Below are 43,293 nucleotides of genomic sequence, written 5' to 3' on the forward strand. Positions count from 1 at the left end.
CGAGGGCATCCTCGACTGGGATTGCGAGCGCGTCGTGATGGCACACGGCTTGCCCTATGACAGCGGCGGCGCCGCCGAGCTGCGGCGGGCTCTCGGGTGGGCGGTATAGCTACTGCGCCTAATGCCCCATATCCGCCGCCGACGCCTTCGGCCCGCCCGGTTTCGGCGGCCGTAGCAGCAGCACCAGTGGCACCGACGCCAGCGTCACCCACATCATCGCCCAGAAATCGTCGATATAGGCGACCATCGCCGCCTGCCGGTTGATCTCGGCATTGATCATCGCCAGCGCCGCATCGCCCGCGATGCCGAAGCGGTCGGCGGTCGACGGGTCGAGCAGGGCGACCGAGCTGTTGGTGACGTGCGCTGCCAGATCCTCGTGACTCGTCTGGATGTTCGAACCGAGCAGGGTGGTGACGATCGAGATGCCGACCGACGCGCCGAGGCTGCGGAACAGGTTGAGCAGGCTCGACCCGTCGGTACGATATTGCGGCTCGATCGTCGCGAACGCCATGGTGTTCAAGGGAATGAAGATCAGCCCCATGCCGAGGCCCTGCACCAGCCCGCTGATGATCACCGGCTGCATCCCCATTTCGAGCGACCAATGGCTCATCTGCCACAGCGAGTAAGCGGCGATGAGCAGGCCGGTTCCGACCAGCCAGCGCGCGTCGATCTTGCCGAGCAATTGTCCCGCGACCCACATGCTCGCAAGGATGCCGATCCCGCGCAGCGCGAGCACGATGCCGGTGTCGATCACCGGCCAGCCGAACAGATTCTGCAGCATCGGCGGCAGCAGTGCCATCGACGCGAACATCACGACGCCGATCACGACCATGAATCCCATCGCGGTGATAAGGTTGCGGTCGGCGAGCATCGCGCGGCTGAACAAGGGCGCGCGCGCGGTGAGCATATGGACGATGAACATCCACAGGCAGGAAATGGCGACGCCAAGTTCGATCCAGATTTCGATGCTCTCGAACCAGTCCTGATGCGCGCCGCGGTCTAACATCAGCTGGAGCGCGGCGAGCCCGAGCGCGAGCATCGAGAAACCGAACAGGTCGAACCGCCGCGTGACGCTTTTTGTCTTGGGCAGCAGCGCCCACATCATCGCGAGCGTGATCAGCCCGACGGGCAGGTTGACGTAAAAGACCCAGCGCCAGTTGACGCTTTCGGTCAGCCAGCCGCCCAATATCGGCCCCAGGATCGGCCCGATCATGATCCCCATGCCCCAGATCGACATCGCGCGTGCGTGGCGTTCGGGCGGGTTGATGTCGAGCATCACCGATTGCGACAGCGGGCCGATGAAGGCGGCGCTGACCCCCTGCAGAAAACGGAAGGCGACCATTTGTTCGAGCGATTGCGCGGCGCCGCACGCCATCGACGCGACGATGAAGCCCGCGACCGCGGCGATGAACAATTCGCGCCGTCCGATCCGGTCGGCGAGCCAGCCGGTGATCGGCATCGCGACCGCCGAGGCGAGGATATAGCTCGTCAGCACCCACGTCACCGTCTCGCTCGTGGCGCCGAGCGCCGACTGCATATGCGGGATCGCGACATTGGCGATCGTCGTGTCGAGGATCTGCATGATCGACGCGCCCATCACGGCGACGGTCAGCAGCCCGCGATAGCGCACGCGTTCGTGCAGCGGGATCGACTCGTCGTCAGGGAGCGCCGCGGCGGACGGCCGACGGGGAAGGGCGTTGCTCGCCACGGGACCTTACTTCGTAAACACCCGGACATCCGCCGACAGCCCCGCGATCATGTCGCGCACGGGCTTTTCGTCGAAGGCGATGCGCACCGGCACGCGCTGCGTCACCTTGACCCAGTTGCCCGTCGCATTCTGTGCCGGCAGCACCGAAAATTCGCTGCCGGTGCCCGCGCCGATCGTCAGCACATGGCCGCGCACCGTCACCCCCGGGTAGGCGTCGAAGCTAATTTCGGCGCGCTGGCCGACGCGCATGTCGGCGAGGTCGGTTTCCTTGAAATTGGCCTCGACCCACGGATGCGCGGTGTCGACGAGCGTGACCGCGGGCAGCCCCGCGACCATCATCTGGCCGACCTGCAGCCGGTCCGACTGCGCGATACGGCCGGCGCTCGGCGCGCGAACCGTCGTGCGGCCCATGTTCACCTCGGCCTGCGAGCGCTGGACGCGCGCGGCCTCGACCTGCGGGTTGATCCCGCTCGACGGGCCGGCGGCGAGCTTGGTGCGCGCTTCGGCGGCGGCGGCCTCGGCTTGACGTACGCTCTCGCGCGCCTGCTGGAGCGCGTGGCGCGACGCGTCATAGGCGGCCTTCGTTGTGAAGCCCTTTTCCATCAGTGCCGCCTGCCGGTCGAAGGTCACCTGCGCGAACTTCACATCCTCGCGCGCCGCGGCGATGTCGACGCGCGACGTGTTCGCGCTTGCCGACAGGTTGCCGACCTCGACCTCGGCGGCGTCGATCGCGGCGGTCGCCTGCGCGACGGTCAGTGCATAGGGTTCGCCGTCGATGCGGAACAGCAGCTGGCCCTTCGCGACTTGCTGGCCGTCGCGCACCGCGACTTCGGTGATCCGCCCGCCGACTTCGGCGGCGACCGACACCTTGTCCATCTGGACATAGGCGTTGTCGGTCGACACCGACCCGCCGCTCGTCAGCCACCAGCCGGCACCGCCCGCGATCAGCGCCAGGGGCAGGCCGAACATCAGGATGCGCGTGCGCCAGCTCGCCTTGGGCGCGGCCTCGGTCGCGGCGGCCGGGCTGGGCAGCGGATCGGCTTTCGGCGCGGCCTTGGGCGGTGTCGCCTCTTCGGCCCTCGGGTTTTTGGTGGGGCGGGATGGGGAGAGCTGGTCCATCAAACGGTCTCTTCTTCTTTTTGGCATATACGGCGGGACAAATTGGCCCGGACGCGCTCGACAAGGTCGATGAGCTGGTCGCGCTCGGCGGCGTTCAACCCTTCGGTCGCCTCGGCGGTCAGCGCGTCGGCCATCTCGCGCATCCCGCCCAGCAGGTCGCCCGCGCGCGGCGTGAGGTACAGCCGCCAGGCGCGGCGGTCGGCGGGGTCGGCGCGGCGCTCGACCAGCCCGGCCTCGACCAGCCGGTCGACCATGCGCGACAAGGTGATCGGTTCGACCTCGATCAGCTCGGCGAGCGGCCCCTGCCTTATGCCTTCGTGGCGTTTCAGATAGGTGATCAGCCGCCATTGCAGCGCGGTGATGCCGCTATCGCGCGTGCGCGCGTTGAACGAACGCCGGAACAGGCGCGCGGTGTCGTTCAGCAGGAATCCGATCGTTTCACTCATGGACTAAGATATAATAGCAATTGCTACTATATTCAACATCCGGATTTTTCAGCCAACAATCTCTAATCCGGTGTAAATTTTCTTTACACTGCTTGCGCCGGGCGCATTTTTCGGCAGGATGACGTCATGAGTTTGACCGCAGACCTCTTCTGGTCCTTTCGCTCGCCGTACAGCTACCTCGCTATCGGCCGTTATCGCGCGCTCGCCGCGAGCCACGATCTGACGATCAACCTGCGCCCCGTCTATCCGCTTGCGATCCGCCAGCCCGACTTCTTCGAGCGCAACCATCCCAATTGGCTAAGCTATACGGTGCGCGACATGATCCGCGTCGCGCAGTTTCATGGCATCCCCTTTGGCCCCCCGCGCCCCGACCCGATCGTGCAGGACATCGCGACGCGCGCGATCGCGGCCGAGCAGCCCTATATCTATCGCCTGACGCGTCTCGGGCAGGCGGCGTCGCGGCGCGGCAAGAGCCTCGCCTTTGCGCATGAAGCGGCACAGCTCATCTGGGGCGGGGCGCAGGACTGGCACCTCGGCGACCATCTGGCCGGCGCGGCGCGCCGCGCCGGCCTCGACCTTGCCGAACTCGATGCCGAAGCCGTCAGCGACGCCGACACGCTCGACAACGAGATTGCCGCCAATCAGGTCGCGCTCGAAATCGCGGGTCATTGGGGGGTGCCGACTTTGGTATTCGACGGCGAGCCCTTCTTCGGACAGGACCGCATCGAAATGGCGAAATGGCGCATGGAGCAAAAGGGTCTGCTCCCGCGCTGATCGGCGCTTGCCGAACCGGGCGCGAAGGGAGCATAGCGCGGCGCATGACGATCGAACCCCAATTTTTCGAGGCGCGCGACGGCGTGCGGCTGGCGTGGCGCGAGATGGGTCCGGAAACGGGCGGCGGGAAGCCGCTGTTGCTGCTCCACGGCCTGTTTTCGAGCGGCGAGGTCAACTGGATCAAGTTCGGCACCGCGGCACGCGTGGCATCCGAAGGCTACCGCGTGATCATGCCCGACCTGCGCGTCCACGGGTCGAGCGACGCGCCGCACGAGGAGGAATTTTATCCGCCCGACGTGCTCGTGCGCGATCTTGAGGATCTGGTGGCGCATCTCGACCTGACCGATTTCGATCTCGGCGGCTTTTCGCTCGGCGCGCGCACCAGCGTTCGCGCGGTCGTCGCGGGGATGAAGCCGCGCCGGCTGATCCTCGGCGGGATGGGGCTGGCGGGGCTTGCGGGATGGCAGCGGCGCGGCAAATTCTTCAAGCGCGTGATCGCCGAATATGAGACAGCGAAGCGCGGCGACGACACCTGGCTGTCGATCCAGTTCATGAAGACGATGAAGGTCGACCGTATCGCGGCGGGGCATCTGCTCGACAGCTTCACCGACACCACCCCCGAAATGCTGGCGGCGCTCACCATGCCGACGCTCGTCGTGTGCGGCGCCGACGATCAGGACAATGGCTCGGCGCCCGAACTCGTCGCGGCGCTTGCCGACGCGCGGCTCGCGACGATCCCCGGCACGCACATGTCGAGCGTCACCCAGCCCGAACTGGGCGAGGCGATCGCCGCCTTTCTCGCGGCTTGACCGGACTCGCGCCAAGCGCCTAGCTGTTCGCATGCGCCGTAGAGCGCTGCGATAACTTTCCAGAGGACGCACCCCATGAAAGCCATGATTTCGACGCTGTCGCTTGCCCTGTCGCTCGCGGTGGCGACCCCCGCTTTTGCCCAGACCGCACCGACGGCAGCCGATGCCGACGCCTTTATCGCTTCGGTCGAAAAGGACCTGTTCGACTATACGGTCGAGGCGAGCCAGGTGAACTGGGTCAACAGCACCTACCTCACCGAAGATACCGATGCGATGGCGTCGCGGATCAACGCGGTGGGCACCGAAAAATCGGTCAAATATGCGCTCGAAGCCGCCAAATATACGGATGTCGCAGGGCTCAGCGCCGACACGAAGCGCAAGCTCGACATATTGCGCACCGGCATCGTGCTGCCCGCGCCGACGACCCCGGGCGCCGCGACCGAGCTTAACACGATCGCGACCGACCTGCAGTCGCAGTACGGCAAGGGCCGCGGCACGCTGGACGGCAAGGAAATCTCGGGCTCGGACATCGAGGCCGCGATGGGCGACCTCAAGCACACGCCGGCGCAATTCGCCGAAATGTGGACGAGCTGGCACGACAAGGTCGGCGCGCCGATGAAGGATGATTATGCCAAGCTGGTCGGCATCGCGAATGCCGGCGCGAAAGAGCTCGGTTTCGCCGACACGGGCGCAATGTGGCGTTCGGGTTACGACATGCCGCCCGAGGAATTCGCCAAAGTCACCGAGAAGATCTGGCAGGACATGAAGCCGCTCTACGTCGCGCTCCACACCTATGTCCGCTGGAAGCTGAACGAGAAATATGGCGACGCGGTGCAGGCCAAGACCGGCCCGATCCGCGCCGACCTGCTCGGCAATATGTGGGCGCAGGAATGGGGCAATATCTATCCGCTCGTCGCGCCCGCGGGGACCGGCGACCTCGGCTATGACATCGGCGACCTTTTGACCGCGCAGGGCAAGACCCCGCTCGACATGGTCAAGGCGGGCGAGAATTTCTATTCGTCGCTCGGCATGGCGCCGCTGCCCGAAACCTTCTGGAAACGCAGCCAGTTCCTGAAGCCCGCCGACCGCGAAGTCGTCTGCCACGCCTCGGCGTGGGATGTCGACAACAAGGACGATATCCGCATCAAGATGTGCATCAAGGTGAATGCCGACGATTTCATCACGATCCACCACGAACTCGGCCACAATTACTACCAGCGCGCCTATAACAAACAGCCGTTCCTGTACCTCAACGGCGCGAACGACGGCTTCCACGAGGCGATCGGCGATTTCGTCGCGCTGTCGATCACCCCGCAATATCTCGTCGACATCGGGCTGCTCGACAAGGCGAAGGTGCCGAGCGCCGACAAGGACATCGGCCTCTTGCTCCGCCAGGCGATGGACAAGGTCGCCTTCCTGCCCTTCGGCCTGCTCGTCGACCGTTGGCGCTGGGGCGTCTTCGACGGTTCGATCCAGCCCGCCGACTACAACAAGAAATGGACCGAACTGCGCACCCAATATCAGGGTATCGTTCCGCCGGGCGCGCGGCCGGCGAATGCGTTCGATGCGGGCGCGAAATTCCACATCCCGGGCAACACGCCCTACACGCGCTATTTCCTCGCGCGCGTGCTGCAGTTCCAATTCTATCAGGCGGCGTGCAAGCAGGCCGGGTGGAAGGGGCCGCTCCACCGCTGTTCCTTCTATGGGAACAAGGAAGTCGGCGCGAAGCTCAATGCGATGCTCGAAATGGGCGCGTCGAAGCCCTGGCCTGATGCGCTGCAGGCCTTCACCGGCAGCCGCGAAATGTCGGGCAAGGCGATGGCCGATTATTTCGCGCCGCTGAAGACATGGCTCGACGCGCAGAACAAGGGCAAGCCGCAGGGCTGGTGAACCGGACGATCGACGACAAGCGGAAAGGCCGGGGCGGCGACGCCCCGGCCTTTTTCATTGCGCCTCGACCGACCGTTTGAAGCGGGCGAGCCGCGCGCTCGCGGCGGCGGCGTGCGGGCCGATCCAGCGGTCGTGGATGTCCTGGATCGGCACCGCGTTGAGGTGGTTCCAGCGCTCGCGGCCGCGGCGCTCGGCGATCACGAGGCCGGCGTCCTCGAGCACCTTCAGATGTTGCATCACCGTGCAGCGGTCGATGTCGGCAAAATGGGCGCACAGCGCGCCGGTGGTCAGCGGCTGGTCCTTCAGATCGTCGAGAATCTGGCGCCGGATCGGCGAGGCGAGCGCCTTGAAGGTCGCGTCGAACTGGTCGTGGATTGACATGTTATAGTTTTATAACATAAAAGGATGCGACTCAAGCGGAGAATGGATCATGGAACTGAAATTCAGGGTCGCGGCGCGGATCGCGAAACCGGTGGCCGAAGTGTTCGAGGCGGTCGCCGATCCGAAGACATTGTCCGAATATTTCACCACCGGCGGCGCCGACGGCCGGCTCGAGACCGGCGCGACGGTGACGTGGGATTTCGCCGATTTCCCCGGCGCCTTTCCGGTCTATGTGACCGAAGTGGTGAATGACGAGAAGATCGTCCTCGAATGGCAGGCGAGCGAAGGCGAGCCTCACAATGTCGAGGGCGCCGAGCAGAAGGACAGCGATTATCGCACCAAGGTGACGATGAGTTTCAAGGGACTCGACGACGGACGCACTTTGGTCGAGATCGCCGAGGAAGGCTGGCGCGAGAATCAGGGCGCGCTCAGCGCCTCCTACGGCAATTGCCAGGGCTGGGCACAGATGCTCTGCGCGCTCAAGGCATGGCTGGAGCACGGCATCAATTTGCGCGAGGGCATGTACGTATAGCGGCCGGCTGCCGGCTTAGCGGAACGGCGGCTCGTTGAACGCACGCAGCTTGCGGCTGTGGAGCTTGGCGCCCTCGTCGCGCATCGTCTCGCACGCACGGATGCCGATCTGGAGGTGCGCGGCGATCGCTTCCTCATAGAAGCGGTTCGCCTGTCCGGGCAGCTTGAGTTCGCCGTGGAGCGGCTTGTCGCTGACGCAGAGCAAAGTCCCGTACGGCACGCGGAAACGATAGCCCTGCGCGGCGATCGTTGCCGATTCCATGTCGATGCCGATCGCACGCGACTGCGAGAAACGCAGCGCGCTGTCGGTGTAGCGCAGCTCCCAGTTGCGGTCGTCGGTGGTGACGACGGTGCCGGTGCGCATGCGTTTCTTGAGGTCGGCGCCGGTGGCGCCGGACACCGCTTCGGCGGCGGTCGCGAGCGCGACCTGCACTTCGGCGATCGGCGGGATCGGGATGGCGACCGGCAGCACCGCGTCGAGGATATGATCGTCGCGGAGGTACGCGTGCGCGAGCACATAGTCGCCGATGCGCTGGCTGGGGCGCAGACCGCCGCAATGGCCGATCATCAGCCACGCCTCGGGGCGGAGCACCGCGAGATGGTCGCAGATCGTCTTCGCGTTCGACGGGCCGACGCCGATGTTGACGAGCGTGATGCCGCCGCCGTCGGGCGCAATCAGGTGATAGGCGGGCATCTGGTGCCGCCGCCAGGCGCTGTCGGCGACGAGCGCGCTCGCGTTGACCCCCGGCTGATCGACATAAAGGCCAGCGGCACCCGCGAGCGCGGTGTAGCGGCCTTGTCCGACCTGCGCGCCCGCCCAGGCGACGAATTCGTCGACATAGCGGTGATAGTTGGTGAACAGGATATAGCGCTGGAAATGCTCGGGAGCGGTGCCGGTATAGTGGCGGAGGCGCGCGAGCGAAAAGTCGGTGCGCAGCGCGTCGAACAGCGCGAGCGGCTGCGATGCGGCCGGGTCCTGGCCAAAGAGGCCGTCCGCGAGTTCGTCGCCGATGTCGGCCAATTCGGTGGTCGGGAAGTGGCGCGCGAGTTCGAGCGGTGTGACCCCGCCCATATCCGACCCGTCGCTCGCGTCGAGCACATAGGGGAAGGGGATCTGCTGCCCGGTGCGCGTGACTTCGAGCGTGATGTCATAGTGGCGCGCGAGGAGCATGAGCTGTTCGCGGAGGTAATCGGCGAAAAGGTCGGGGCGGGTCACGGTGGTGACGAACTCGCCCGCGCGTTCGAAGCGGCCGAAGGAGAGATTATGCCCCTTCTGTCCCTCGCGCTGTTCGCCGGTGGTGACGAGCCGGATCGCCGGATAGTCGAACAGCCCCGTCGCAGCGGCGTCTGCCGGCGGCAGCGTGCGATCGCGGACATAGGCGGCGATGGCCGATTTGAGATTGGAGACCGACGTGCGGAACGCGGTTTGAAGTTCGGCGATGATCTCGTCGACGAGCGCGGTGGGGTCGGTGGTTTCTTGCGATGAATTGGATGTCATCGCGTCGCTGTTGCATGAAAATGTGACAAAAGGGAAGGGGGCAGCCCGATGGCTGCCCCTTCCCGGATTGCTTATAGCTGTTCGAGCATATGGTCGGCGCTCGACACCTTGAATTCGCCGGGGGCTTCGACGTTGAGCTGTTCGACGACGCCGTCGTTGACGATCATCGAGAAACGCTGGCCGCGCTTGCCCATGCCGAACGCCTTGCCGTCCATGGTGAGGCCCACGGCTTCGGCGAAATCGCCATTGCCGTCGGCGAGCATCGTCACCGCGGAACCGGCATTCGCATTCTTGCCCCACGCGCCCATCACGAAGGCGTCGTTGACCGCGGTGCAGACGATTTCGTCGACGCCCTTGGCTTTCAGTTCCTCGGCCTTGTCGACGAAACCGGGCAGGTGCTTGGCCGAACAGGTCGGGGTGAAGGCGCCGGGGACCGAGAAGAGCGCGACCTTGCGGCCCTTGAAATAATCGGCGGTGCTGACCTGTTCGGGGCCGTTTTCGGTGACCTTTACGAAGGTGGCGTCGGGCAGCTTGTCTCCGGTCTGGATCGTCATGGTCGGCATCCTTTCATTGAGGGGATTTGGTGGTGTGACATTGGGTGAGCCGGTCGCCAAGTCAAGCGCGCCCGGGACCCGTTGTTCGAAAAGCTGGACCGCGCCGCCGCGACGCGGCATGATGGCGCCCATGAGCACAGACCCCACCTGGTTCACCGGCCAGCTGCTGCTCGCGCTGCCGGGCATCGGCGATCCCCGTTTCGAACATTCGGTGATCGCGATGATCAGCCATGACGAAGAGGGCGCGATGGGGATCGGGATCGACGATCCGATCGACGGGATGACCGTCGGCGCGGTGCTCGACCAGCTCGAAATTGCGCACGACGTGCCGCTCGACCAACCCGTTTTTCTGGGCGGACCGGTCGAGCCGTCGCGCGGTTTTGTCCTCCACAGCCTCGACTGGGGCGGGCAGGAGGCGGTGCAAGTCGGCGATCGCTGGATGGTGTCGAGCTCGCACGATATCCTGCGCGCGATCGGCGAGGGGCGCGGCCCGTCGCGCTGGCTGGTCGCGCTCGGTTATGCGGGCTGGTCGCCCGGGCAGCTCGAGGGCGAAATGGTTCGCCACGGCTGGCACGTCACGCCGGGCAGCGACGGCCTGTTGTTCGAAACGCCGCCCGCCGAACGATGGCAGGCGGCGTTTGCCGAAGCGGGAGTGGACGCCCGCTTGCTGACTACCGAAGGCGGCGAGGCTTAGCGCGCGAGCGCGAGCAGCGGACGACCGGTGTCGAGATTGGCGCGCGCGGTGCGCGCGGCCCAGCGCGAATCGACATAGCGGCCGTCGGCAAGTTCGAGATCGTAGCGGATCGGGCTGCCGATCGCGTTGTCGTAGGCGGCGGCGGCTTCGGCGGTGCGACCCAGACGAGCGTAAGCGGTGCCAAGATTGATCAGTCGCGACGGATCGCGCGCGTCGAGACCGGTGTCGCCGGTCAGCTTTTCGACCGCGGCGTGGTTTTCACCGGCCTTGAGCTCGGCATAAGCGACCGGAAGAACCTCCGAATCGGCCTGCGGCGCGGTCACGACGACGATCGATTGCGCCGCCGCGGGGCTCGCGAAAGCCAGTGCGAAGAGCGGCAGCAGAATTTTTTTCATCTTTCGTATCTCCCCGAAAACTTTCGCCGATTTTCTCGCGCGCCGGACAAAAAGTCAATATTTTCGGGGGTTTGTAACACAGTTGTCACAATAGCGGATTAGGCTGAACGCAAGACGCATTATAAGTCAGGATTTTCAGAATCTTGGCGATCTCGACTCGTTGTCACAAAATCGTGGCCGCGATTGTCACAATTGCGTCCGCTAAAAATTATTTTCGTGAGGCCGGTGCTTTTGCGCCGCCGATTCGTGCGTCCGGCATCCGGGCGGGCGGTGTCGATATTGCGATATAAAGAAAAGTTTATATTTGATCGGCGGCGGCGTTTCGGCTAGGGCGCCGGGCATAATTACCTGACTTTTCGTGGCCGCTCGCCTGCGGCCGAACTCGCCTACAGGAGACTTAACCGTGGCCACTCTCGCCGCCGATACCCGTGATTATGTGATCGCCGACATCGGCCTCGCCGACTTCGGTCGCAAGGAAATCAACATCGCCGAAACCGAAATGCCGGGCCTGATGGCGCTGCGCAGCGAATTCGGCGCGGCGCAGCCGCTGAAGGGCGCGAAGATCGTCGGGTCGCTGCACATGACGATCCAGACCGCGGTGCTGATCGAAACGCTGACCGCGCTCGGTGCCGAGGTCCGCTGGGCGACGTGCAACATCTTCTCGACGCAGGACCATGCCGCCGCCGCGATCGCCGCGTCGGGCGTGCCGGTGTTCGCGGTGAAGGGCGAGAGCCTCGCCGATTATTGGGACTATGTCGGCCGCATCTTCGACTGGGGCGTCGAAGACGGCACGACCTGCAACCTGATCCTCGACGACGGCGGCGACGCCACGATGTTCGCGCTGTGGGGTGCGAAGCTCGAAGCCGGGCAGGAAATGCCGGCGCCCGAGAATGAAGAAGAGATCGAGATGCAGCGCGCGCTGAAGGCGTTTGTTGCCGCGAACCCCGGCTACCTGACCAAGACGGTCAAGGCGATCAAGGGCGTGTCGGAAGAAACGACGACCGGCGTCCACCGCCTGTACCACATCGCCAAGAAGGGCGAGCTGCCCTTCCCCGCGATCAACGTCAACGACAGCGTTACCAAGTCGAAGTTCGACAATCTCTATGGCTGTAAGGAATCGCTCGTCGACGCGATCCGCCGCGGCACCGACGTGATGCTCGCCGGCAAGGTCGCGACCGTCGCCGGCTTCGGCGACGTCGGCAAGGGCTCGGCCCAGTCGCTCCGCAACGGCGGCGCGCGTGTGCTCGTCACCGAAATCGATCCGATCTGCGCGCTGCAGGCGGCGATGGAAGGCTTCGAGGTCGTGACGATGGACGAAGCCGTCAAGCGCTCGGACATCTTCGTCACCGCGACCGGCAACGCCGACGTCATCACCGCCGAACATATGGCGGCGATGAAGAATATGGCGATCGTCTGCAACATCGGCCACTTCGACAGCGAGATCCAGATCGCGGCGCTCGCCAATTACAAGTGGACCGAAGTGAAGCCGCAGGTCGACCTGGTCGAATTCCCCGACGGCAAGCAGATCATCATCCTGTCGAAGGGCCGCCTCGTGAACCTCGGCAACGCGACGGGGCACCCGAGCTTCGTGATGTCGGCGAGCTTCACCAACCAGACGCTGGCGCAGATCGAACTGTGGACGCGCAGCGAGCAGTATAAGAACGACGTCTATGTCCTGCCCAAGCATCTCGACGAAAAGGTCGCGGCGCTGCACCTCGAAAAGCTGGGCGTCAAGCTCAGCCAGCTGAGCCAGAAGCAGGCCGATTATATCGGCGTGCCGGTCGAAGGGCCGTTCAAGCCCGACCATTATCGTTACTGATTTCTTCGCCTGACGGCGAAGGCGGCACCGGCCCGCTCCCCCACCCGGCCTCCCTAACATAGTATCCTATGGGAGGCCGGGTGGGGGAGCGGGCCGGTGCCGCGATGTTTTCGCATCGCGGAAACGATCAATAAACTGTGGACGGCGCGCCCATCGGACGATGCGGCGCGCCGATCCGTAATGACATGCGATTGAAACATGACTCTATCGCCTTTAGGGCTGGCGATCATGCGCGCGGGACATCCGGACAAGCGAGGACATAAGACGGGATGAGCGGATCGCTTTCCCCGGCCTTTTTGTTCGCCCTCGGTCTGTTCGCCGCGCTCTGGCTGCTCGCCGGATTGTGGGCGACCGTGCGCGGGATCGCGATGCAACGGCGCGCGGCGTTCGTTGCGGGGCAGGCCGAACGGCTCGCGAGCCTGGTCGAAGCGTCACCCCAATTGCCCGTGATCGTCCGCGCCGACTGGCGGATCGAAGCGAGCGAGCGGCTCGGCCGCTGGCTGGGGCTCGAACGCGGGCCGCGCAACTTCGACGAACTGCGCGGGCTGGGCAGCGGGCTCGACGCGGCGGGCCATGATGCGCTGCGGCAGGCGATCCTCGGCGCGCAGCGCGGCGCGAAACCCTTTACACTGAGCCTCAAGCCCGAAGGCGGCGACCGGGCGATCATCATCCACGGTGCCGCGGCGCCGAACGCGGTCGGCGGGACGGGCGGGGTACTGCTCTGGCTGAGCGACGCGACCGACGGACAGCGGGCGCTGGCGCACGCGCGCAGCGAGCGCGACGAGGCGATGGCGGCGTTCGAAGCCTTGTCGGGGCTGATCGAGGCGGCGCCCTTCCCGATGTGGTTCCGCGACACCGATCTCCATCTCGCGCTCGTCAACACCGCCTATGTCCGCGCGGTCGAGGCGAAGAGCGCTGTCGCGGTGATCGATGGCGCGGTCGAATTGTGCGAAACCGTTGCCGGCGTAAGCGCCGCCGAAGCCGCCGACGAAGCGCGCATCGCGGGATCGGCGCAGGTCCGCACGATTCCGGTCACGATCGAGGGTGAGCGCCGCATCATGCGCGTCGTCGACGTGCCGCTGGCGCCGCAAGGCGGCCGCGTGATCGGGATCGCGGGCTATGCGATCGACATCCAGGAACTCGAAACCGAGCGCGGCGCGCACCGCCGTTTCGTCGACACCCAGCGCGAGCTGCTCGACCGGTTGTCGGCGGCGGTGGCGCAATTCGGCCCCGATCAGGGCCTCAATTTCGCCAATCTGCCGTTCCGCCGCCTGTTCGGTATCGAGTCCGACGATGTCGCCGAGGCACTGCCGTTCGCGCGGCTGCTCGACGCCTGGCGCGAACGCGGGCGGACGCCCGAGGTGCGCAACTATCCCGAATGGCGGCAGGTCCATGTCGACTGGTTCGCGCAGCCGGGGGCGAGCGAAGAGGATTGGCTGCTGCGCGACGGCACGCACCTCCATGTCGTCGCGCAGCCGACCCCCGATGGCGGGCTGCTGCTGATCGCCGAGGACAAGACCGAGCAGGTGCAGCTTGCGGGCGCGCGCGACACGCTGCTGCGCGTGCGCACCGCGACCTTCGATAATCTGTTCGAGGCGGTCGCGGTCTTCGCGCCCGACGGGCGGCTGCATCTGTGGAACCAGCGCTTCCGCCGCCTGTGGGGCATCGACGAGGGGACGCTCGCGGCGCACCCGCGCGTCGATGCGCTGATGGGCGGGCTGGCCGACCGCCTCGCCAAACCGAACCAGATCAGCATCGTGCAGGAAGTGATCCGCGCCGCGACATTGGAACGCCAGCAGCGCGTTGGCGAGGTCCGCTTCGCCGACGGGCGCCATTTCGACTTCGCGTCGATCCCGCTGCCCGACGGCAATGCGCTGCTCATCATGCTCGACATCACCGCGAGCCGGAAGATGGAAGGCGCGCTGCGCGAGCGCAACGAGGCGCTCGAGGCCGCCGACAAGGCGAAGACCGCCTTCCTGTCGCGGATGAGCTATGAACTCCGCACGCCGCTCACCTCGATCGGCGGCTTTGGCGAGATGCTGCAGGCGGGTTATGCCGGCAAGCTCGGCGACCAGCAGCGCGTCTATATCGATGCGATCATGGATTCGGTCGCGGTGCTCTCCCGCCAGATCGACAATGTTCTCGACCTCGCGCAGGGCGAGGCCGGGACGCTCGCGGTCGAGCGTGCGCCGGTCGATATCGGCGCGCTGCTCGAAGGCGCGCTCGCCAAGGCCAAACCCTTTGCCGACGGTGAGAAGGTCGAACTGGTCGGAAATATTTCGGCGAACCTCGGCAGCATCGACGGCGACGCGCCGCGGTTGTCGCGCCTCGTCGCGGGACTGCTCGACAATGCGGTGCGTTTCACCGCACCGTCGCGGAAATCGGGCGCGCGTGTGCTGCTCCACGCCGATGGCGATGCGCGCGGCGTCGATATCATCGTGTCGGATAATGGGCCGGGCATGCCCGAGGCGGCTGCTGCGGTCGCCAAGGGACAGCAGGCGGGGACAGCGACCGGCGGCATCGGCCTCGCGCTCGCGCGCCAGCTCGTCGCGGCGCATGGCGGGACGATGGAAGTGGTGAGCGAGCAGGGCCAGGGCACGCTCGTGCGGATCAGTCTGCCGCGCGGCGCATGACCGTTTTTACCTGCGACTATGGCCTGGACGATGCCGAGCGGATCGGCGCCGCGATCGGGGCGGCGCTGATCGCGGGCGACGTCGTGCTGCTGTCGGGCGATCTCGGCGCGGGCAAGACGACGCTGGCGCGCGCGATGCTGAAGGCGCGCGGGCTCGCGGGCGAGGCGCCCAGCCCGACCTTCGCGATCGTCCAGCCCTACGCGCCGCCCGAGGTCGATCTGCCCATCGCGCACGTCGATCTCTATCGCATCGAAGACAGCGACGAGCTGATCGAGCTGGGTCTCGACGACTATCTCTATGACGGCGCATTGCTCATCGAATGGCCCGAACGGCTGGGCGGCGAAGGCTGGCCGGACGCGCTGCTGCTCACGATTTCGGGTGAGGGCGACGCGCGCGTCTTGACAGCGACAGTGCCGCCCGCTTGGGGAGCAAGATGGCCGCTCCGATGATTCCGCCCGCCCATGCCCCGGCGTTCCTTGCCGCGCATGGTTGGGGCGACGCCCAGATTTTGCCGCTCGCCGGCGACGCGTCTTTCCGCCGCTATTTCCGGATCGTCGACGGCGACCGGCAGGCGGTGCTGATGGACGCCCCGCCGCCGCACGAGGACCCGCGGCCGTTCATCGCGGTTGCCGAATTCCTGTGCGAACAGGGGCTGACCGCGCCGACGATCCTCGCGCGCGATCTGGAACAGGGGCTGCTGCTGATCGACGATTTCGGCGACGTGCGGCTGCGCGAAACCGTCGACGAGGCGCCGCATACCGAAGCCGATTATTATGCTGGCGTCACCGACCTGCTCGTCCACCTTCACGCGCGGCCGCCGATGGCCGGGCTGCCCGTGCACGGGTTCGATCAATGGCTCGATGAAGTGATGCTGTTCAGCGACTGGTATTGCCCGGCCTTCGACATCGAGGTCGACCGCGACGCGTTTCGCGCCGCGTGGGCCGAGGTGCTGACGCCGGTCGAACAGGACGGCCTGCCGCGCGTCACGGTGCTGCGCGACTATCATGCCGAAAATATCATGCTGGTGCCCGGCAAGGACGGCATCGCGCATTATGGCCTGCTCGATTTTCAGGACGCGCTCGTCGGGCACCCGGCCTATGACCTCGCCTCGGTGCTCGAAGATGCGCGGCGCGACGTCAGCCCGGCGGTCGAGGCCGCGATGCTTGCGCGCTATCAGGCGGAGACCGGGCGCGACATCGAGAACGCCTATTGGGCGCTCGCCGCGCAGCGCAACACGCGCATCCTCGGCGTCTTCGTCCGCCTGTGGAAGCGCGACAACAAGCCGCACTACAAGAGCTTCCAGCCGCGCATGTGGGGGCTGCTCGAACGCGATCTTTCGCATCCGGCGCTTGTCCCCGTTCGGCAATGGTTCGACGCCAATGTGCCGCCCTCGAAACGGGCGGAGATTTGGTTGTGAGCGTGAAGATCGAAAGCGCAATGGTGATGGCGGCCGGGATCGGCAAACGCATGCGCCCGCTCACCGCGACGCGGCCCAAGCCGCTGGTGCGCGTCGCGGGCAAGGCGCTGATCGACCATAGCCTCGACCGCATCGAGGCCGCGGGGGTCGGGCATGTCGTTGTCAACGTCCATTATCTCGCCGACGCATTGGAAGCGCATCTCGCTGCGCAAAAGCGGCGCTTCAGCATCGCGATTTCGGACGAGCGCGACTTGCTGCTCGAAACGGGCGGCGGGATGGTCAAGGCGCTGCCGCAGCTCCGCGGCGATCCGATCCTGATCGTCAACAGCGACAATATCTGGACCGACGGGCCAGAGGACAGCATCCAGCACCTTGCGCGCCACTGGGACGGCGAGCGGATGGACGCGCTGTTGCTGCTGATCCGGCAGGCGAGCGCGACGGGGCACGGCGGGCGCGGCGATTTCCATATGGACGGCGACGGCAAGTTGTCGCGCCGCAAGCCGGGGCGGATCGCGCCCTTTGTCTACACCGGCATCCAGCTCATCTCGCCGCGCCTGCTGGGCGGCGCGCCCGAGGGAGCGTTTTCGACCAACATATTGTGGGACCGCGCGATTGCGGCGGGGCGGCTCTATGGCCTGTCGCACATGGGGCAGTGGTTCGACGTCGGCACCCCGGCGAGCATCGCGCCGACCGAAGCCGCGCTGACGGATGGCTGACGCCAAACCCACGGTCTTTTCCATTCCCGTCCAGCGGGCCTTCGCCGATGCGCTCGCCGCCGGATTGATCGCCCGCTACGCCGACGGTGCGCTGGGGCTCGCACAGGGCTTGATCGTGCTTCCGAGCAATCGCGCGCGCAGCGCAGTGCAGGCGGCGTTTGTGCGCGCGGGCGGCACGGGCCTGCTGATGCCGCGGCTCGCGGTGATCGGCGATGCCGACCTCGACGAAAGCGTCGCGCTCGCGCTCGATCCGATCGACGAGAGCGACGCCATTCCGCCCGCGATCGACGCGCTGAAGCGGCGGCTGATGCTCGCGGGGCTGATCGAGAAGCATAATCCTGCCGGCGAAGAGCCGATCACCGGCGCCGCGGCGTTTCAGCTCGCCGAGGGGCTGGGGCGCGTGATCGACCAGCTCCATTATGAAGAGATCGCGCCCGCGCGGCTCGCCGATATCGAAAGCGCGCTCGGCGACCTTGCCGGGCATTGGCAGGCATCGTGGCGGCGACTGTCACTGCTCGTCGATCAGTGGCCGAAGCTGCTCGCCGCGACGGGGCATATCGACCGTGCCGATCGCCGCAACCGGCTGCTGGGCCGGGTGAGCTCGGGGTGGCGCGTGGCGCCGCCCGCGCGCTTCGTGGTGGCGGCTGGTGTCACCACCGCCGCGCCCGCGATCGCGCGGCTGCTGCGCACCGTCGCTGATCTGACCGAGGGTATGGTCGTGCTGCCGGGGCTCGACCTAGGTATGGCGGGCGAGGAGTGGGACGCGCTCGGGCCGGTGAAAGCCGACCCCGACAAGCCCGGCGCCGAACAATTTGGGGAGCGCCCGCTCGAAACGCACCCGCAATATCATCTGAAGCTGCTGCTCGGCCGTATGGGCGTATCGCGCGACGAGGTACAGGCGTGGGACGCGACGTCGCCCTTCGACGGCCCCGATGCGCGCGCGCCTTTCACCTCGCTGCTCTTCGCGCCCGCCGCCTATACCGCGCGCTGGCAGCGGGCGGGCGACCTCAGCCCCGGCATCGCCGGCGTCACCGCGGCGGTGTTCGCCGACGACGGGCAGGAGGCGCAGGGGATCGCGCTGATGATGCGCCACGCGCTCGAAACGCCCACGCGCACCGCCGCGCTGGTGACCCCCGACCGCGCGCTTGCCACCAGGGTTGCGGCGGCGCTCGCGCGCTGGGATATTTCGGTCGACGACAGCGCGGGGCAGCCGCTCGGGCAGACGCCGCCGGGGGCGCTGTTGCTCGCGCTCGCCGAATTCGCCGCGGCCTTCGATCCGGTGCGGCTGGTGGCGCTGCTCGGGCATCCGCTCGTGCGGGCGGGCGAAGCGCGGCTCGGCTGGCTCGACCAGGTACGGCGGCTCGATCTTGTGCTGCGCGGGCCGGGGTTGGTGCCGGGCTGGGACGGGGTAACCGCGCGGATCGCCGAACGCGCCGACGATTCGAAATCGCGCGGCCATGCCGAAGCAGAGGCGATCGGCGACTGGTGGGGCGATGTCGCCGCCGGTCTGGGCACCGCGCTTGCGCCGTTCGCCGCGGGCGTTCCCACGCCGCCTTCGGCCCTGCTCGGCGCGTTGCAGGCGGCGCTCGGCTGGCTGACCGGCGAAGGCGCATGGACGGGCCATGCCGGGCGCGCGCTGTCCGAATTGTTCGATCGCTGGGCGCTCGCGAAGGGCGACGGCCCGGCGCTCGTCGCGCCCGCCGACTTTCCAGCGATGCTGGCCGACCTGTTGTCGGGCGAGAGCGTGCGGCCGCCCTATGGCGGGCATCCGCGCCTGTTTATCTGGGGTCTGCTCGAAGCGCGATTGCAGCGCGCCGATGTGATGATCCTCGGCGGGCTCGACGAAGGCCGCTGGCCGCAGCAGCAAAGCCCCGACCCATGGCTTGCGCCGGGCATCCGCCGGATGCTTGGCCTCGCGGCGCCCGAGCGCCAGCAAGGCGCGGCGGCGCATGATTTCGCGGGCGCCTTCGCGGCGCGCGAGGTGGTGGTGACGCGCGCGCAGCGCAGCGGCGGCGACCCCGCGGTCGCGTCGCGTTTCTGGCTGCGGCTCGCGGCGCTCGCGGGCGAATTGCCCGAGGCGCGGCTGGGCGAGCAGTCGGTGATGGCGCTTTCGGCGATGCTCGACGTGCCGCCGGGCGTCAGCGCGCCGGCCGAAAAGCCGCACCCCGCGCCGCCGCTCGCGGCACGCCCCGACCAGATCAGCGTGACCGGGGTCGACCAGCTCGCACGCGATCCCTTTGCCTTTTATGCGGCAAAGATATTGCGGCTGAGCGAGCTCGATCCGCTGAGCAGCGGCCCCGACGCGAAGTGGTTCGGCATTCGCGTCCATAAATTCCTGCAGGACTGGCAGACGGCCGGACTGACCGAGGCCGCGTTCGATGTCGAGCTGGCGGCGCTGCGGTCGGACCCGGCGCTCGATTCGCTGGCCAGCGCTTTCTGGTTACCGCGGATCGAGCCGTCGCTGCGCTGGGCGGCCGAGCGCGTCTGGGCGTCGCGCGACGAACGCTGGCCGGTGGCCAACGAGGTGCGCGGCGAGCGGATCGTGGGCGGCATCCTGCTTTTCGGGACCGCCGACCGCGTCGACCAGACCGCCGACGGCACGCTGGCGATCGTCGATTACAAGACGGGTGCGGCGCCGTCGGGTAAATCGACGGGCGAAGGGCTCAACAGCCAGCTCGGCCTTCTGGGCTTGCTGGCGCAGGAGGCGGGCCTCGGCGACCTCGCGCCCGAAATCGTCGACGCGTTCGAATATTGGGAATTGAAGCGCGACCGGAAAAAGGATGTCGACGGCGCGGTGAAGGCGATCCGCGGGCAAAAGCCCAAGCCCGCGACGGCCGCTGCGGTCGTCGAGCGCGCGTGCGAGGTACTCGCCGACCTGAGTGCGCGTTACCTGTTGGGGCAGGAGCCCTTTGTTCCGGGCGATACGGGCAAGCGCTACGCCGATTTCGACCATCTGATGCGCCGCGACGAATGGTTCGGGCGCGGCGACGCCGACGATCGCGCGGCCGAAGCGGGGGCGGCATGATCGATCCCGACAAGCTGCTCAAGATGCTCGATATCGGGCAGCGCGCCGCGGCGCAGCCCGACGATCATGTCTGGCTGGGCGCATCGGCGGGGACGGGCAAGACGCAGGTGCTGTCGGCGCGCGTGCTGCGCCTGATGCTCGAAGGCGTGTCGCCCGAGGCGATCCTGTGCATCACCTTCACCAAGGCGGGCGCCGCCGAGATGGCGCACCGCATCCACGAGCGGCTCGCGATGTGGGTGCGGATGGACGACGGCGACCTGCGCACCGAACTCCGGGCCCTCGGATTGGACCTTGAACTCATCGGTTATGACCATGGCGTCCCGGCGCTGATCGAACGCGCGCGATCCTTGTTCGCGACGGTCATCGACAGCCCCGGCGGCGCGGTTCGCGTCCAGACGATCCACAGTTTTTGCCAGACCCTGCTCGTCAGCTTCCCGCTCGAGGCCCGGATCTTGCCAGGGTTCCGCGCGCTCGAAGACAGCGAGGCGCGCGCGCTGCAACGCGAGGTGCTGGGCAAGCTCCTGTCGCAGCAGGGAGGCGACGGCGATCATATGCGCAGCATCGCCGCGATGCTGTCGCGCCGGTTGGGGCAGGATGCCGCGATCGCCTTCCTCGCGCGCTGTGCGAGCAGCTTTACCGCGGCGAATGCCCCGCGCCTTGCCCCGCGGGCAACCGACCTGCGAACCGCGCTCGGCCTGCCGCAGGGTGACCCCGCCGACTGGCGGGCGGCGGCGATCGCCGGCGGCGCCGTCGCCGATGCCGATATTGCGGCCGTGGCCCTGAGTGGCCGCGACTGGGCGACCAAGACCGGCGATGCGCGCGCCGATATCATGGACGACTGGCACCGCGCCGATTCGCATGGGCGCGCGGCGATGCTGGCCGCGGTGCGCGGCTGTTTCCTGACCGGGACGGGCGATCTGCGCGCCGACTACACCAAGGAAAAGGGCGCGATGCGCAGCTGTCTTGGCGCGGCCGAACGGATCGTTGCCGCCACCGGCGACCTGCTGGCGACCGCGACTGCGATGCAGGTCGCCGACGATCTCGCGGCGGCGTGGGATTTGGGCAGCCGCTTTGCCGAAGCCTATGCCCTCGCCAAGCGCGACAAGGGTTATGCCGATTTCGACGACCTGATCAGCATCGCCGGCCACCTGCTCGCCACGGGCGATTTCGGCGACTGGGTGCGCTTCAAGCTCGACCAGCGCACCGATCACATATTGGTCGACGAGGCGCAGGACACCAACGCGCGGCAATGGGCGATCATCCTGTCGCTGGCGGCAGAGTTTTTCGCCGGGCTGGGCGCGAAGGACGACCGCGTCCGCACGATGTTCACCGTCGGTGACCGCAAGCAGGCGATCTTCGGCTTTCAGGGCACCGAACCCGCGGCGTTCGAGGCGGCGCGTATCCGCTTTGGCGAGCGCGCGGCGGCGGGCGGCAGGCCGTTCGAGGATGTCGATCTCGACACCAACTACCGCTCGAGCCCCGCGGTGCTCGATGTCGTCGATGCGTGGATCGCGGCGGGCGCGCCCGAACGGATGGGGCTGGAAAGCGACGAGCCGCCGCACACCCCCGCCGATTTCAACCGCGACCGCGCCGGCCGCGTCGAGCTGTGGGAACCGCTCCCGGTCGGGAAAGCGCTCGATGCCGCCGCCGACGACGAGGGCGATCGCGAGGACAGCGACGAAGATGCCGGACCGGGCGACTCCTCCGCGGCGGCGAGCGACCCCGCGAGCCTGCGCCTGTCGCGCGCGATTGCCGACGAGGTGCAGGACTGGATCGAACATGGCAAGGACGGGCGGAGCGTCGCGCCGGGCGATATATTGATCCTCGTCCGCCGCCGCCGCGACCTTGCGGCGCGGATCGTCGCGCGGCTGCAATCGCGGCACGTGCCCGTCGCGGGGGTCGATCGTTTTTCGCTGACGCAGTCGCTCGCGGTGCAGGATCTGCTCGCCGCGATGCGCTTTGCGGTCCAGCCGCTCGACGACCTCAACCTCGCCGCCTTGCTGGTCTCGCCGCTGCTCGGCTGGACGCAGGACGACCTCTTCGGCTTTGCTCATGGCCGCAAGGGCCGCGCCCTGTGGGAACAGCTGCGCGCGCGCGAAAGCGAAGCGCCGCCCGAAACGATGGCGGCCTTGCGCGGATTGCTCGGCATGGCCGACTTTACCACGCCCTTCCGTTTCCTCGACGCCATCTTGTCGGGGCCGCTGGGCGGGCGGCGCAAGCTCTACCGCCGGCTAGGGCGCGAGGCGCGCGATCCGATCGACGAATTGCTCGGCCAGGCGCTCGCCTTCGAACGACGGGAGGCGCCGTCGCTGCTCGGCTTCCTCGCCCACATCGCCGCCAGCACCGCCGAGATCAAACGCCAGACCGAGGCGCGCAGCGACGTCGTGCGGGTGATGACCGTGCATGGGTCCAAGGGGCTGCAGGCGCCGATCGTCATCCTCGCCGACGCGACCGACGACCCGCGGCCGCGGCGCCTGACCTTCGACCTGTCGACGGGCGCGTGGGAGAAGTTGCCGGTATTCGGCCTGGGCAAGGACGAACGGCACGGCGCGATCGCCAAGGCGCATGACGACAAGGAAGCCGCCGAGCGCGAGGAGCATTGGCGCTTGCTCTATGTCGCGATGACGCGCGCCGAGGAATTGCTCGTGGTCACCGGGATCACCAAGGCCGCCGATCGCAGCCTGCCCGACAATAATTGGCACAGCGCGGTCGATGCTGTGATGGCCGGCATGGGCGCCGACTGGCAGGATGCCGGGCCGCGCTGGGGCCGCAAGCGCGTGTATGCGGTGCAGCCGAAGAAATGGGCGCGTCCGCCAAAGGACAAGGCGCGGCAGGTGGCGCCGCCGGTTGCCGTCCCGCCCTGGGCGACGGAGTCCGCTCCGGAAGAGGCGCGCCCGCCGCGCCCACTCGCGCCGTCGGCGCTGGGCGAGGACGATGTCGCGTCGCCGCCGCAGGGGGGCGAGCGCGCGGTCGCGGTCGAGCGCGGGTTGCTGCTCCACGCTTTGTTCGAGCGATTGCCGCCGGTCTTGCCCGCGCGCCGCCGCGCGGCCGCTTTGCACTGGCTCGCGGTACAGGCGGCGGCGCTCGACGACGGCGCGCGCGCGGCGATGGTCGACGAGGTGCTGGGGGTGATCGAGGACCCGGCGCATTCCGCGCTGTTCGGTCCCGGTTCGCTGGGCGAAGTGCCGCTGTCGGCGGTCGTCGACGGCGTGGTCGTGGCGGGGATCGTCGACCGGCTGCTCGTCACGCCCGACACGGTGACGGTGATCGACTATAAGACCGGGCGGCATGTGCCGGCGCACGCCGCCGATGTCGCGCCCGCCTATCTGCGGCAGATGGCGGCCTACCGCGATGCGTTGCGGGTGATTTTTCCCGGCCGGCGCGTCGAGGCGGCGTTGCTCTATACGGCCGGGCCCCGGCTGGTCGTGCCGGGCGATGATCTGCTCGATGCGTACAAGCCCGGCTTGCCCGCAACCAAGGCGAATTTGCCGGGTTGGGCCCTTGAGCCGGACGCGCCGACGCCTTAGCTTGAGGGCAACGATATTTCAGGAGTTCAGACTATGAGTACCAAAGCGATCACCGACGCCAGCTTCCAGAGCGACGTGCTCGACAGCGACACCCCCGTGCTCGTCGATTTCTGGGCCGAATGGTGCGGTCCGTGCAAGATGATCGGCCCGTCGCTCGAGGAAATCTCCGACGAACTCGCGGGCAAGGTGGTGATTGCCAAGATCAATATCGACGAAAATCCCGATGCGCCGGGCAAATATGGCGTGCGCGGCATCCCGACGATGATCCTGTTCAAAAATGGCGAGATCGCCGACACCAAGGTCGGCGCGGCGCCGAAGAGCGCGCTCAAGGGCTGGCTCGAAGGCGCGCTCTGACCCTATTTTCGTCACCCCGGACCAAGTCCGGGGTGACGATATTATTTGAGCTCAGCCATCGAGCTTACATCCGGTCGATCTGGAGATGCAGGACTTTCGTGACAAGAGCGAGCTCCGCGGCGCCTATCGCCGACCAGCCCATGGCCCTTTGCGCAACGACCCTGCGGGTATGGAACGACGGGATGCTCGATACGAGCAAGATCGATTGCACGCGCGATTCGGCCGACACATCGGGTTCCGACTTGATCCGGGATATCAGCCGCGCGTTGCGTTCGATGCCGGGCAGCCACAGACGGTCGTAAAAGATATCGAAGGCCGGACCCGGTTCGGCGAGTTCGCGGGCGATGATTCCGCTGCCGAGGCCATAGGTCGCGTTGCCCAAAATCAGCTCGACCGACGCGGCCATCAGTTTTTTGAGCGCGTCGCGCGCTTCTTCCGCGCCCGATGCCGCTTCGATCGTCCGCCTTGCCGCGGCCACGGCGTCATGGTTCGCGCGTTCGAAACGCGCCACAATCTCTTCGGCGCACGCGCGATATAGCCCTTCCTTGCTGCCGAAATAGTAGTTCAGCGGCGGAAGCGTCGTCTTCGCCCGTTCGGCGATGCGGCGCGTCGTCGCGGATTTGAAGCCCGCCGCTCCGAACTCGATCAGCGCCGCGTCCAATATGCGCTGGCGCGACTGGTCGCCCTTGCGCGACGCGTTCGACACCGCGTCTCTTCCGGGCTGCGCAACGGATCCTTCGACCGAATCTCCCATCGTCATCATCAACCTCAAAGCTCTTCGCTGCATTCGATCTGCCGTGCGTAAAGCAAATGGCTGCAGGTTGGCAAACATCCGATTTCCGGCAGAATACCGGGCTTTCGGCGTCCTCCGAAAAAATACTTAGAATACTATTGATTTCGATCATTTCGAAATATATCAATTGATACATAATATGGGAGGCCGCGGAGTCGAGGGCGCTGGGAACGCGCCTCCGGGGGCGCTGGCCGCGAACATGGGAGAGAGATGGATGACACGCCACCACCGGGCCTTGACGGCGCTCGCCACCGGAAGCTTGATGATCGCACTTGCCCACCCCGCGGCGGCGCAGGAGCTCGAAGCGGCCGCGGCGACCGATGCGGCGGGCGGCGAAGACATCATCGTCACCGCCTCGCGCCGCCCGCAAACGCTTCAGGAAGTGCCGATTTCGGTGGGCGTCGTGACGGGCGCCGCGATCGAGCAGCAAGGCCAGCGCCTGTTCACCGACCTTCAGTCGTCGGTTCCCAATCTCCAGATCGACAACACCAACGGCAATTACGCGATCACCATCCGCGGGCTCGGATCGGGCGCGAACAATCTGGCGTTCGAGCAATCGGTCGGGCTGTTCGTCGACGGCGTCTATTCCAGCCGCGCGCGGTCGCTGCAGGTGCCGTTCCTCGACGTCGAGCGCATCGAGGTGGTGCGCGGACCGCAGGGCGCGCTGTTCGGCAAGAACACCAATGCTGGTGCGATCAGCATGGTGACGCGCCGCCCGACCCGCGATTTCGAGGCCGAGTTCCGCGCCGGCACCGAACTCGCCGAAGGCGGCATGAATTTCAGCGGCTATCTGTCGGGGCCGATCAGCGACACGCTGAGCGTCCGGCTGAGCGGCGGTGCCGGGCAAGCCGACGGCTATATCGAAAACCGGCTGACGGGCTTCGACGACAATGGGTCGAAATATCGTTCGGGGCGCGCGCAATTGCTGTGGGAACCGAGCGAGGATTTCGAAATCCTGCTCAAGGCCGAGGGGTTCCGCAACGAGATCAACGGGTCGAACGCGGTCTACAACAATATCGGCAATCCGAACTGCAACCTCTGCAACATCGTCCGTAATGCCAGCGGCGGCGCCGATGCACAGGACAAGCCCGGTTTCTGGCGCTTCAGCCGCGGTTTTCCGGAGGAATATGACGTCACCAAGTCGCGCACCGGCGCGATGACGATGAACTGGACCCCGGGCGACTGGTCGGTCACCTCGATCACCGCCTATCAGGCGGTGGATTCGGAGCGCACCTTCAACACCATTCCGGGGCCGATCAACCTGCTCAACACGCTGCAGGCCGAAGAGAGCAGCCAGTTCTTCCAGGAACTGCGCGTCTCGCGCGACGTCGCCGCCGGGATCAACCTTGCATTCGGCGCGACTTACACCGATGCCGATCTCGATATCCTGCAGCTCGTCAGCTACAACGGCAATCTGGTGGGGACGACATTGCCGCAGGCCGAGGGGAAGCGCGGCTTCACTCAGTCGTCCTGGTCGCTGTCGCCCTTTGCGATCGTCGAGGCCGAACTCACCGACGCGCTGACCTTCAGCGGCAGCCTGCGCTACAGCCATGAAAAGAAGGATGCGCGCGGGACGAGCACCAACGTCGGGCCGCGCATTCCCGCGAACAACCTCGATTTCGACATCAGCGGCAGCCGCACCGAGAAGCTCTGGGACTATTCGCTGCGCCTCCGCTACGAATTCAGCCCGGCGGTGTCGGCCTATGTCAGCTATGCGACGGGGACGAAGGGCGGGGGCTTCCTGTCGAACGACGGGCTCCTCCTCTATAACATCCGCAACAACAACGGCCGTTTCGACTTCGACGACGAGCGCGCGCGGGCGTGGGAGCTCGGCACGAAGATGCGCCTGTTCGACCGCAAGCTCGACCTCGACATCGCACTGTTCCGGACGCGCTTCGCCAATCTGCAGGTGTCGTCGTTCAACGGCACCGCCTTCATTACCGGCAACGCCGCCAAGGCGACCGCGCAAGGCGTCGAGGTCGAGGCGCGTTACCGGCCGAGCTCGATCGTCAGCTTCGGCGCGACGGGGGCGTATCTCGACGCGAAATATAACGACTATCCGGGCGGCCCCTGCCTCTACAATGCCCCGTCGACCTGCACGCCCGCGACGAACAATCTGTCCGGCGTGCGCCTGACCCGCGCGCCCGAATGGAAGGCATCGGGCTATGTGCAGTTCGACGTGCCCGTGAGCGAAGACCTGATCGTCAGCGCCCGCGGCGCCGCCGACTACACGTCGAAATCCTATCTGCAGGGCGACCTGAACCCGCTCAATACGCAGCCGGGTTATGCGAAGTTCGACGCGCGCCTCGCCATCCGCAAGGAAGATGGCGCGTGGGAACTCGCGCTCGTCGGGCGTAACCTGACGAACGAGGTGACCTTCAGCCAGGCGATCAACACACCGCTGCTCGGCGGGAACAGCCATGTCGTGATGATCAACGCGCCGCGGACGGTCAATCTGGAAGCGGTCGTGCGTTTCTAGGCACGGCATCGATTGGACATGGAAAGGCTCCGAGATGGTTTGGACTGTTGACCGTCGGACATTCGTAGGCGGGCTGGGTGGCGCCGGGGCGCTCGCGGCGTCGGGCGCGCGAGCCAGCGTGTCCGCGGCGGACGGGCGCAAACTCAACATCCTGATGATCGTCACCGATCAGGAACAGAGCGTCGCGAGCTTCCCGAAGGGGCTGCTCGAAAAGCTGCCGGGGCACCGCGAACTGATGGCGCGCGGGCTGCTCGTCGAAAATTACCATGTCCAGACGACGCCGTGCAGCCCGTCGCGATCGACGATCTTCACGGGGCATCATACCCAGCGCACGGGCATATACCTGAACTCGAGCGGCGCCGAGGATCCGGTGCTGCCCACCGATCTGCCGACGCTGGGGCATATGATGCGCGCGGCGGGCTATTACACCAGCTACAAGGGCAAATGGCACCTGTCGCCGATCAACGAAAAGCGGAACTGGAACCAGGTGTCGGGCATGATCTACCCCGCCACCGAACATGCCATGGAAGCCTATGGCTTCGACGATTACGGGTTCGACGGCGAAGCGGTTGGCCTGACGTGGGACGGGTATCGGCACGACCAATATATCGCCGCCGACGCCTCGCGCAGCATCCTCGATTTCAAGGAACGCGACAAGGCGGCCGGCAAACCCTGGTTCATGGTCGTCGGCCTGCTCAACCCGCACGATATCATGTTCTATGATGCGACCGGAAAACAGACGGCGTCGCGGGCGCATCCCAACCTTCTGGGACCGCTGCGCCGCGAACCCGGCGACCCGCTCTATGCCGAGGACAATGGCTTCGATCTGCCCGAAAGCTTCCACCGCGACGATCTGAGCGGCAAGCCCGAGGCGCATCGGGGGATCGTCGCATCGAGCACGCGCACCTATGGCGCGCTGGATCACGCCGACGAAGTGTCCTGGCGCCGCTTCCGCAACTATTACTATAATTGCATTCGCGACATGGACCGGCGGATCGGCCAGCTTTTGTGGGCGCTGGAATCCAGCGGGCAGATGGAAAACACCATCATCCTCTTCACCTCCGATCATGGCGAGCGCGCCGGTGCGCACGGGATGCGGCAAAAGGGCGGCACCATCTATCGCGAGGAAACCAACGTACCGATGATGATCGTCCATCCCGATGTGCCGGGCGGACGCCGATCGCGCGGCCTGATGAGCGCGGTCGACATCGCACCGACCTTGCTCGCGCTTGCCGGCAAGGATGCCGGCTGGCGGAAGGAGCATTATCCGGATCTGCCGGGGGTCGATATGACGCCCTTGCTGGCGGACCCCGATGCCCGGACCGAACGCGACATTCGGGGGCATTTGTTCAACTATGCGGTGGGCTATGGCTGGGCGCCGAAGGCGGGACAGCCCGCGGCCGCCCCCTTCACCGACCGTTTCGACCTCTCGCGACGGCGGCTGCACCGCGGGGTGCATGACGGACGCTGGAAATTCGCCCGCTACTTCGCTCCCGCGCATCATCAACAGCCGCGAAACTGGGCGGAACTGTCGGCGCACAACGACCTTGAGCTTTACGATACGCAGGTCGACCCCAATGAAATCGTCAACCTGGCATCGCATCCGGATCAACGACGAAATCTGCTGCGCCTCAACGCCATGGCCAATGCGCTGATCGCGCGCGAGGTCGGGAAGGACGATGGCAGCGAATATCCGGGGCCGACCGAGATATACAATCGGCCATGGCCGGGATGAGCGAGGACCGTCAGCCTTGGCTGGCTTGGGCGCGGGCCGGTGGGTTGACACGGGTCATCGCGGCGATTGCCAGCAGCAAGGCAAAGGCGGCGAACGCCATCGTATAGATGGGTTCGCCCGGAAACAGCGCTTGCATGATCGAGCCCATCACCGTCGCGACGAGCAATTGCGGGACGACGACGAAGACGTTGAAGAGTCCCATATAGATGCCGAGCTTCGCTTGCGGCAGGCTGGAGGCGAGGATCGCATAGGGCATCGCGAGGACCGACGCCCAAAAAATGCCGATGAATATTTCGCTGATAATCAGCTGCGACGGATCGCGCAGCAGGAAGAAACTTCCGTACCCGACCGCGCCGCACGCGAGCCCGACCATGTGCGTCCGCGCTTGCCCAAAGCGGCGCGCGAGCCAGGGGAGCAAGGTCAGCGCCGCGACTGCGGCGACGCCGTTGTAGATTGCGAACAATTGGCCGACCCAATTGCCCGCGTCCTGATAGGCGGCACTCGCGGCATCGGTCGTTCCGAAATGATATTGGGCGACGATCGGGGTGGTGTTGATCCACATGATGAACAGCGCCGACCAGCTGAAGAATTGGACGAGCGCGAGCCGCTTCATCAGCGGCGGCATGCCGGCGAAATCGCCGACGATGCTCGACAGCATATTCTTGTCATTGCCGCGGCGTGCGAGCGCGATAGCGACAATGCTTGCAAAGCCGTAGCCGATGAGCAGCGCGCCGAGCAGCAATACTTCGCGAAGCAGCGCGAAATGATGCTGGACGAGGAGGATGAGCAATCCCGCGCCGATCCAGAGCATGCTGGCGCCATAGCTGTGCGATGCGAGCGCGCGGACCGGAGACCCGTCGCCGGGCGATCCGGCTTCGAACGCCGCCATCTGTTCGGGGCTATATTCGCCCGTTGTGACGACGGTCCACAGCACCGCGAGGAACAGCGCGATCCCGCCGAACCAGAAGGCATAGCGCACCGTATCGGGAATCTGCCCCGGCGGCGCGACATTCGCGACCCCCATCGCCTCCATCAGCGAGGGGAACAGCGACCCGACGACCGCGCCCGCGCCGATGAACGCAGTCTGCACCGCATAGCCGACGCTGTGCTGGTCCTTGCGCAGCATGTCGCCGACGAAGGCGCGGAAGGGCTCCATCGAGATGTTGAGCGAGGCGTCGAGGATCCACAGCATCATCGCGGCGAACCAGATCGCGGGGCTTTCGGGCATGACGAACAGCGCGATCGCGGCAAGGATCGCGCCGGCGAGAAAATAAGGACGGCGGCGCCCGAGCCGGCCGAGCCAGGTCCGGTCGCTCATATGCCCGACGATCGGCTGGACGAGCAGCCCGGTCAGCGGCGCGGCGACCCACAGGCCGGGGAGGCGTTCGATATCCTCGCCCAGCGACTGGAATATCCGGCTCATATTCGCGTTCTGCAACGCGAAGCCGATCTGGATGCCGAAAAAGCCGAAGCTGATATTCCATAGGCCGGCAAAGCCCTGCTTCGGCTTTTCCATCATGCGTCTCCCCTTGCGGCCGCTGTCGCGGCTCGCGTTGGTCCGGGTGTTGCAGCGCACACCGGGCAGGGCAAGCGTAGTGCGGCTACGTATACGAATACGTTGCGTCAGACCGCCGTGCTCTGCCGCCGGATCAGCCGGGCCGGCAATATCCGTTGTTCGACCGGGCGGTCGTCGATGCGCGCCAGCAGCGCGTCGACGAGCAAGGTTCCCGCGCCCTTCATATCCTGCATCACCGTGGTCAATGTCGGCGTGGTCAGGCTGGCGGCGGGAATATCGTCGAAGCCGATGATCGCGACGTCCTGCGGCAGCCGCAGCCCGGCTTCGGCGAGCGCGCGCATCGCGCCGATCGCGATCAGGTCGCTCGCGGCGAAAACCGCGTCGAATGACTGCCCGCTTTCGATCAGCGACCTTGCGGCAGCGTAGCCCGAATCCTCCGACGACACCGCATCGCGCTGCAGCGCCGGGTCGGGCTCGAGACCCGCGGCGCGCATCGCGCGGCACAGTCCGTCGTACCGGTCCTGGAATTCGGGCGCATGGTCCGACGCATCGCCAAGGAAGGCGATACGCCGCCGCCCGATCTCGACCAGATGCGCGCCCGCCTGCTCGCCCGCGCCGACATTGTCGGACCCGACGGTCAGCCCGATCCCGTCCTCGGACACCGATCCCCAGCGCACGAACTTGGTCCCCATCTCGACCAGATGCTCCAGCTTGGTGAGGTAAAGCTGATAATCGCCATAACCGAGCAGGATGATGCCGTCGGACCGGTGGCTGTCCTGATAGGTGACGTGCCAGTCATTGTGCATCTGCTGGAAACTGATCAGCAGGTCATAGCCGCGCCGCGCGCATTCGCGCGTGATCGACCCCAGCATCGACAGGAAGAAGGGGTTGATCATCGATTCGTCGGGGTTCGGGTCCTCGAAAAAGAGCAAAGCGAGCGTATGCGTGCGCTGCGAGCGCAGGCTCGAAGCGTTCTTGTCGACGGTGTAGTTGAGTTCCTGCGCGATACGCTGAATGTTGGCGCGGGTCGCGGCGCTGACCGATTTGCTGCCGCGCAGCGCGCGCGAAACCGTCGGCTGCGAGACGCCCGCCAGATAGGCGATGTCGAAACTCGTCGGCTTGGCCGAGGGCTGGCGCCCCATGTCTCTCTCCCGGCGCCGCGGCCTTCCTGGTGGCCGCCGCTCGCCCCGCAGAGTAGCGATTGGTCCGGTGGATGCCAAGAAATTGCACGCCGTCGAGTCCCGCGGTTTTCCGCCCTGAAAGCGTTGCATTTCTGCGACAGGGCGCAGCGCTGCATATTATGCGTATACGTATACCCTATGGCGGCGCGGCGTGATTGGTTTCAATTGCGAGGCTCAAGATGGGAAAGCCCACGTATCGGAGAGGAGCCTGACGGACGCCCCGCGTCCCCCTCCCGGTGCATGAGCAAGACCACCCGTCCGTGCCAGGGGAGCCACATATGACCATGCCGACCAATCTTCGCCGCGGTGCCAGCGCCATCGCGCTCGGCCTTGCCTTGACCGCCGTGCTGCCCGGTGCCGCGATGGCGCAGGACGCGAGCACCGCGCCGGTCGACGAGGCGCCGGCCGACGGCGAAATCATCGTCAGCGGTATCCGCAGCGCGATCGCCAATTCGGTCCAGGCGAAGAAGAACAGCACCTCGATCGTCGAGGTCGTCTCGGCCGAAGACATCGGCAAGCTGCCCGACCTGTCGATCGCCGAGTCGCTGTCGCGCCTGCCGGGCCTCGCGACGCAGCGCCTCGACGGCCGCGCCAATGTCGTGTCGATCCGCGGCCTCGCCCCCGATTTCACCACGACCCTGCTCAACGGCCGCGAACAGGTTTCGGCGAGCAACAACCGCGGCGTCGAGCTCGATCAATATCCGTCCGAACTTTTGAACGGTGCCATCGTCTACAAGACCCCCGACGCGTCGCTGATCGGGCAGGCGATTGGCGGCACGATCGATATGCGCACGGTGCGTCCGCTCGCTTATGGCAAACGCACGATCGCGGCCGGCGCGCGTTTCGAGATCAACGACCTCGGCAAGCTCAACCCCGATATTTCGAACAAGGGCTACCGCGCCAACATCTCCTATATCGACCAGAATGCCGACGGCACGCTCGGCTGGGCGATCGGCTATGCGCGCATGCAGTCGCCGACCGCCGAGGAACGCTTCAACGCGTGGGGCTATCCCGAGGCGACCGACGGCACGAACACGGCTTTCATCATCGGCGGCGCGAAGCCCTATGTGAAGTCGAACGAGCTGAAGCGCGACGGCGTGATGGCGGTCGTCGAATGGGAGCCCAGCGACAAGTTCCACACGACGATCGACGGCTACTGGTCGAAGTTCAAGGACGAACAGCGCCTGCGCGGTATCGAATTCCCGCTCTTCTGGGGCAATTCGACGCTCCAGCCCGGTTTCACCATCGAGGACGGGCTGGTGACGAAAGGCGTCTGGACGGGCACCGAGGCGGTGATGCGCAACGACGTCGTCCATCGCAATTCGACGATCATCGCGGGCGGCTGGAACACGCAGTTCAAGCCCAATGACAAGCTGACGCTTGAACTCGACCTGGGCTATTCGCGGATCAAGAAGACCGAAGAAAACCTCGAAATCTATCTCGGCACCGGTCGCGGCGCGGGCGTCGGCGCGCGCGAAACCGCGCTCGGCTTTGAAATGCGCCCGAACGGGGGGATCATGTTCGACCCCTCGCTCGACTATTCCGATCCCAATTTGTTCGTGATCACCGATCCGCAGGGCTGGAACAGCTGTGGTGGCGCGGTGGCCAACTGCCAGGACGGCTTCGTCAACACACCGCGGGTCAAGGACCAGCTGAAATCGCTGCGCCTGCAGGCGACGCAGGAACTCGACGGTGTGCTCAGCAGCATCCGCGTCGGCGCCAATTATTCGGACCGCAAGAAGAGCCTCGACGACCGCGGCTTCGTGCTGACCAGCAAGAATTATCCGGCGAATACGCCGGTGCCCGCCGACTATCTCTATGACCCGGTGTCGCTCGATTTCATCGGCATCCCCGGCATGGTCGCGTTCGATAGCTGGCGTTTCTACAATGACGACAATTACAAGCTCACCGACGGTGCGGGCTTCGATCCGGCGCGCGTGTTCAACGATTATACGATCCGCGAAAAGGTGCTCACCGGCTTCGTCCAGGCGAATTTCGACGCCGATGCGGGAAGTACCCCGATCCGCGGCAACGTCGGCGTTCAGGTCATTCATTCGGACCAGACGGGCTCGAGCTTCTATGCGCAGGTCGTCGGCGGCGTCACCCAGTCGACGCCGGTGACCGACGGCGACAAATATACCGACATTCTGCCCAGCATGAACCTGTCGGTCGAATTTGCCGACAACACCTTCCTGCGCTTCGGTGCCGCGCGTGTGCTGGCGCGTGCGCGCATGGACCAGCTGAAGCCCGGCGGCGGCGTCAATTTCGATACGTCGAAGCGCAACAACACCGACGTCAACGCCTCGCCCTGGTCGCTCGATCTTGGCAATGCGAAGCTGCGTCCGCTGATGGCCGACACGGTCGATATCGGGCTCGAGAAATATTTCGGGCAGGGCGGCTATGTCTCGGTCGGCGGCTTCTACAAATATCTCGAAAATTACATCTATCGTCAGGTCAATCCGTTCGACTTTACCGACTTCGAGGTTCCCGACGGCGGAACGGTCGGTACGCGTGCGGGTCTCAGCAAGCAGTGGCTGAACGGCAATGCCGGGCGCGTCTATGGCGCCGAAGCCTCCTTCTCGCTGCCCTTCGCGAACTTCACCCAGGCGCTCGACGGTTTCGGGGTGCTCGGCAGCGCCTCCTATACCAAGAGCCGCGTGCGCGAAGGTGAAGAAAAGCCGATTTCGATGCCGGGCCTGTCGAAATGGGTCATCAACGGAACCGCCTATTTCGAAAAGGACGGTTTCCAGGTGCGCGCGTCGGGCCGTTACCGCTCGAAATTCCTCGCCGAAGTTTCGACGATCAGCCTCGCGCGCGACATGTTCATGGCGAAGAGCGAATTCGTCGTCGATGCGCAGGTCGGATACACCTTCCAGAGCGGCGCGCTTGAGGGGCTCGGTATCCTGCTGCAGGCGTCGAACCTGACGAACGAGCCCTTCGTGACCTATTACAACAACGACCCGCGCCAGATCCGCGACTATCAGAATTATGGTCGCAACTTCATGGCCGGTATCACTTACAAGTTCTGACGGGATGCGCGGGCCGGCCGGCAAGGGCCGGCCCGCTTGTCGCCGATACGGACTGGCGAGAGGGAAGGAACAGGGTGGGCGACAGTCGCATCACGAAGGTGGTGATCGTCGGTGGCGGAACCGCGGGCTGGATGGCCGCCGCGGCGCTCTCGCGGACGATGGACAATCTGTCGATCCGGCTGGTCGAAAGCGACGAGATCGGCACCGTCGGGGTCGGCGAGGCGACCATCCCCGCGATCCGCCTGTTCAACGCGCTGATCGGCATCGACGAGAATGAGTTCATTCGCGAAACGGGCGGCACCTTCAAGCTCGGCATCCAGTTCCACGACTGGGGCCGGATCGGCGACGTCTATATGCACGCCTTCGGGCAGATCGGACGCAGCCTCGGCATGCTGCCGTTCCAGCAATATTGGCTCCGCGGCCGGAACGAGGGCGTTGCGGGGCGGCTCGGCGATTATTCGCTGAACGAAAGTGCGGGGCGGCAGAACCGCTTTGCGCGGCTGCCGCAGATCCCGAACACGAGCCTTGATGGCATCGCCTATGCCTTTCATTTCGATGCGGCGCTTTATGCCGCCTATCTACGCAAGGTTTCCGAGGCCGCCGGGGTCGAACGGACGGAAGGCAAGATCGCCAGCGTGCGGCGCAATGGCGAAAGCGGCCATGTCGAGGCCGTCGTGCTGGAAAATGGTAAAGCGATCGAAGGCGAACTTTTCATCGACTGCTCGGGCTTTCGCGCGCTGCTGATCGAGGAGGCGCTCGAAACCGGCTTCGAGGATTGGACGCACTGGCTGCCTTGTGATCGCGCGATCGCGGTGCCGAGCGAAAATGCCGGCCCGGCGCGGCCTTATACACAGGCGATCGCGCACACGGCCGGCTGGCAATGGCGCATCCCGCTCCAGCATCGGACCGGCAACGGCCATGTCTTTTGCAGCGACTTCATCAGCGAGGATGAGGCGACCGCGACCCTGCTCGCCAACATCGAAGGGCGCCCGCTCGCCGACCCGCGAACGCTGCGCTTCCGCACCGGAATGCGCAAGCAGGCGTGGAACGGCAACGTCGTTGCGCTCGGGCTCGCCTCGGGTTTCCTCGAGCCGCTCGAATCGACGAGCATCCACCTGATCCAGAACGGCATCGCCAAGCTGCTCGCGCATTTTCCGGATCGCGATTTCGATGCCGCTAATATCGACGCCTATAACCGCCGCGTCCGCTTCGATTACGAACGCATCCGCGACTTCGTCATCCTCCACTATCACGCCAACCAGCGCACCGACGCGCCCTTCTGGGTCCGTTGCCGCGAGATGGGCATTCCCGAAACGCTGGCGCGAAAGATCGAGCTGTTCAAAAGTCAGGGCCAGATCGTTCGCGAGGGCGACGAGCTGTTCGTCGAAATCGGCTGGTTTCAGGTGCTGACGGGCCAGAATATCATGCCGGGCAGCTATCACCCGATGGCCGACCAGCTCACGCACGACGAACTGGCGGGCTTTTTCGCCGACATCGAAACGATCGTCGCGCGCACCGCGTCGCATCTGCCGACCCACGAGGATTTTATCGCGCAGCATTGCGCGGCAGGAGTGCCCGCATGAGCTTGTTCGCATCGATTATCGCCCTGACCCTCAGCGGTGCTGCACCCGCCGCGGATTATCGCCAGCGGCCGCCCGAGGATGAGATCATCTATTTCGTCCTTCCCGACCGCTTCGAAAATGGCGATCCGAAGAACGACAAGGGCGGGCTGAAGGGCGACCGGCTCCAGACCGGCTATGACCCAAGCGCGAAGGGCTTTTTTCACGGCGGCGATCTGGCGGGGCTGACCAAGCGGCTCGATTATATCCAGGGCATGGGGACGACCGCGATCTGGTTCGCGCCGATTTTCAAGAACAAGCCGGTACAGGGGCCGAAGGGCGACGAAAGCGCGGGCTATCACGGCTATTGGGTCACCGATTTCACGCAGGTCGACCCGCATTTCGGCACCAATGCCGAATTCAAGGCGTTCGTCGACGCGGCGCACGCGCGGGGGATGAAGGTCTATATGGACATCATCGCCAACCATACCGCCGATGTGATCACCTATAAGGAGGGCGCGGCCGGGGGCTTCCGATACCGCAGCCTTGCCGATTATCCCTTCTCGCGGCGCAGCGGGATAAAGGGCGCGCCGATCAATCCGGGTTTCGCCGGCGACCATATCGCCGATGCCGGGAACTGGCAGAAACTGACCGATCCCGCTTTCGCTTACACACCCGTCGTGCCGAAGGGCGAGGAGCGGGTGAAGGTCCCCGCCTGGCTCAACGACCCGATCTATTACCACAACCGCGGCAACAGCGACTGGGTCGGCGAATCGTCGCTCTATGGTGACTTCGCCGGGCTCGACGATCTCGCGACCGAGCACCCGCGCGTCGTGCAGGGTTTCATAGAAATCTACGGCCGCTGGATCGACGAATTCGGGATCGACGGCTTCCGCATCGACACCGCGAAGCATGTGAACCCCGAATTCTGGCAAGCCTTCGTCCCCGCGATGCAGGCGCGGGCGAAGGCGCGCGGCATCCCCAATTTCCACATCTTCGGCGAAGTCTATGTCGACGCCGTCGATCCGGGCGCGCTCGCCTGGTATACGCATGCGGCGGGCTTGCCCGCGGTGCTCGACTTCGGCTTTGCGCGCGCGGCGATTGATGCGGTGAGCGGAACGAAGGGGACAGACCAGTTCGCCAAGCTGTTCGACGGCGACGCGCTCTACAAGGGCGGGGCAGGGGCGGCGCAAGGATTGCCGACCTTCCTCGGCAACCACGACATGGGCCGTTTCGCGATGTTCGTGAAGGCGGCGAACCCCAAGGCGAGCGAGGCCGAGCTGCTGCAGCGCGTGATGCTCGGCCATGCCATGCTGCTGACGCTGCGCGGGGTTCCGACGATCTATTATGGCGATGAACAGGGGTTCGTCTCGGACGACAAGGATCAACTCGCGCGCGAAAACATGTTCGCCTCGAAGGTTGCGGTTTATAACGACAATGACCTGATCGGCAGCGACGCGACGACCGCGACCGTCAATTTCGACCCCGCGCATCCGCTCTATCGCCACATCGCGGCGCTGTCCGAAATCCGGCGCAAGACGCCCGCGCTCACGCGCGGCGCGACAAAGGTTCGCGCCTTTTCCGAGAAGCCCGGATTGCTTGCGGTGTCGCGCTTCGATCCGGTGACGGGGCGCGAAGTGCTGCTCGCCTTCAACACGTCGGCGGCGCCGCTGTCGGCCAATATTGCCATCGATATGAAAAGTGCGGGCTTTACCGCACTCCACGGTGACTGTCCGGCAAGCCCCGCCGCGCCGGGCAGCCTCCATCTGTCCCTCCCCGCTTTCGGCACCATCATTTGCCAAGCCAGCGAATAAGCGAAGATCACGCCATAATGACCCAGCCCCTCGTTCAGGAATCCAGCTTGCTCGCCGCCGCAGAGGCGCCGTGGTGGAAGGGCGCGGCGATCTATCAGATCTACCCGCGCAGCTTCGCCGATTCGAACGGCGACGGGATCGGCGACCTCGCGGGCATCACCGCGCGCCTCGACTATGTCGCCTCGCTTGGCGTCGACGCGATCTGGCTCTCGCCCTTCTACCCCTCGCCGATGGACGATTTCGGCTATGACATCGCCGACTATTGCGGTGTCGACCCGATCTTCGGCACGCTCGCCGATTTCGACGCGCTGGTCGCGCGCGCCCATGCGCTTGGGCTGAAGGTCACCACCGACCTTGTGTTCGCGCACACCTCCGATCGTCATGCGTGGTTCGCGGAGAGCCGCGCGAGCAAGGACAATGACAAGGCCGACTGGTATGTCTGGGCCGATGCCAAGCCCGACGGGTCGCCGCCGACCAACTGGCAGTCGGTGTTCGGCGGCCCGGCGTGGACGTGGGACGCGCGGCGCGGCCAATATTTTATGCACAATTTCCTGGGCTCGCAGCCGCAGCTCAACGTTCACAACCGCGAGGTGCAGGATGCGCTGCTCGGCGTCGTGCGTTTCTGGCTCGACCGCGGCGTCGACGGTTTTCGCATCGATGCGATCAACTTCTCGATGCACGATCCCGAATTCCGCGACAACCCGCCCGCGCCGCCATCGAACAAGGTCCGTACCCGGCCGTTCGATTTCCAGCAGAAAATCCACAACCAGTCGCACCCCGACATCCCGCTCTTCCTCGAACGCATTCGCGCGCTGATCGATCAATATCCGGGCAGCTTCACCGTCGCCGAAGTCGGCGGCGACGATGCGGTGCGCGAGATGAAGCTGTTCACCGCGGGCGAGCGCCGGCTTAACAGCGCCTATGGCTTCGACTTCCTCTATGCCGACCGGCTGACGCCGCAACTGGTGCGCGAGGCGGCCGAGCAATGGCCCGAAGCGCCCGGAATCGGCTGGCCGAGCTGGGCGTTCGAGAACCACGACGCGCCGCGCGCACTGTCGCGCTGGACCCCCGAAGGCGTCGACGGGCAAGCCTATGCGCGGATGAAGATGGCGCTGCTCTGCGCGCTACGCGGCAATATCATCCTCTATAATGGCGAGGAACTGGGGCTTGACCAGGTCGAGATCCCGTTCGAGCTGGTGAAGGATCCCGAGGCGCTCAAGAACTGGCCGCTGACGCTGTCGCGCGACGGCGCGCGCACCCCGCTGCCGTGGGCGGCGGGCGAAACGCATGCGGGTTTTTCGAGCGCCGATCCGTGGCTGCCGCTGGGCGCCGAGCACGACGCGCTCGCGGTCGACCGGCAACAGGCCGATCCCGCGTCGCTGCTCAACCTCACGCGCCAACTCGTCGCGCTGCGCGCCGCGCACCCGGCGCTGCGGCTCGGCCGCGACGCGCGCTGGATCGCCGAGGGAGACCTGCTCGTTTTCGACCGGATCGCGGACGGCGAGCATATCCGTTGCCTCTTCAATCTCGGTGGCGGGACGATCGATGTCGCGGCCCACGGCGCGGGCGGCGTTCCGATCGTCGCATTGAACGGCGCCGATCCGGCACATTTGCCGCCGTGCGGCGCTCTCTGGCTGAAATTCGAAGGAACAAATTGATGCGTAGCCTGTTCGCCGCCCTCCCGCTGCTCGCCGTGGCAGCGGCGCCCGCCTTCGCGCAGGACACGCGGCCCGAGCAGACGGCATCGTCGCCCGACGGCGCGATCACCCTCACCGTGTCGACCGACAACGACCAGCGCCCGACCTGGTCGCTGTCGCGTAAAGGCAAACTGCTGATCGCGCCGTCGAAGCTCGGCTTCATCCTCGGCGACCGCGTCGGGCTGCAGCGCGGCTTCGCGATCGAAAGCGTCGAGCGCGCGAGCGGCGACACGCGCTGGGAACAGCCGTGGGGCGAACGCCGCTTCGTGCGCGACCGGCATAACGAACTGCTCGTCCGTTTCCGCCAGAACGAAAGCTGGGGCGGCCACGCGATGAACGTGCGCTTCCGCCTCTTCGACGACGGCATCGGCTTCCGCTACGAATTGCCCAAGCAGGCGGGGCTCAAGACCGCGGAGATCATCGACGAAATCACCGAATTCGACATAGCCCCCAAGGGCACTGCGTGGTGGATCACCGGCGGCGAGTGGAACCGTTACGAGCAAATCTATCAAAAGACGCCGATCGATGCGGTCGCGACCGCGCACACGCCGATCACGATGAAGCTCGACGACGGGACCCACCTCGCGTTCCACGAAGCCGCGCTCGTCGATTATGCCGGCATGTGGTTCAAGCGCGCCGAGGGGCAGAAGTTCCGCGCCACGCTCTCGCCCTCCTCGAAGGGCGCGCGCGTCATCCGCGACCTGCCGTTCGCGACGCCGTGGCGCACGATCCGCATCGCCGACAATGCGGGGGGGCTGGTCGAAAGCGACCTCGAACTCAATCTCAACGAGCCGAACAAGCTGGGTGATGTCAGCTGGTTCAAGCCGATGAAATATATCGGCATCTGGTGGGGGATGATCCGCGGTGACTGGAGCTGGGCCGAGGGACCGAAGCATGGCGCGACGACCGAGCGCACCAAGCAATATATCGACTTCGCGGCGAAGCACGGCTTTGGCGGCGTGCTCGTCGAAGGCTGGAACAAGGGTTGGAACGGCAATTGGTTCGGCCATGGCGACGAATTCAGCTTTACTCAGCCAACCCCCGATTTCGACCTGAAGGCCGTGACCGATTACGCGCGCAAAAAGGGCGTCCAGCTCGTTGGCCATCACGAAACCGGCGGCAATATCGCGGTCTATGAGGCGCAGCTCGACGATGCGATGAAGCTCTATGGCCAGCTCGGCGTCGGCACGGTGAAGACCGGCTATGTCGCCGACGCGGGCGGGATTATCGCGCCGGGCGCGGCGCCGGGCACGACGGCGATGGAATGGCATGACGGCCAGCGGCAGGTGCAGCATCATCTGAAGGTGGTCGAAACCGCGGCGAAATATCATGTCGCGGTCAATCCGCACGAACCGGTCAAGGATACGGGCCTCCGCCGCACCTATCCCAACTGGGTCGCCCGCGAGGGCGCGCGCGGCATGGAGTATAACGCGTGGGGTGTTTTCGCGAACGGCCCCGACCATGAACCGACGCTCGTCTATACGCGCATGCTGTCGGGGCCGATGGACTTCACGCCGGGCGTGCTGAGCCTCGAGGGTGCGAACAAGGCGCCGCTCGCCTCGACGCTCGCAAAGCAGCTGGGGCTGTACCTCGCCATCTATTCGCCGATCCAGATGGCCGCCGATTTCGTCGAGAATCTGGCCGCGCACCCGCGTGAACTCGAATTCATCAAGGCAGTCCCCGCCGACTGGTCCGAAAGCCGCTTGATCGCGGGCGAGGTCGGCGATTATGCGATCTTCGCGCGCAAGGATCGCGGCAGCGCCGACTGGTATGTCGGCGGGGTCAACGACGCGACCGAACGCACGCTGACGCTGAGCTTCGATTTCCTCGAGCCTGGAAAAACCTATACCGCCACGATCTGGAAGGATGGCGAGGGCGCCACCTATCTGACCGATGCGCGGCACCGCATCGCCTATGATACGATCAAGGTGAAGAAGGGCGACAGCTACAAACTTTGGCTCGCACCGGGCGGCGGCGGCGCGATGCGGCTTTCACGGGACTGATGAAGGCGATCGTCAGCTCCGATAGTCGGCGTTGATGCTGATATATCCGTGGGTGAGGTCGCACGTCCAAACGGTCGCGCGGCCCTGGCCGAGCCCCAGGTCGGCGCCGACGCGGATGTCCTGGCCTTTGAGGTGCGCCGCAACCGGCGCTTCGTCATAGCCGTCGACGGGCAGGCCGTCCTTCGCGACCCAATGGTCGCCGAAACGGATCGCGAGCTTGTCGCGGTCGGCGGGTTCGCCCGCCTTGCCCACCGCCATCACGACGCGGCCCCAGTTCGCGTCCTCGCCCGCGATCGCGGTTTTCACCAGCGGCGAGTTGGCGATCGCGAGCGCGACGCGTTTCGCGCTGTCGTCGCTGACCGCGCCCGTCACTTGTATCTCGATGAACTTCGACGCGCCCTCGCCGTCGCGCACGACTTGCTGCGCAAGGTCGAGTGCGACTTCGCGGATCGCCGCGTAGAGTACGTCGGCGCCCGGATCGTCGCGCGTAGTGAGAACGGCATTACCGGCCTGACCGGTCGCGAAGAGCAAAACGGTGTCGCTGGTCGAGGTGTCGCTGTCGACGGTGATGCTGTTGAAGCTGCCACCCGTTGCCTCGCTCAGCATCTCCTGCAACAGCGCGGGCGCGACCGCGGCGTCGGTGAAGATATAGCCGAGCATCGTCGCCATGTCGGGGGCGATCATCCCCGATCCCTTGACGATCCCCGCGACATGGACGGTCGTGCCGCCGATGATGGCGCTGGCGCCCGAACCCTTGGCGAAGGTGTCCGTGGTGCCGATGGTGTCGGCGGCGGCTTCCCACGAGCAGGGCTCGGCGGTGAGCGCGGCCTCGACGCCGGAGCGCGCCTTGTCCTTGGGCAAGGGCACGCCGATGACGCCGGTCGAGCTCACGAAGACTTCGCTCGGCTCGCAACCGATGTGCCCGGCGACCTGCGCCATGATCTGTTCGACTGCCTCGCGCCCGCGATAGCCGGTGAAGGCGTTGCTATTGCCGGCGTTGACGATCAGCGCGCGGCCGGTGCCGCCCTTGACCTGTTCGCGGCCGAGCTCGACTTCGGACGAGCAGCAGATGTTGCGCGTGAACACGCCCGCGACGGTGGTGCCGGGGGTTAGCTCGATATAGGTGAGGTCGCAACGGTCCCAATTCTTGTACTGCGCGCGCGCGACGCGGCGTGTCACCCCGGCGATGTCGGTTCT

Annotated in this window: 32 protein-coding genes (1 of these 32 running past the window's edge); 21 read left to right on the forward strand and 11 right to left on the reverse strand. The window is 65.9% G+C overall.

Annotation, left to right across the window (positions count from 1 at the left end; genetic code table 11):
• Nucleotides 1–109, forward strand: partial view of a DUF4336 domain-containing protein gene (locus FG91_RS07250; RefSeq protein WP_037513648.1) — the end only. 623 nt of this gene lie to the left of the window's left edge; the window shows 109 of its 732 coding nt (coding positions 624–732); its start codon lies off the left edge, out of view; its stop codon occupies nt 107–109.
• Nucleotides 110–118: 9 nt separating this feature from the next.
• Here the strand turns inward: FG91_RS07250 and FG91_RS07255 are convergent, their stop codons facing one another.
• Genes FG91_RS07255 through FG91_RS07265 form a run of 3 tightly spaced genes read right to left on the reverse strand, consistent with a single transcriptional unit; the run spans nt 119 to nt 3,273 of the window.
• Nucleotides 119–1,708, reverse strand: coding sequence for an MDR family MFS transporter (locus FG91_RS07255; RefSeq protein ID WP_037513650.1), 1,590 nt, complete (start codon nt 1,706–1,708; stop codon nt 119–121).
• Nucleotides 1,709–1,714: 6 nt separating this feature from the next.
• Nucleotides 1,715–2,827: an HlyD family secretion protein gene (locus tag FG91_RS07260; protein ID WP_081940462.1), complete on the reverse strand. Its 1,113-nt coding sequence runs from the start codon at nt 2,825–2,827 to the stop codon at nt 1,715–1,717.
• Nucleotides 2,827–3,273, reverse strand: a complete 447-nt coding sequence (locus tag FG91_RS07265) for a MarR family winged helix-turn-helix transcriptional regulator (RefSeq protein WP_037513651.1) — start codon at nt 3,271–3,273, stop codon at nt 2,827–2,829. The genes FG91_RS07260 and FG91_RS07265 overlap by 1 nt, the downstream gene beginning before the upstream one ends.
• A gap of 126 nt (nt 3,274–3,399) precedes the next feature.
• On the opposite strand from FG91_RS07265, the gene FG91_RS07270 reads away from it, so the two are divergent.
• The 3 genes from FG91_RS07270 to FG91_RS07280 all read left to right on the forward strand — a co-directional run bounded on the left by FG91_RS07270 (nt 3,400) and on the right by FG91_RS07280 (nt 6,746).
• Nucleotides 3,400–4,047, forward strand: a complete 648-nt coding sequence (locus FG91_RS07270; RefSeq protein WP_037513653.1) for a 2-hydroxychromene-2-carboxylate isomerase — start codon at nt 3,400–3,402, stop codon at nt 4,045–4,047.
• Nucleotides 4,048–4,091: 44 nt separating this feature from the next.
• The gene (locus FG91_RS07275; protein ID WP_052187382.1) at nt 4,092–4,856 is read left to right on the forward strand and encodes an alpha/beta fold hydrolase; all 765 of its coding nucleotides are present in this window, start codon (nt 4,092–4,094) and stop codon (nt 4,854–4,856) included.
• A 75-nt stretch (nt 4,857–4,931) separates the two neighbouring features.
• On the forward strand, nt 4,932–6,746 hold the full coding sequence (locus FG91_RS07280; RefSeq protein WP_037513656.1) for a M2 family metallopeptidase: 1,815 nt from the start codon (nt 4,932–4,934) through the stop codon (nt 6,744–6,746).
• A gap of 54 nt (nt 6,747–6,800) precedes the next feature.
• On the opposite strand, the gene FG91_RS07285 is transcribed toward FG91_RS07280, so the two are convergent.
• Nucleotides 6,801–7,127, reverse strand: coding sequence for an ArsR/SmtB family transcription factor (locus FG91_RS07285; RefSeq protein WP_037513658.1), 327 nt, complete (start codon nt 7,125–7,127; stop codon nt 6,801–6,803).
• Nucleotides 7,128–7,176: 49 nt separating this feature from the next.
• Between FG91_RS07285 and FG91_RS07290 the strand changes: the two genes are divergently transcribed.
• Nucleotides 7,177–7,659, forward strand: a complete 483-nt coding sequence (locus FG91_RS07290; RefSeq protein ID WP_037513660.1) for an SRPBCC family protein — start codon at nt 7,177–7,179, stop codon at nt 7,657–7,659.
• 15 nt (nt 7,660–7,674) lie between these two features.
• On the opposite strand, the gene FG91_RS07295 is transcribed toward FG91_RS07290, so the two are convergent.
• Together FG91_RS07295 and FG91_RS07300 are read right to left on the reverse strand one after the other, a co-directional pair.
• The gene (locus tag FG91_RS07295; RefSeq protein ID WP_052187383.1) at nt 7,675–9,156 is read right to left on the reverse strand and encodes an AMP nucleosidase; all 1,482 of its coding nucleotides are present in this window, start codon (nt 9,154–9,156) and stop codon (nt 7,675–7,677) included.
• Nucleotides 9,157–9,227: 71 nt separating this feature from the next.
• A complete protein-coding gene (locus tag FG91_RS07300) occupies nt 9,228–9,710 on the reverse strand; it encodes a peroxiredoxin (protein WP_037513756.1) in 483 nt (160 codons plus the stop codon).
• A 130-nt stretch (nt 9,711–9,840) separates the two neighbouring features.
• Here FG91_RS07300 and FG91_RS07305 point away from each other — a divergent pair, with 130 nt between their 5' ends.
• The gene (locus FG91_RS07305; protein ID WP_152568030.1) at nt 9,841–10,404 is read left to right on the forward strand and encodes a YqgE/AlgH family protein; all 564 of its coding nucleotides are present in this window, start codon (nt 9,841–9,843) and stop codon (nt 10,402–10,404) included.
• Here the strand turns inward: FG91_RS07305 and FG91_RS07310 are convergent.
• Nucleotides 10,401–10,799 carry a hypothetical protein gene (locus FG91_RS07310; RefSeq protein WP_037513665.1) on the reverse strand — a complete coding sequence of 133 codons (399 nt, stop codon included), beginning with the start codon at nt 10,797–10,799 and terminating at the stop codon, nt 10,401–10,403. The genes FG91_RS07305 and FG91_RS07310 overlap by 4 nt on opposite strands.
• 403 nt (nt 10,800–11,202) lie before the next feature.
• On the opposite strand from FG91_RS07310, the gene ahcY reads away from it, so the two are divergent.
• The 8 genes from ahcY to trxA all read left to right on the forward strand — a co-directional run bounded on the left by ahcY (nt 11,203) and on the right by trxA (nt 24,290).
• On the forward strand, nt 11,203–12,618 hold the full coding sequence (gene ahcY, locus FG91_RS07315; protein WP_037513667.1) for an adenosylhomocysteinase: 1,416 nt from the start codon (nt 11,203–11,205) through the stop codon (nt 12,616–12,618).
• Between the two features lie 269 nt (nt 12,619–12,887).
• Nucleotides 12,888–15,251 carry a PAS domain-containing sensor histidine kinase gene (locus tag FG91_RS07320; RefSeq protein WP_037513669.1) on the forward strand — a complete coding sequence of 788 codons (2,364 nt, stop codon included), beginning with the start codon at nt 12,888–12,890 and terminating at the stop codon, nt 15,249–15,251.
• Entirely contained in the window at nt 15,248–15,700 is a 453-nt protein-coding gene (tsaE, locus tag FG91_RS07325; RefSeq protein WP_037513670.1) for a tRNA (adenosine(37)-N6)-threonylcarbamoyltransferase complex ATPase subunit type 1 TsaE, read from the forward strand. Before FG91_RS07320 ends, tsaE begins: the two co-directional genes overlap by 4 nt.
• On the forward strand, nt 15,697–16,668 hold the full coding sequence (locus FG91_RS07330) for an aminoglycoside phosphotransferase family protein (protein ID WP_037513758.1): 972 nt from the start codon (nt 15,697–15,699) through the stop codon (nt 16,666–16,668). The genes tsaE and FG91_RS07330 overlap by 4 nt, the downstream gene beginning before the upstream one ends.
• Nucleotides 16,665–17,384: a nucleotidyltransferase family protein gene (locus FG91_RS07335; protein WP_235211972.1), complete on the forward strand. Its 720-nt coding sequence runs from the start codon at nt 16,665–16,667 to the stop codon at nt 17,382–17,384. The genes FG91_RS07330 and FG91_RS07335 overlap by 4 nt, the downstream gene beginning before the upstream one ends.
• Nucleotides 17,377–20,409, forward strand: coding sequence for a double-strand break repair protein AddB (gene addB, locus FG91_RS07340; protein WP_037513672.1), 3,033 nt, complete (start codon nt 17,377–17,379; stop codon nt 20,407–20,409). Before FG91_RS07335 ends, addB begins: the two co-directional genes overlap by 8 nt.
• On the forward strand, nt 20,406–23,936 hold the full coding sequence (addA, locus tag FG91_RS07345; protein WP_037513760.1) for a double-strand break repair helicase AddA: 3,531 nt from the start codon (nt 20,406–20,408) through the stop codon (nt 23,934–23,936). The genes addB and addA overlap by 4 nt, the downstream gene beginning before the upstream one ends.
• Nucleotides 23,937–23,969: 33 nt before the next feature.
• Nucleotides 23,970–24,290 carry a thioredoxin TrxA gene (gene trxA / locus FG91_RS07350; protein ID WP_037513673.1) on the forward strand — a complete coding sequence of 107 codons (321 nt, stop codon included), beginning with the start codon at nt 23,970–23,972 and terminating at the stop codon, nt 24,288–24,290.
• Between the two features lie 64 nt (nt 24,291–24,354).
• Here the strand turns inward: trxA and FG91_RS07355 are convergent, their stop codons facing one another.
• Entirely contained in the window at nt 24,355–25,053 is a 699-nt protein-coding gene (locus tag FG91_RS07355; protein WP_052187385.1) for a CerR family C-terminal domain-containing protein, read from the reverse strand.
• A gap of 292 nt (nt 25,054–25,345) precedes the next feature.
• Here FG91_RS07355 and FG91_RS07360 point away from each other — a divergent pair, with 292 nt between their 5' ends.
• Nucleotides 25,346–27,562, forward strand: a complete 2,217-nt coding sequence (locus tag FG91_RS07360) for a TonB-dependent receptor (RefSeq protein ID WP_161785635.1) — start codon at nt 25,346–25,348, stop codon at nt 27,560–27,562.
• 34 nt (nt 27,563–27,596) lie between these two features.
• Nucleotides 27,597–29,297, forward strand: a complete 1,701-nt coding sequence (locus tag FG91_RS07365; RefSeq protein WP_037513675.1) for a sulfatase-like hydrolase/transferase — start codon at nt 27,597–27,599, stop codon at nt 29,295–29,297.
• 10 nt (nt 29,298–29,307) lie between these two features.
• Here FG91_RS07365 and FG91_RS07370 read toward each other — a convergent pair whose 3' ends face one another.
• Together FG91_RS07370 and FG91_RS07375 are read right to left on the reverse strand one after the other, a co-directional pair.
• Nucleotides 29,308–30,813 carry an MFS transporter gene (locus tag FG91_RS07370; protein WP_037513676.1) on the reverse strand — a complete coding sequence of 502 codons (1,506 nt, stop codon included), beginning with the start codon at nt 30,811–30,813 and terminating at the stop codon, nt 29,308–29,310.
• A gap of 107 nt (nt 30,814–30,920) precedes the next feature.
• Nucleotides 30,921–31,955 carry a LacI family DNA-binding transcriptional regulator gene (locus FG91_RS07375; protein WP_037513677.1) on the reverse strand — a complete coding sequence of 345 codons (1,035 nt, stop codon included), beginning with the start codon at nt 31,953–31,955 and terminating at the stop codon, nt 30,921–30,923.
• Nucleotides 31,956–32,272: 317 nt separating this feature from the next.
• Between FG91_RS07375 and FG91_RS07380 the strand changes: the two genes are divergently transcribed.
• From FG91_RS07380 to FG91_RS07400, 5 genes are all read left to right on the forward strand, one after another.
• Nucleotides 32,273–35,023: a TonB-dependent receptor gene (locus FG91_RS07380; RefSeq protein ID WP_152568031.1), complete on the forward strand. Its 2,751-nt coding sequence runs from the start codon at nt 32,273–32,275 to the stop codon at nt 35,021–35,023.
• Nucleotides 35,024–35,097: 74 nt separating this feature from the next.
• Nucleotides 35,098–36,606 carry a tryptophan halogenase family protein gene (locus FG91_RS07385; RefSeq protein ID WP_037513678.1) on the forward strand — a complete coding sequence of 503 codons (1,509 nt, stop codon included), beginning with the start codon at nt 35,098–35,100 and terminating at the stop codon, nt 36,604–36,606.
• Nucleotides 36,603–38,396: an alpha-amylase family glycosyl hydrolase gene (locus FG91_RS07390; protein ID WP_081940466.1), complete on the forward strand. Its 1,794-nt coding sequence runs from the start codon at nt 36,603–36,605 to the stop codon at nt 38,394–38,396. The genes FG91_RS07385 and FG91_RS07390 overlap by 4 nt, the downstream gene beginning before the upstream one ends.
• A 17-nt stretch (nt 38,397–38,413) precedes the next feature.
• The gene (locus tag FG91_RS07395) at nt 38,414–40,054 is read left to right on the forward strand and encodes an alpha-amylase family glycosyl hydrolase (protein WP_052187386.1); all 1,641 of its coding nucleotides are present in this window, start codon (nt 38,414–38,416) and stop codon (nt 40,052–40,054) included.
• Nucleotides 40,054–42,096: a glycoside hydrolase family 97 protein gene (locus tag FG91_RS07400; RefSeq protein ID WP_037513680.1), complete on the forward strand. Its 2,043-nt coding sequence runs from the start codon at nt 40,054–40,056 to the stop codon at nt 42,094–42,096. Before FG91_RS07395 ends, FG91_RS07400 begins: the two co-directional genes overlap by 1 nt.
• 12 nt (nt 42,097–42,108) lie before the next feature.
• On the opposite strand, the gene argJ is transcribed toward FG91_RS07400, so the two are convergent.
• Nucleotides 42,109–43,284, reverse strand: a complete 1,176-nt coding sequence (gene argJ, locus FG91_RS07405) for a bifunctional glutamate N-acetyltransferase/amino-acid acetyltransferase ArgJ (protein ID WP_052187387.1) — start codon at nt 43,282–43,284, stop codon at nt 42,109–42,111.
• Nucleotides 43,285–43,293 lie beyond the last annotated feature (9 nt).

The organism is Sphingopyxis sp. LC81 (assembly GCF_000756375.1).
In the GTDB taxonomy this organism is placed as follows: Bacteria; Pseudomonadota; Alphaproteobacteria; order Sphingomonadales; family Sphingomonadaceae; genus Sphingopyxis.

Coding starts and splice junctions, on each gene's coding strand:
- FG91_RS07260 (WP_081940462.1), bottom strand. CDS start 2,827: ATGGACCAGCTCTCCCCATCCCGCCCCACCAAAAACCCGAGGGCCGAA.
- FG91_RS07265 (WP_037513651.1), bottom strand. CDS start 3,273: ATGAGTGAAACGATCGGATTCCTGCTGAACGACACCGCGCGCCTGTTC.
- FG91_RS07270 (WP_037513653.1), top strand. CDS start 3,400: ATGAGTTTGACCGCAGACCTCTTCTGGTCCTTTCGCTCGCCGTACAGC.
- FG91_RS07275 (WP_052187382.1), top strand. CDS start 4,092: ATGACGATCGAACCCCAATTTTTCGAGGCGCGCGACGGCGTGCGGCTG.
- FG91_RS07280 (WP_037513656.1), top strand. CDS start 4,932: ATGAAAGCCATGATTTCGACGCTGTCGCTTGCCCTGTCGCTCGCGGTG.
- FG91_RS07285 (WP_037513658.1), bottom strand. CDS start 7,127: ATGTCAATCCACGACCAGTTCGACGCGACCTTCAAGGCGCTCGCCTCG.
- FG91_RS07290 (WP_037513660.1), top strand. CDS start 7,177: ATGGAACTGAAATTCAGGGTCGCGGCGCGGATCGCGAAACCGGTGGCC.
- FG91_RS07295 (WP_052187383.1), bottom strand. CDS start 9,156: ATGACATCCAATTCATCGCAAGAAACCACCGACCCCACCGCGCTCGTC.
- FG91_RS07300 (WP_037513756.1), bottom strand. CDS start 9,710: ATGACGATCCAGACCGGAGACAAGCTGCCCGACGCCACCTTCGTAAAG.
- FG91_RS07305 (WP_152568030.1), top strand. CDS start 9,841: ATGAGCACAGACCCCACCTGGTTCACCGGCCAGCTGCTGCTCGCGCTG.
- FG91_RS07310 (WP_037513665.1), bottom strand. CDS start 10,799: ATGAAAAAAATTCTGCTGCCGCTCTTCGCACTGGCTTTCGCGAGCCCC.
- FG91_RS07320 (WP_037513669.1), top strand. CDS start 12,888: ATGAGCGGATCGCTTTCCCCGGCCTTTTTGTTCGCCCTCGGTCTGTTC.
- tsaE (WP_037513670.1), top strand. CDS start 15,248: ATGACCGTTTTTACCTGCGACTATGGCCTGGACGATGCCGAGCGGATC.
- FG91_RS07330 (WP_037513758.1), top strand. CDS start 15,697: ATGATTCCGCCCGCCCATGCCCCGGCGTTCCTTGCCGCGCATGGTTGG.
- addB (WP_037513672.1), top strand. CDS start 17,377: ATGGCTGACGCCAAACCCACGGTCTTTTCCATTCCCGTCCAGCGGGCC.
- addA (WP_037513760.1), top strand. CDS start 20,406: ATGATCGATCCCGACAAGCTGCTCAAGATGCTCGATATCGGGCAGCGC.
- trxA (WP_037513673.1), top strand. CDS start 23,970: ATGAGTACCAAAGCGATCACCGACGCCAGCTTCCAGAGCGACGTGCTC.
- FG91_RS07355 (WP_052187385.1), bottom strand. CDS start 25,053: ATGATGACGATGGGAGATTCGGTCGAAGGATCCGTTGCGCAGCCCGGA.
- FG91_RS07360 (WP_161785635.1), top strand. CDS start 25,346: ATGATCGCACTTGCCCACCCCGCGGCGGCGCAGGAGCTCGAAGCGGCC.
- FG91_RS07365 (WP_037513675.1), top strand. CDS start 27,597: ATGGTTTGGACTGTTGACCGTCGGACATTCGTAGGCGGGCTGGGTGGC.
- FG91_RS07370 (WP_037513676.1), bottom strand. CDS start 30,813: ATGGAAAAGCCGAAGCAGGGCTTTGCCGGCCTATGGAATATCAGCTTC.
- FG91_RS07375 (WP_037513677.1), bottom strand. CDS start 31,955: ATGGGGCGCCAGCCCTCGGCCAAGCCGACGAGTTTCGACATCGCCTAT.
- FG91_RS07380 (WP_152568031.1), top strand. CDS start 32,273: ATGACCATGCCGACCAATCTTCGCCGCGGTGCCAGCGCCATCGCGCTC.
- FG91_RS07390 (WP_081940466.1), top strand. CDS start 36,603: ATGAGCTTGTTCGCATCGATTATCGCCCTGACCCTCAGCGGTGCTGCA.
- FG91_RS07395 (WP_052187386.1), top strand. CDS start 38,414: ATGACCCAGCCCCTCGTTCAGGAATCCAGCTTGCTCGCCGCCGCAGAG.
- FG91_RS07400 (WP_037513680.1), top strand. CDS start 40,054: ATGCGTAGCCTGTTCGCCGCCCTCCCGCTGCTCGCCGTGGCAGCGGCG.